The sequence below is a fragment of the Nisaea sp. genome (genome assembly GCF_040217065.1).
Classification (GTDB): domain Bacteria; phylum Pseudomonadota; class Alphaproteobacteria; order Thalassobaculales; family Thalassobaculaceae; genus Nisaea.
On record NZ_JAVJNX010000004.1, the window covers coordinates 170,433 to 228,103 of the forward strand.

Sequence of the window (57,671 nt, forward strand, 5' to 3'; positions counted from 1 at the left end):
GTTCCCCCTCCCCCGGCGGGCGACTCGGATTCGACCCTTGATGACATCGAAGCAATCCGTTCCAAACTGTCCAACAAAGAGGAACTTCCCGGCAGATACCTAGAAATTCAGGCTGAAACAAAGAGCTTCGTCGGGATCTTCGAGAACATCCTTCATTACAACTCGCACTCGCATCCCCTGACGGCTGATTTGGTCGCGACGGTCGTGACCATCGGCTGGGATGTTGCGCAGTTCTACAAAGAGAAGTACGGCAGAGTCCGGCCGTCAGTCATCGATCCAACGATCAAGCCGTTGATCCGAATTCCGGGACACGCCTCTTATCCGAGCGGACATTCGACGCAGGCGCATCTTGTTGCCGACGCGCTATCGCACTTAATCCGGGATTTCGACGAGAGTTACGACCCGAAGTTCAAAAACGTGCGCAAATTCGCGACGCCCTTGCGCGCCGCGGCGGCCCGGGTTGGCGAGAACAGGGAATGGGCTGGCGTGCATTACGCTTCCGACACCAAAGCGGGAGAGGACCTGGCCGAAGATATCTGGGATCTCGTCGCGTCGAACGAGAATTTCCAGAAGCTCATCGAAGAAGCGCGGCGAGAATGGAAACGGACCTACCAGACACAGCTCAGTTTTCTGAGTCGTTAGCGACAGCCAACGCCGGAGACAGTTTTCCGGCGTTTCTGTAAGCGAATCCATCATAGATCTGGTTAAGGCGCTCCAATGAGTGGAATCGACGAACTCAAATCCTACTACAAGGACTTCGATTGGCACTACAAAGGCGAGTTCTGGGCGTCGCGTTGGGGCGGCAGTGATGCGCAATGGTACTGCACCATTCTTCCTCGTATCGCACACAATCTCCCGGCGCCCAGCGTCCTGGAAATCGGGGCCGGCCCTGGACGTCTTTCGGCATACCTTGCCGGCCAGACCGATAAATTGATCTTAATCGAGATCGCGGAGACCGCAGCAGACATTGCCCAGGAGCGGTTCAAAGATGACCGCCATGTGGAGGTTTACGTCACGGACGGGCAGTCTCTCCAGCCCGTGCCGGATCAGTCGATCTCGTTCATTTTCAGTTTCTACTCTCTGGTGCACGCGGACCCGGAAACCATGGAGGCCTATGTTCGGGAGTTTGGCAGGATTCTCTCCGTGGAGGGAGCCGCATTCATCCACCATTCGAATGCGGGCGCCTGTGCGACCGATGCCGATACCGGTTTGCCGACATTCAACAACTTGCAAACCAGCGCAGCTTTCGTCTCGGGTCTGTTGCGCGAGGAGGGATTTGATGTCTGGACGCAAGAGCTCTTCAGTTGGGAAGGCGAGCCGTTTCTGACCGATTGTTTCTCGGTCTTCGGCCGGCCGAATCCGAGCAGGTCCGCAAGAACCAAGATTATCGAGAATTGGGATTTCGCACGTGAGATCGAGCGCGCCTGCGTGATGTCGAAGACCTACATGAAGTGACCCCCGGTTAGGGACAGCTGGAATGCGGAGGACAGCAATGCCAGAGCAGAGTAGAGCGGAAATTCTCGGTTATGAGGCATTTCAGGTCGGCCAACGCCTAAGGGCAAGGCAGGCTCAGGCGAAGCCATTCCCGTTGTTGGCGGGGCGGGATGTCGCCATCCGGGTTTATCTCGAACTTGTTGACTCTGACCGGTCGGTGAAGATCCGGGGGAGCTTGAAAGTCGCGGGCCTGGAGGACACGATCGAATCGGAGAGCTGGATCATCCTCTTCAAGTCCTCCGGTACCGACGAAACCGCGCGCGCCGCGCGATTGCACGAGCAGCGTCGAGATACCTCCATGGCTTTGATGTTCATTGTTCCGGGCGCCCTCGTAGAAGCGGGCACCCTCACTGTCAAACTCGACCGAATAGTGCCCAACGATGACAGCTTGATTGATCCGACCCCGGTCCTATCTTCTGAACCGCTCGTGATTGCAGAGGCCATCAAGGACGGTGTCTTCGAAGTCGAAGAAGCATCGGGATTCGGGCTGCATGTAATGGGTTTTCGCACCCTGTCGCCACTGCCATCGGGCGCGGTGATTGATGCGCCGGACGCCTTCGATTTTCGTGCTATCGAGTCCTATATCAAGCGCGCCTTCCCGATTGTCGAGTCCAAGTTCTATTGGCGTCAGATGACCGTGGATGCACCGCCGGACGTGCGGCGCCCCTATAGCGCCAGCAATGGGGATACGGTTGATGCGGTCTGGCAAGCGCGGCACGACCTCGCGTCTGCCTATCTCATGGCGCTGCGAACGCGCCATGTCACGGAAGGCGTTCATCCCAGAAAACTCTACTATGGCCTCGTTTCAGATCCGGACACTGCATTCCGAGGAGCGGTGACAGACGTCCCGCAAGATCCCGACCCTGCAGTTGTCGGGGTCGGTCCGGCCATTCGGGACGGCGCATATGGTGCACACGAGATCGCCCATATTCTGGGCGCACTCCATCCGGGCATCCCCGAGAATCAAGCGCGCGAGGACAGCCGTGTCCCAGACCAATGGGACGGGACGCTCGACGTCGACAAAGATGGCTATCACGGGTTCGACATGGGACGCGATGGCCGGCCGCAGATCTTGGACGGCACGAAGTACTTCGACCTTATGACCTATATGAGCGTCTCGCGGCGGCCTTCGCTCTGGGTGTCGTCCTATCGGCTGGAGGAACTCCGGCGCAAACTGGCAGCATTGGCCGAATGGCCGCCAGCAACCGCACCGGCGCCGCAGCAGGCGCTGGTTGTTGTCGGAACCTATGCGCTGCCGCGCGTTCGAACAGAGGCAGAAAACAAACTGCGTTACTTTGTGCCGACCCGGTCAACGCTTGCGGAAGAGATCGCCGACGGAGAAGCCGCGCTCGTCGAGATCCGGTGTGTCGATCAGGCCGGCTCGACCGTTAAGCGCTACACAGCCACTCACAAACGAAAAGAAGCCACGGATCTTCATCGCAATTCCGGCGCCTTCGCCGTGGCTGTACCCGCAACCGGAACGATTGCGGAGATCCAGTTGTGGGTGAGAGAAGAACTCGCCGACAAATATCGCCTGTCGGAAGAATCTGCGGCCGGTAACGCAACGCCTTCGCTCGGACCGCTGATAGCTCTTGAGAATGGCGGATATGAGATATCCTTGAGATGGTCGGACGGAGAACACCGGCGGCAGCACAGCTTGACCGCCGAGTTCATGCCGGAGGCTGGCGAAACGGCGCCTGGAGAGCTGGAATTCGATAAGCGGCCGAAGACGATCGCCATTGGCATTCATCCGGGAATAGAGAAGGTGTTCGTTGATACGATGAAAGTTGGGCGAGGTGCGCTGTACCGCTTCAGGATCTTCGAGTTGCAAGGTTTTGAGGAGGTCGAACTGGCTGCGGAAGACTACCGTCTTCCTTGAGAAGAAATACGTGACCCCGTCATTCAGGCAGTCCGGCGGCGAGCAGATGGGTTCGGAAAACGGCTCTCCGGTCCGGGTCTTGCAGCGGGTACCAGTCCAGAAATGCGTCGACGCCGAAACGCGGGTCCAGTTCGAGGATCTTGCGGCCAATCCGTTTCGCTTCCTCGACTTCGCCATTGGCAGACAGTGCGGCGGCCAGACTACGGAGGTTCGGCATCAGTTTCGGCGCGTTTCCATAGGTGCGCCGCCCCCATGAGACTGCGTCCTCATAATCGCCGTTGAAGTAATGAGCTGTCGTCAGGATTGAACGGTAATAGAACGAGAACGGCTCCAGCGGCGACAAGGCAAGGGCATTTCGGGCGCGCCTGATCGCCTCTTCCCCATCACCTATATAGCAATAGGTCGGCGCGCTCAGCCCCCAGGCAATCACCGAGTTGGGGCTCGTCGCCAAGGCAGTCTCGAAGGCGCCGAGCGCGCGGTCGAACTCGCCGAAGAGAAACGCCAGCGTGTGTCCGTACAAAGCGAGGGCGGTCGCGTTCGTTGGGTCGATCTCAAGTGCCCGGCGCGCATGCTCCAGCGCCTTTCTGGAGTCTTGCGCCTGATCAGTCGATTTGCTCTCGCCGACATTGAGAATGTACCATTTCGCGGTGATGGCATGCGCGTCCGCGAAATTCGGGTCCAGGTCTATGGCGCGCTCGAAGAAGGCTTTAGCCTGCCGCGAATCCGCGGGTGTCAGCCTGTAGAGATGGTCCATGCCCCTGACCATGCAGCCGTAGGCATCGAATATCTCTGTAGGGACTCCGGAGAAGCGCTGAACCTCGGATTGGCGAATACGCGGCAGCAATGCGTATGAGACCTCTCTTGCAATCCGCTGTTGCACCTCGAACAGGCTGCCGGTTCCGAATTCGAAGCGCTCGCTCCAGATAACCACATTCCGGTCAGTGTCGCTGAGTTCGACCATGACATGGAAACTGCCGCAGGACTTCATAAGGCGTCCCATCAGGAGGTATTGGACGCCTAGCTGCGTGGCAATTCCCAACTTGTCGGATTGGTCACCCGACAGGGTCAATGTGGTTGCGCTCGACGTGACAAAGACTTCGCGCAGCGAGGACAGTAGAGAAACAATCTCGTGGACCATGCTGTCGGCAATGAACGCATCGGCTTCATCGAGCCCGATGGCCTTCATCGGTAGCACGGCGATGGATGGCTGATATCCCTGTCGACCGCTTGCGGAAGGGAGCGGCTGCCCGGATTTCACGACTTTGAATGCCCTGATGCGCCGTTCGATGTTGCGCAGTTGCAGAAAACCAAGGTCGGTCTTTTGGAAGTCGATGGATGAACGTGCCGCTTCTTCGACACTTGCGGTGACAACAGTACCGCCGGGATCCGAGAAGCCAAGCAGACGCGCGGCTATATTGACCCCTCCTCCGTAAATATCGTCCTTCTCGGCGATATAGTCGACGAGATTCACCGAGGCCCGAATACGCATCGTCGGACTGGCATTTGATCGTAGAGCCGACAGCCCGTCATGAACATCGAACGCGCATTTGAGTGCGCGATCGGCGCTCGCAAAAATAGCAAGCAGGCCGTCGCCTGTACTCTTCACCATTCGGCCTTTATTGTCCTCAAGTGCAGGAGCAACGATGTTTCGGCGCGCGCCCATCCATCTTGCATGGGTGGCATTCTCATCTGCTTCCATCATGGCCGAATAGCCGACCACGTCGATAAAGAGCACCGCCGCCCGTGTCCGGCCCAGAGCTTCGAGCTGACCGAAATGGCTGGAAGTCTCTGATTCTCCAGCTCCCATGGTTCGGTCTCCTCAAAATCGCAGCAACGTCCTGCACCGCATGAATGATACCGGCGAGTTTCGTGTCGAGCAGAAGCGTTCGACGTTTGTGTGCGGTCTGGGCACGGTGAAGTGAACACACTATAGCAAGATGTTTTAGTCAATTTTTACTCGTAATTTTCGGGGAAAGGCCGTATTTTTGCTTTAGTACAGATGCTGACTAAACTTTGAATTGTAAATTTCGATTGGAATACATTCCAAATCGCAGGGCATTTTGGGGGAGCCTATGCTCGAGGCCGATAGCCGCTTACTTCGGGCGATGAAGATATTCGACGGCCTAGAGGCCGCTGCGATCAAGGCATTCTCATCCCAATGCCGGACCCTTCGTTACCGTAAGGGACGTCAAATTCTCGGCCAACAGGACGACACGAACGATGTGTTCTTTGTTATTGAAGGCACCGTTCATCTCGTCGGCTATTCCGGCTCAGGCAAGGTCGTGTCTTTTGGCGATATCGGCCCCGGCGGAATAATCGGAGAATTCTCCGCAATTGACGGACTGCCGAGGTCCGTGAGCGTGACGGCGCTCACGGATTGCGAGTTGGCGCGCACGGGTTCGACAGTCTTCCGTGACTTCCTGTCGAATCAACCGGGCGCCGCCCTCAAGGTACTTGAAGCGATTGTCGCCAAGACCAGGAGCATCAATGATCGGGTGTTCGAGTACAGCACGCTCTCGGTGGATAATCGTTTGCACGCGGAATTGCTCCGCCTTGCTGAGATGAATGGCCTTGAAAAGGGCAGTCCGGGCCGCGTGACGGTTATTTCCCCGGCACCGACGCATCAGGAAATCGCGATGCGGATCAGCACCCATCGAGAAGCTGTCACAAGGGAACTGAACCGTCTGGCGACGGAAGGAATTCTAGGGCTGAGTCGCCGACGGATCGAATTACGCGATCCGGATGCGCTTCGCGGGATACTGGCTCACGCCCAATTGGAATGATCCGGGATAACTGGAAAAGAAAGTGCGCCGGCCCCTATGACCGAGAGACCGGCGCCAGGAGGTGGGGAAGGCTCATCCAGAGAACCCGGTCTGCCCGCCGGGCTTGAAACGTGGCGGTCCGAGTGTGCGATTCGAACCTGTCCGGTTTGTTTTAAGCTTCCCCGCGATTTCCAGCGCCTGCAGGGTCTTTTTAGCATCGCGGGTTCCCTTACCCATACCAAGCACGTCCTGGAACACTCGCATCAGACCTGCGCTGCCACCTGCAACGAGCAATGATGTTACGATCATGCCCAGCAGCGTCGGACCGGTCTCCGGTGTGGGATAGATGACCTCCAGAATGTCGCTCTCATAAATGAACACAATCAGCGCGGAAAAACCGAGAGCAATCCAGGGCTTGAAGTTCCGCAAGGGGCCGTTTCCGGTGACAAGTCCCCGGACCGGCCTGGCATCGAACAGAAATCCGAGAACGCGCTCAACGACCGATGCCACGATTATCAGGCCTCCAACAAAGACCAGGATATCGCCGAGCTCTTTTGTCATCGAAACATCAACTGTCATCGGTCATCTCCCTAGAAGAACAGTCGGGACAGGCTGCCGAACTGGATGTCCAGACCGACCCGAATTGCTTGTTCGTCCTTGAAAGTCGGAGCCTCTCCGCCGTCCCGGTACGAAACCACCAGGTCCGTGCCCGACCCTTCGGCCAACGGGTAGCGAACAGTTCCAAGAAAACGCTCCTCGAAGTCCCCTTCCTCGAGATCGAGGAACCCTTTCCACCGCAGTTCGGCTTTGAATGCATAAGGAAGCGGGAAAGCCCAGACGATTTCCGTATCCCATCGGTTCGCCGCTTCGAACTCTTCGTCTTCGATCTCGTCCCGCAACTCGACGGCGTAGGTGTATCCGGTGAGTATCTGAGCTGCGTGACCGGAACTTATTCTCTTGCCCGCGTCCGTCGAGGCTCCGAAGGCCTCGACAATCCGGTCGGTGTACGGGATTTGCGTCGCGTACTCGATCTTGCCCACATAGTTAAGTTTGTCGGCTTCCTGATCGCTTTCGATTCCCAGAGGCGAGATTCGGAACGCATTGACATACTCCCGCTTATTAGCGGCCCACGGCTTAAGGAAATATTTGAAAGCAACGCCAGCCTCGAATGTGCGATCGAAGTCTTCCTCTCCATCGTCGGCGCCGAACTCGCCCGCGAGATTCACAGTTCCGCCGAAATTGTACGGCATCCCGTCGAAGAGGCATTCAAGCCGGTAACTTGCGTCAAGCTTGAGCCCGATGGTGGCGGACCCATCGCCGACCAGCGGCGCGAGGTTCAGTTTTCCGGATGTGGCGTTGTTCTTGGCGTCTTTCGCCTCTTCACTGACAGATGTGGCCAACGCCGCCGGATGGCCCGCAACCGATACCTCGTATTTACCCGTTTTGGGCTCGATTTTGCCGAGGAGCTCGTAATTTGTGTACTGCTTGTATGTCACACCCGGATTGTTGGGATCTTCGAGTGTGCGACCGAAGCCGACGCCTTCGACGATTTGGATTGGAATTTCTTGCTTGGTTTCCATGTCGAGGATTTTGAAATCGGAGCGTTTGTAGTTGCCGTCCTTCGGTTCCAGGTTTTCGACAAGGATATAGAACTCGTTGACGCATTTTGTTTGGTATCGAAAGTCACTCTTGAGCCAATGATGTCGAATGGATGCTTGCGGGTTGGCCGCATTGGCCAGGTTCGTGACAAGCATGCTGAAGACTGCAAGGACTGTGGCCGCGACCGCAACGAGGGAATTTGAATTGATAATCATTTATTCGACCCTTTCTCATGCAGTCTCTTTCAGCTTTAAGCCAATGAAATCAATCAATGATTCCCATTCTTCGTCTTTATTTTCGATCAACCATGAATGACCGAAATCCTGAATGAAGTAATTCTGGTCTTGAAAGGCGTTCTGGATCTTCACGGCTAAGGCTTCCCATAAAAACGTATCCCAGCCTTCCAAAGCACCCTGTTCCCCGAGGGTTTCGCCGATCTTGGTGTCAAAGAAGTCTTCCATCGTCGGCGCACCGCCTGAAGGAGTGCCAATGGAACTCATAATGGTTGAATATGTCAGCGCCCTTGCCTCATCGCGTGTCATGCTCGCCTCCTTTTCATCGACCTTGGAACGGTCACGCCAGGAGCATCTCTCAAAGGACACTCCTATACCGGTCATCATCCTGGCGGAGAGGAAGGAGTGCAGTTGCAACACTCACCCGATTTTGGTGAGAATCCACACGCTCAAGACGTGTAGTTCCATGCGTGAGAACCGCCGATCAGAACGGAGAATTGGACGCCGTCGGCTCGGCATTGGACCAATGGGCTAGGTGGAGTCGGACCTCTCCCGGCCGGAACACCGACTGCGCCAGATGAACCTGAATGCGTCCTGGTTTATGTCGATGGTATCTTGAACTTCCGAGAGCGACCGGGAACGCTGGCCGGGCAACGATCGCCGCAGCAAGATCGGCTTCATCACGCGGGGCCTCGACAAGGCCGCCGCCGCGCCCTTCTTCCAGACATTGCGGAAACTTCAGCGCATCGAGCCGACGGCACAGCGCCGCTCAGCCAGTAACAGCGTAACAATCTACGGACAAAGCACCGACGCTCCCGAATTTCTGCTGCAATTGACGATACTCGGTCGCCAAATTACACGCTACCGGTGTGTGAATTCTCACTAAAACTGAGTGAGTGTTGCAACTGCACTCTTTCTTCTCTGCCTGGATAGTGACCGGCAATAGGAGAGTCCTTTGAGAGGTGCCGGTTTTACAACCGGCCGCAGGGAATGGGAGAGCGACATGGCGACGATCACGGGTGATGCGGGTGACGATACTCTTAACGGCGGCGCAACAGCAGAAATCTACTTTGCCGGCGACGGCGACGATGTAATCAACGCAGGAGGCGGGAACGATACAATCTTCGCCGACGGCGACAATGACACGGTCTTTCCGGGCGACGGCAACGATATCGTTTATGGCGGGTCCGGTAATGACCAGGTTCGCGCAAGCGATGGGGACGACGTCCTTTACGGCGATAGTGGCGACGACTGGCTTGAGGGCGGCGCCGGGAACGATACCCTGGATGGCGGCGCGCAGAACTTCTCCGACGCGGCCAACTACCTGAACGCATCAGGGCCTGTGAATGTGGACCTCGGGGCCGGGACAGCAGATGACGGCGAAGGCGGCACCGACACGCTGATCAATATCGAGGATGTCTGGGGTTCGGCCAACAACGACACCATCTACGGAAACACCAGCACGAATCAGTTTCAGGGCAATGCCGGCGACGATTCCATGGTCGGCACCGGAAACGGCTATCTCAACCATTTCAACGCCAGTGGCAGTGTCGTCGTCGATCTGGAGAACAACACGGTTCAGGACGGCCAGGGCGGGACGGATTTCGTCTCCGGTATTCCTAACGCGCAAGGAAGCGCCTTTAACGACACCCTGATCGGCGACGGAAACCAAAACCTGTTGCAGGGAATGCAGGGCAACGATGCCGTTTCCGGAGGCGATGGCGACGACGTTCTTCTCGGCGATGATTTCAATGCGAGCTATAGCGGCGACGACACGCTCGACGGCGGCGCGGGACGCGACACGCTGAGCGGCGGTCTTGGTGCGGACATGATTTATGGCGGCGCCGAGACCGATGAGATGCGAGGCACTGCCGGAGAACTCGACGGTGACCATTTCGCCGATCTCAATACCGGCGGCGACAGCGATTACTTTATCGTCGAGGGCGCCAATCTCGAAGCGGCCGATTTCCAGGTGACGGTCAACGCCGGGACCACCACGGTTGTCATCGACGAGGACAATGACGGCACGTCCGAGTCCACGTTCACGGCCAACGGCGCGTTTCAGGTTACGGACGTGCAGGATTTCGGCGCTCGCAGTTACTTCGAACTGCGGGAAGTTGGGACTCCGACGAACGGTGACGACTCGCTTCAGGGCGGGATCGGCGACGATACGATCGACGGCCTTGATGGTAATGACACCATCATTGGTCAAGGCGGCAGCGACAGTCTGGTCGGAAATAACGGCAATGACATCATCGAGGGCGGCGACGGCGACGATACGATCGAAGGCAATAGCGGCCTGGATACAATTCTCGCCAATGCCGGCAACGATGTCGTGAGCGGCGGTGACGACGCCGACCAGATCAACGGCGACCAGGGCGACGACACCATTTATGGCGATGCCGGCGACGACAATATCTCCGGCGACACGTTCGGCATTTTCAGCAACGGCGATACCGACGGGAACGACGTTATTTATGGCGGTGCGGGCGCGGACCTCATCCGCCCAGGATACGGCAACGACTATGTCGATGGCGGCAACAACCCCCAGTTCCAGGGTGACGCGGTGTCTTATGAAGGGCGCGACGCTGGCGTTTCCGCGGATCTTTCGGGCGGTCAAGTAGACGACGGCGGCGGCGGGACCGACACTCTGGTTGGGATCGAGGGTTTCCTCGGTTCTGGCGGGAACGACACGATCGTCATGGGTTTGGATACGCAATACGTCCTCGGCCGCGGTGGGGCCGATTCCATCACAGGGTCCAGCGGCTACATCGAAGGCGGATCCGGCAATGACACGCTGGTCGCGACCGGAAACCAGTTCAATGTCAATTACCGCGACAACGAATTCGACACCCAAGGCCTTGGCGGCGCGGGTGTCACGGTCGACCTGTCCGCGGGAACAGCCATCGACAATTGGGGTGATACCGACAGCCTGGTCGGAGTCACGCAGGTGGCCGGCTCCGATACCGGCGACGTCATCAACGGTTCGAGCGCCAACGAGACGCTCGACGGCGGCGCGGGCGACGATCTGGTCTCCGGCGGCGGCGGCTCCGACTTCGTCCTGGGCGACGGCTTTGACGGCAACAGTTTCGGCAACGGCAGCGGGAATGACACGCTCGATGGCGGTGGCGGCAACGATGTTATGATCGGCGGTCTCGGGAGCGACGTGATCGCGGGCGGCGCCGGGCGCGACGAGTTCCAAGGTACGGCTGACGGGCTCGACGGCGATACCTTCACGGACGTCAATGTGGGCGGCGAGAATGACTATTTCGTCTATGATGGCGCCGAGCTCGACGCTGACGATTTCCAGATCAGCAGCGACGGCGTGACGACGTCGATCGCGATCGACGAAGGCAATGACGGCGTGGTTGACGCGACATTCACGGTCAACGGCAACCTGCAGCTTTCAAACATCTTCGATGCGAGTTTCGATTCCAATGTGCGGACGGGCTTCGATCTCACGAATGTCGGCTCGGCGACTCCGGGAGACGACTTCCTGCTTGGCAGCGCCGGCGACGATACCATTGATGCGCTGGCGGGCAATGACACGATCAGCGGTCAGGGCGGCAACGACAGCCTCGTCGGCGGCGAGGGCGCAGACAATCTCTTCGGCGGCGACGGCAACGACGTGCTCGACCTTGGAGCCGGAAACGACGACTGGTTCGACGGCGGAGCCGGCAACGACACCATTATCATGGGCTCAGGAGACGATTTCGGGCAGGCCGGCGCCGGTGACGACTACATCTTCATGGGCAACAACGGTGTCTACGATCCGGTGACGGGGTTCGACGGTATTCGCACGGGTTCCGGCAATGACACGATCGATCTCCAGAACGATGCCGGCTTTTTCATCCTCGATTACCGCTCGAACGGCGACGCGATCAACATGGACTACGATGCCGGGATCGTCTCGAAGGGCACCGAGGGTACGGACACGCTGGTCAACCACCTGATTGGAAACGCGGTCGGTGGCGTCAACATCCGGGCGACGAGCCAGGCGGATGTGATCGATACGAGCGGGACGGCGCCGGGGGCGATAGGCATCCTCGATGTGCGCGGCGGTGACGGTGACGACACCATCATTGGCGGCGGCGGCTCGGGTTCCTTCACCCGGGCCGAATACCGCGACGCTTCCGGCGGGGTCACCGTCGATCTTGGAGCGGGAACAGCAAGCGGCGCCGGCATTGGCAACGACGTGCTGATCGGCGTCGAGGGCGCGCGGGGCAGCAGCTTCGACGACGTCCTGATCGGCGACGGGCAGGCCAACGTGTTTCGCGGCAACAGCGGTGACGACACGATCGACGGCGGCGCAGGCAACGACAGGATCACCGGCGAGGCCGGTGCCGACGTGCTGACCGGCGGGGCGGGCAACGATCTGTTCAAAGGTTCGGAGTCCCATTTCGCAGGCGACACCATCGCGGACTTCAGCGAGGGTGACGCGATCCTGATTACCGGCGCCGATTTCACGGGACTTGGGGGTACCGCGGCCGGGAATATCTCGATCGGCGGCGGCACATTGACCCTGACCGGCGTATCGGGTGTGTTCAGCGCGACGTTCGACGGCACGGACACCACGATCACCTTGGCGGCATCTCTTCCGAGCCAGGGCGACGACACGCTAGTCGGAACCGACGATCCGGATTCGATCCGCGGCGGTCAGGGCGACGATGTCATCCTCGGCGGCGACGGGGCGGACACACTCAACGGCAACCAGGGTGCCGACAGCCTCGACGGCGGCACTGGCGACGACAGCCTACATGGCGGCCAGGGAGACGATACGGTTTCCGGTGGCGCGGGCAATGACGAAGTTCGCGGCGGCAGCGAAAACGACGACCTTGACGGCGGCACCGGCGCAGACACCCTGCGCGGCAACCTGGGCGATGACAGTGTCAATGGCGGCGACGGCAATGACAATCTGCATGGCGGTCAAGGCGACGACACCGTGATCGGTGGCGAGGGCAGTGACTCGATGCATGGCGGCCAAGGCAGCGACAGCCTCGACGGCGGTGCCGGCGACGACACGCTCCGGGCCGGAACAGGCAACGATACGCTGCTCGGCGGTGCCGGAAATGACGAACTGCGCGGTGGTTCCGACGCCGATGTCATTGCAGGCGACTCCGGTGCGGACTCGATCCGCGGCGGCGGAGGCAACGACTCACTGGACGGCGGCGACGGAAACGACACTGTCCGCGGCAATATCGGAGACGACATTCTTCTCGGACTTGACGGGGACGACGACCTGCATGGCGGCCAGGGCAACGACACTCTGTCCGGCGGCGGCGGCAGCGACGAGCTCCGCGGTGGCCAAGGGGATGACGAGCTGAATGGCGGCGTGGGGAACGATACGCTTCTCGGCAATACTGGGAATGACGTGCTCGATTCCGGAAGCGGCTCCGACAGTGTCCACGGCGGTCAAGGCGATGATCGGATCCTGTTTACTTTCTCGGAGAACGAAGGCGCGATCAACTTCATCAACGGCGGTACGGGCAACGACACATTCGAACTCGGTCTCACTCTTCAAGAGCAGGGCCGCGCCGACGTCCAAGCGGATCTCGCCGCTCTGCAAGACTGGATCGACGACGGGTCGCGCCGCACTTTCGAATTCGACTCGATCGATCTCACTTTGCGGAACGTCGAGAGCTACAGCGTGATCGACATAATCCTTTAACCATCTGCTCTCAAAATATTTCCCCATATCCCGAGAGCGATTGCCGGACATTCCTCATGGAGTGTCCGGCAGTTTTTTTGCACTTTTTTGAAACGAAAGAGCTATTCGAAGTCCATGCGGCTCAAAAGGGCTCCGGCGCGCGTTTCACATGAACTGCCCGGGGGCCTGGGAATTCCGACAGTTTCGCTCGAGATCCACTGGGGCCACCAACCTGATTCCCGCGCACTCAAAAAGTTCGTTTGCCCCGGATAGCGTTCGCCAGTCGTCTCCAGCGAAATTCTCCACCGGCGCTTTCCAATAACCCCAATCACGTCGCGGAAAATGCCGCGCTCGCAGCACCAAACAGATCCATGCTTCGTGATGAACTGTCCGACCAATTCCCCCCCAGTTGGAAAACCGGAAACCTAGTGATGACCGTCACTTACATCAATTCAATAGGTTGGGGGAAAGGTGGTGGGCCCGGAGGGATTCGAACCCCCGACAACACCGTTATGAGCGGTGCGTTCTAACCGCTGAACTACAGGCCCTATTCCGGCGGAAAGCACGGGAGAGCTGTTATGCGCACCCGAACCGGTGCCGTCAACCGGCGAGCGTATGCCAGGGACGGCATCCGCAAAAAAATGCCCGGCCATCAAGGGCCGGGCAGTCAGGCTTTTGTCGGGCCGCAGATCAAGAAACGACCCGAGCCGTCAGGGATTGATCCGTCTGGTGGGTGGTATAGCGCGGCGTCAGCCGGCGGCGCCTTCCCGGACGATGGTGTAGCGCGCCGTGCAGATGCTGCGGGTCTCGCTGGCGATGCGGTCCCAGACCTGCCGGGCCTCGCTTTGGTCGCCGAACGGGCCGAACATTTTCTCGGTACCGTCGATCAGCTGGCTGAAGCGGGTGTCGGTATATTCCCCGCCGATGACCCAAAAACGATTGCTCATTGTCATTCTCCTCTGTCTGAAGATGTCCCCGAAGCGCCGGCGGACGGGATGCCGTGCGCCGGTATCTGCGGGATCTTTATTCCGCCGCCGTGCGGGCAGCTTCCTCGTTGCCGTGGAACTGGGCTTCCTCGGTCGAGCCGGTCAACGCCGTGGTCGAGGAGGCATCGCCCTTGATTGCCGTCGCCACCGCATCGAAATAGCCGGTGCCGACCTCGCGCTGGTGCTTCGTCGCGCTGTAACCCTTGGCCTCGGCGGCAAATTCCGCGTCCTGCAGTTCCGAATAGGCCGCCATGCCGCGGTCGCGATAGCCGGAGGCCAGCTCGAACATGCCGTAATTCAGGGAATGGAAACCGGCCAGGGTGACGAACTGGTACTTGTAGCCCATGGCCCCGATCTCGCGCTGGAAGCGGGCGATATCGTCCTTGTCCAGATTGGCCGTCCAGTTGAAGGACGGGGAGCAGTTATAGGCCAGCATCTGGTCCGGAAACTCCTTGCGGATGGCCTCGGCGAAGCACTTGCACTGTTCAAGGTCAGGCGTAGAGGTCTCCATCCAGAGCAGGTCGGAATAGGGCGCATAGGCCAGCGAACGGGCGACGCAGCGCTCGAAGCTGGTGCCGTCCTTCAAACGGAAGAAGCCTTCCGCCGTACGCTCACCGGTCAGGAACGGCCGGTCGCGCTCGTCCACGTCACTGGTGACCAGCTTGGCGCTTTCGGCATCGGTGCGGCAGATTACCAGCGTCGGCACACCCTCGACATCGGCCGCGAGACGGGCCGCGTTCAGGGTGTTGATGTGCTGCTGCGTCGGCACCAGAACCTTGCCGCCCATATGGCCGCACTTCTTTTCGGAGGCGAGCTGGTCCTCGAAATGCACCGCCGCCGCACCGGCATCGATATAGGCCCGGGTCAGCTCATAGGCATTCAGCGCGCCGCCGAAACCGGCCTCGCAATCAGCGATGATCGGCAGCATCCAATCGGTGCTGTTATCCCCTTCCAGATGGTGGATCTGGTCGGTCCGCAGCAGGGAATTGTTGATCTTGCGGGCCAGCTCCGGGCCGCTGTTCGCCGGATAGAGGCTCTGGTCCGGATACATCGCCCCGGCGACATTGGCGTCGGCGGCAACCTGCCAGCCGGAAAGATAGACTGCCTTCAGGCCCGCCTTGGCCATCTGCACCGCCTGGCCGCCGGTAACGGCGCCCAGAGAATGCACATAGGCTTCCTCATGCAGGCTCTTCCAGAGCCGCTCCGCGCCCTTGCGGGCCAGGCTGTGCTCGATGCGGACGGAACCGCGCAGGCGTTCGACATCGTCCCGGCTGTAGTCGCGCTTCACACTGTCGAAGCGGCCGGACGCGGTCAGGGTCAGGTTTTCGAAATCCTTGGACATTGATGCTCTCCTCTGTTGCGCGGCGTGGCCGCCTTGTTCGGAACCGGTACGCCGGGAGGTATCGACCCGGTGTGCACCGCAACACTGACAAGACCGTGCAACGCGAAATGGAGATCGTCCATAAGCCATTGAATGTAAAAAAGTAAATCTGTCACACTTGTAAAATTAAAGCGCCGCAATTTGAAAATCATGAAAATCATTGTGCAGGCGCGAAAGACCCATAAGGTGGAGAGACGCCCGCCAATCAGACTGAGGGAACAGGGCATGACAGCGCTAGACCGCAAGGCGATGCTGGGGCCGAAGATCCGCCGGTTCCGAACCGATCTCGGCATGAGCCAGACGGAAATGGCCGGCGAGATCGGCATCTCGCCGAGCTATCTCAACCTGATCGAGCACAATCAGCGGCCGGTCACCGTGCCGCTCCTGTTCAAGCTCGGCCAGGCCTTCGACTTGGATCTGAAACAGTTCGCCGAGGATGACGACGCCAAGACCGTCGCCGAACTCGCCGAGGTGTTCAGCGACCCGCTGTTCCAGGACCAGCCGGTGCGCCCGACCGAGCTGCAGGAATTCGCCGTCCGCTCGCCGAACGCGGCGCAGGCCATGCTGCGGCTCTACCACGCCTATCGCCAGGTCTGGGAGAATGCCCGGGCGGGCTCCACCGCCACCGGGCGCGATCCGCTGCCCGATCCCGGACAGCCGCTCTCCCCCGTCGAGGCGGTGCGGGACATGCACCAGCGCGAGGCAAACCACTTTCCGGAGCTGGAGGAAGCCGCCGAAGCCCTGTGGCAGGTAGCCGGGCTGGAGCGCAACGACCTGTTCCGAGGCCTGGCCCAGCATCTCTCCCGGGAACACGGCACTGCGGTGAAGGTAATGCCGGTGCATGTCATGACCGACACGCTGCGGCGCTACGACCCGCACGGCCGCCGCATCCTGCTGTCCGAAGCGCTGCTGTCGTCTGGACGCTGCTTCCAGCTCGCCTCGCAGATCGCCGCGCTGGACCATCGCGACCTGATCGCGGGCATTGTCGACCGGTTGGAGCCGGCGGACACCGAAACCCGCAACCTGCTGGTCGTCGCGCTCTGCAACTATTTCGCCGGCGCCGTGCTGATGCCCTACGAAAGTTTCCGCACCTCGGCCCAGGAGCTGCGGTACGACCTTGAACTGCTGCGCCGCCGCTTCGGGGCCAGCTTCGAGCAGGTATCGCACCGGCTGACCACATTGCAGCGCCCGGGCGCGCGGGGCATTCCGTTCTTCTTCATCCGGGTCGATGCGGCGGGCAATGTCTCCAAGCGGCTCAACGGCGGCGGTTTCCAGTTCGCCCGCTATGGGGGCACCTGCCCGCGCTGGGTGGTGCACGAGGCCTTCCGCACGCCGGGCCAGGTGCATACCCAGGTCGCCCGCATGCCGGATGAAACCACCTTCTTCACCATCGCCCGCACGCTGGACAGCGCCGGCGGCTGGCACCAGCAGCTACAGCCGCAATTCGCCGTCGGTCTCGGCTGCGAGATCAAGGATGCGAAACATCTGGTCTATGCAGACGGGCTCGACCTGCCGAAGGCGACCGGCGCCACCCCGATCGGCGTCAGCTGCCGGCTATGCGAACGGCTCGATTGCAGCCAGCGCGCCCACCCGCCGCTGAACCGGACGATCCGGGCAGATCAGCACATGAAGAGGGCCTCGGCCTTCACATTCGAGAACTAACGGAGTGACCTAAAACACATCAGGAACATGCTCCCGGCCGAAAAATGGCCCCGGCCCCCGGAGACGGTCTATGATATCGGAAATAAACCATAAACTTAGAGCGCCCCTGAACAGGCAAGCATGTGACAGCAGTCCCGACAGCGACTCCGCACCGAAAATACCGCGCGATCTTCATTTCGGATCTCCATTTGGGGACGCGGCATTGCCAGGCTGATCTCTTCGTCGAATTCATGAACAAGCATGAAGCGGACCGGATCTATCTGGTCGGCGATATCGTCGATGGCTGGCGGCTGAAGAAGTCATGGTACTGGCCCCGGTCTCACGACGATGCCGTTCAGATGATCCGGAAAAAAGCGCATCTCGGCACAAGGGTTTCCTACATTCCCGGCAATCACGACGAGTTCGTCCGGCGGTATGCCGGCCGCAGGATTGAAGGGGTGGAGATACTCGACCGGGCGATCCACACGACAGCGGACGGCCGCCGCTATCTGGTGACCCACGGGGACCAGTATGACGTGGTGATCCAGAACGCCAAATGGATGGCCTATCTCGGGGATTGCTTCTACGAATTCGCCCTTTCGACAAACACCTGGCTGAATTGGGTGCGCGGGCGCATGGGGCTGAAATACTGGTCGCTCGGCGCCTTCGCGAAACGGCATGTGAAGAGCTTCGTCAACATCATCGGCGATTTCGAGACCGTGGTCGCAAGAGAGATCCGGGGCCAGGAGCTGGACGGCGTGATCTGTGGCCACATCCATCACGCCATGAGCCGGGAGATGAATGGCATTCACTACGTCAATATCGGCGACTGGGTCGAAAGCTGCACGGCGATCGTCGAGCACCATGACGGCGCCCTTGAGGTGCTTTACTGGGAAGAGCTGTCGCAGGCGCTGGAGCACTATTCCGAGCCCGCTCTCGACCCGGAATATGACAAGCGCGTTTTCTAGGGTTGAAACATGACATCGATACTCATCGTCACGGATGCCTGGCTTCCCCAGGTCAACGGTGTTGTCCGTTCCCTGCAATGGACAGCCCGCGAGCTTGAGAAGATGGATGTCCGGGTCGAATTCCTGTCGCCGCAGGAATTCGCGACCATCCCGTGCCCGACCTATCCCGACATCCGGCTGTCCCTGACCCATCGCCGGGCCGTTCAGCGGCGCATGGCCGCGTATGACTGCGAGCATCTGCATATCGCCACCGAAGGCCCGCTCGGGTTGCTGGCGGCCGCGGCCGCGCGCCGCATGGGGATGCCGTACACAACCGGGTATCACACACGCTTTCCGGAATATGTGGAGGCACGCTGGCCGCTTCCGGTTTCCTGGTTCTATGCCTGGTTCCGCAGATTCCACAATCTCGGCGGCGGCTGCATGGTGGCGACGGAAACACTCAGGCAGGACCTTGAGAGCCGGGGTTTCCGGAACCTGAGGATGTGGTCGCGCGGGGTGGATGCGGATCTGTTTCGCCCGAGGGACGACTCCGTGCTGCCGCCGGATCTGCCGAGGCCGATCTTTATCAATGTCGGGCGTGTTTCGGTCGAGAAGAACATCAAGGCCTTCCTGGATCTGGACCTGCCCGGCTCGAAAGTCGTCGTTGGCGACGGCCCGCAGCTTGCCAGCCTCCGCGCGGACTATCCGGAGGTCCATTTCACTGGCGCCAAATCGGGCGAGGATCTGGCCAGGCATTTTGCCAGCGCCGACGTCTTCGTCTTTCCCTCGCTGACGGACACGTTCGGTCTGGTGCTGCTTGAGGCGCTGGCCTGCGGCATTCCGGTTGCCGCCTATCCGGTCATGGGACCGCGCGATGTCATCGGCGACAGCGGCACCGGCATTCTCTCCGAAGACCTTGGCCAGGCCGCCCTGGACGCCCTGCAAATCCCGGCGGACCGGTGCCGGGCCTGGGCTCTCAAATACAGCTGGGCTGCCTGCACACGGCAATTTCTCGATAATGCCGTCGCCGCGCAAACGTCACAGAAAACCGGGCCTTAACTGGCCAGCGCGACATTTGTGGTTTTCGCCCGTGCCGTCAGAAGCTCTTCCGTCAGCCCGCCCTCGGCATCGGTGATCTTCAGAGGCTCGAAACACTTCTCGAACTTGGACGGCAGCGGGACCAGCGGCGTGTAGGCCGTGCGCAAGCCATCGCTCATCGCGCAATAGGTCAGCGGCGGCTCCTTGCGGGACTGGCTCATCTGCCGGATGTTACCGAGATTGATCTTGCCGCCGAAGCGATGCAAAGGGCGGATCATCGCCAGGGCCGTCTGATCCCAGTCGAAATGCCTGCGCCAGTGCCAGGCGTGCCTCACCGCATGGCGGGCCAGAGCGCGTTTACGGCCCTTGAATTGCATGAGATCGGCGACAAAGGGCACGACTTTCTCGAGCGGCTCCATCGGCCATTCGACGACTTTCTGCCCGTCCATGTCGCTGAGCAGAAGGTCGGGCATCAGGCGGCCGGCCCGGGCCGCCTCGTCGAAATAGGGTGTGCCCAGAATGGGAATGGTCAGAGACAGCAGTCCAGGCAGGGGGATGGTCGGATCGTCCAGCACCGCGTTTAACTGGCTGTCCACCTCCGCGATGGTCTGCTGGGAGAAGTCGGCGATCATTCCATAATCGAAGAACATGCCGTTCTCGGCGCACAGCTTGGTCAAGGCACGCGGGTCCGACGTCACGCTCTGCTTCTTGTTGAAGGATTTCAGAACCTCGGGATCAAGGGATTCCACGCCGGAAAACACGGCCTTGCAGCCGTTCCGGGCCATCAGGGCGACATTCTCCGCGCGCTTGAAGAAATCCCCGGTGACGAGGGCGCCCCAGCCGCGAAACTGCCCTGCCCGCCAGCGCTCGCCGATCAGCTCGACGCGGCGCTCGAAGCTCTGCCGGTTGTTGCCGTAGAAATTGTTGTCCAGAACCATGACGCCCAGCACGCGCTTCATGGCGTCGAGCTGGTGCGTGATGGATTGCTCCGAATGGGAGACATATTTCCTCTGCTCCCCGGTCAGGGAGCAGAACGAGCAGGCGAAATTGCAATTCTTCGTCGTCTCCAGATAACCCAGTCCCATCGAGGGCACGGCGAGATCGAACCGCGGCGCGCCGGTTTCGGAGATATGGGACCGACCGAACGCCTCCGCGATGACCTGTGCCATCTCCTCGACGTCACCCTGGCAGGCATAATCGAAGGTCTCGGCACACAGGCTGGGCAGGGCCCGGGCAATCGGGCCGCCGATGGCCGTGACAACGGATGGATTGGCGTTCCTGAAATAGGCGGAAAGCTGATGCGCCCGATCGAAGGCCGCCGTCAGGCCGGTGAAGATGACCATGTCCGGCCAGTCGAACAGCCGGGTATCCAGCAGCGCGCCGTGGAACACCTCGTCCCAGACACGCACATCAACAAGATCCGCGTTGAAATACCCCGCCAGATAGTACGGCGCCATCGCCCGCGGGATGAACCAGCGCGTCGGCGTCGCGGAACGCCAAGGATCGAAATAGGCATTGATGATCAGAACATTCTGTTTGCTTTTCAAACTCATACCCAAAATTCAGATCGACGTTCCGGAAGCCCTATCACGAAAGGTTATTCAACTCTCGCGGTTTGGTCTGTGGCATTGTCCGGTTGACAATAACCGCTACGATGGGCGGATATCCGTCCCCGTTTCACGAATTTGATCCGAAGGTCTTCATGGAAGACGTATCCCAGAACATTGCTCAAACCCTCGGCGCGCATCCTACTTTCGCGAAACTCAGCCCGGAAACCATACAAGCGATCGCCTCCGTTTCAAGAATGACGGAAGTCTCGCCAGGCGAGCTGATTGTCCGCGAAGGCGACGAAAAGACGGATCTGTTCCTGTTCGTGTCCGGTGCGGCCGATGCCGTCAGGGAGTCCAGTGACGGAGAGACTGTTGTCCTCAATTCCATCGCTGCCGGGGACTGTATCGGCGAGCTGGCATTCCTCGACGGCGGGAGCCGGTCGGCATCCGTCCGGGCGACAACGCCCTGCACGCTGATCATGATCCCGGCGGACGCCCTGCAGAATGCCGCAAATGCCCCGATGGTCATTGGTGAGCTGAAAGGCGCGCTTGCCTCCGTTGTCGTCAAGCGGGCGCGCAGCCTCAGCGATGAAATGCTCGCCTCGCTTCGCAAGCAGCTGGAAATCAAGACGATCCAGAATCAGTTCGGATACTTCCTGATCTTCACCATCGCGATCTACATGATCTCGACGACGCTGTTCTATCTGGTTGCCGAAGACTACGTACAGGACATATACGATCCCGGCTTTTCCTGGCAGACCGTCGTCTTTCTGGCCATTCCGTGCCTGCTGATCATAAGAATGATGCGTATCCCGCTGGCCGATCTGGGCATCAGGCGGGAAGGATTATGGCAATCGCTCCGGGAAACGGTCGTCATCTGCGTGCTCATCACCATTCCCGTCGCCATCTACCTTGTCTGGTTCAAGCCGGAATCGGCAGGAAACGCGCCCGGCGCAAGTGTCGATACGTTCTTCCTCATTCAGTATTTTCTGCACACGGTCGTGCAGGAAGTCGGCTCGCGCGGCCTGCTTCAGGGGCTGTTCCAGAAATTCCTCGACGACACCAGGGGCCACCGGGCCGTGTTGCTGACCAGTACGATTTTCGCGTCCCTGCACCTGACATTCGGCGTCGATGCCGTCGTGATCACGTTCTTTGCCAGCATCATTTTCGGCTACGTGTATTTGCGGCAGAAGAACCTGGTCGGCGTCACACTCCTTCACTATTGGCTCGGCGTCCTGGCAGCGGTCGCGGTCGCTTTCTAGGGTCTCGCATCAGTCCCGGATGAAGTGGATCCTGTCGAACCGCTTCCGCAGGGCCGCCACTTCGGGTGCCAGCGCCGACGGATCGTTCGCCTTCAGTGCACGGATCACATAGACCGCAATCTCCGGCACATCCGCCACGCCGACACCCCAGCGGACCAGCTCCGGCACTCCGATGCGCAGTCCGTTCAGATCGCCGTCCACCGGCGCAATGGGCAGGCCGATACCGCAGGCGAGAAAGCCTGCTTCATAGAGTTTCTTCGAGGCCGTCTGGCCGCCGCCGAACGCCGCAGCCTCGACGGCGAACTGGTGCGAGCCGGTGAAACCGCGCTCGGCCGCATGCACCGGCAGGCCGCCCTCGGCAAGCGCGGCGGCGAAGGCCTTGCTGACCGCGACCATCTCGGACGCGTAGGCAGCGCCGAATACGCGCCAGTCGAGCAGGGTGATGGCGAGCGCGGCCGACTTGCCGGCGTCGAAATTCGCCGTCATGCCGGGAAAGGCGATAGCATCCAACGTCTCGGCAAGCGCGGCATCGTCAGTGACGATCAGCCCGCCCGCCGGACCTCCGAGGCTCTTGTAGGTGCTCATGGTCATGAAGTGAGCGCCTTCCTTCAGCGGGTTCGGCCAGGCGCCGCCGGCGATCATGCCGCATTGATGTGCGGCATCGAACATCACCTTGGCCCCGACCGCATCCGCTATTTCGCGCACACCAGCGACGGGGTGGGGGAAGAGATTCAGACTGCCACCAACGGTGATCAGCTTCGGACGGACCCGCGCGGCCATTTCCCTGAGCCCGTCCAGATCGATGGTGAAATTGTCCGGGTCGATCGGCGCCTCGTTGATCTCGAGGCCATAGAGACCGGCACAACCGGCGCTGAGATGGGTTACATGACCGCCTATCGAGGCCGGCGGCGCTATGATGGCGTCGCCCGGTTTGCAGGTCGCCATGAAGCCGTAAAGATTTGCGATGGCACCAGACGGCACCCTGATCTCGGCGAAGCCGGCATCGAAGACTTCCGCCGCCAGCTCGGCGGCGATGACTTCGATTTCCTCGATTGCCTCAAGCCCCATCTCGTACTTGTCGCCGGGATAGCCAAGCGACGGCCGGCTGCCGAGCCCGGCGCCGAGGGCCGCTTCGGCGCGCGGGTTCATCACGTTGGTCGCCGGGTTCAGGTTGAAACAGTCACGTTCGTGGATTTCCCGGTTGCGCATGATCAGTGCGTCGATCCGGCTTGCGATCGTGTCGGCGCTATCGCCGGCCGTCTGCTCTGCCAGTCTTCCGGTCCGTGCCTCCGGTCCGTCCGGGACCCAGTTCCGCTTCCGAAGCCTCACCTTGCATCTCCTATATTGCACTGCGGCGACTTTGACACCCTGGTCAGGCATGCCGCAATGGGATTTGCGATTGGTCAGGTAACCGGAAATCACCCCATTCACCCGAACCTCCACAACGCCAAGTCGAAAACAGCACGCGCGACGCGTGCGTCGCCGAGTACACTCATGTAGACTGTGCGAAAGGCAAACCCGTGGACCGGCATCCATAGGGAGCGACGCGTGCGGAAACTACTCAATATCCTGACACTGGCCTCAGCTCTGATTGCAGGATCATTCGGTCCCGCACCGGTTGTGGCGCAAGGTGATCAGCAGTTCATCGAACTGGAGGCGTTTCTCAGGGCCAATCCTGACGAAAGGGGCAAGTCTGCGGCCTTCGCGGAACTGGTCCAGAAAGCGGCAATGCCTCTTGGTAGGCCGGTCGACACCCCTGTCACGGTTCACATTATCTATCCGGGCCTGCAGGAGCAGACCATCGGTAAAGTCCTCCGGGAAAAGCCGGATTTCCTCATCTTCACGCTCGACGCCTTGAGACATAAAGGCATGATTTCCCGGGTTCTGACCGCCGGGCACACGAAAGTGATCCTGCAGAACATCACGACCCCACTGACCGATCTCGGCCCGCCGTCACCGCTGCTCTATGTCGGCTTCGACCACGGTGTCGGCTCAAGAATGCTTGCGGACGAGCATATCAGGCGGGCCGGCAAGAATGCGCGATATGCGATATTTTACGGGCCTGTCGGATATGTCAGCGAAATGCGCGGCGGAACATTCAAAAGAAGGATTTCCGCGCTGACAGACTACGAACTCGGTGCAGAATATTATGTCGGTTTCGACCGGACCCGCGCCCGCAAGGCGGCGCTGGACCTGTTTGGGACGGACACGGATTTCAGCTTCGTCTTTGCCGCATCGACGGACATCGCCCATGGTATTTCAGACGCGTTGGGCGAACTTGACCTGCTGGGAGCCGTCACGGTCAACGGTTGGGGCGGCGGCAGCAGCGAGCTGGCGGCCATCCGTAACCATGAAATCGATTTTACGGTAATGCGCATGAATGACGACAATGGCATTGCGATGGCCGAGGCTGTCCGGATGACCATGGAAGGTGAGATGCACAACATCCCTCAGGTCTATTCCGGCGCGTTTTCCATGGTGGACCAAACAACCTCGGACGACATGCTCGAGACACTGATCGACCGCGCGTTCCGGTACTCAAGGTAATAGTCATTTTGATGCGCCGCGACTTCAGATACTCGACGATTATAGCTGCCGCCGCCTTTGGGGCCATGCTGGCTATTTCCTCCATTGTTGTATGGCTCGGCTTCTGGTTTGCAAGCCAGACCCTCGACGCAGAGCTGGAGCGGCACAATCAGCACTACCGCCGGTTTACGGAACTGCATTTCAGAACGCATCTCGAACACCTGGAGAATTTTCTGAGCGTCCTGTCGCACAACAGTGCGTTGGTTGCCGGGCTGAGAGAGGGAAACAACAGCGCCGTCGAGGAACTCCTCGGCAAGGCTTTCTTCGAACTGGACAGCGGCGAGCTCGACATTCTTTTCGTCGATCCCGGCGACGGCGGACGAATCATTGATGTTAGCTCAAGCCCTTACAACAGTGCCCTGCTTGTCCGCGACGCTGCGGCCGGCCCGTTGCCTGAATCCCCACGGTTATTTGCGGTCCAGACCGCCGACGGCGCCACAATTACCGCTTTTGTCAGCGGTCTGCAGATCATCGACCCGATAAGCCGGGCCGTTACCGGACGGCTTTTCGGCGGCGTCATCCTGAACGACAATCCACACGTTTTGCGCGCGCTCATGGAGGATACGGACCTTACAGCCATTGCCCTGCTGGTGGACAACAAGGTAGTCGCGGAACTCTCCGCGCGTGGCCGCCCCGGCGTCACCGAAAACGGAGAGCCGCCGACCGCAACGAAAATTACGATCCCCTTTTCTGTCTCGGCTGGCGGCCCAGAAGCGGTTATCAAAGCGATCCGCTCCACAAATCCGGTTTCGGACCTCACGGCCACATATCTCCGCCTGCTCCCCGTCATCATCGGCCTGGTCATCGTTCTGGCGGCCGTCCTCAGCGGGTTCATCTGGCTGGTCACCATGCGCTCACTTTCCGAGCTGTCGCGCTATGCGGACGCCGTCGCGGCAACGATCGAGGGCGGTGGCCATATTCCGCAATTCCAGTCAGGCCCGATGCGCGAATTCAACAGCCTGGGCGATACCATCGAACGGGTCTTCAGTGCGTTCCGGGAGAGCGAGTATCGGGCAGAATCGGTCATTGACCGGGCGCCGGCAGCCATTTTCGCCAAGGACCTGGACGGTCGTTACATCATCGCGAATGCAGAATTCCTGTCGATATTCGACCTCCGGAAGGAGCAGGTGATCGGCGAGGCGAACGAGGGTCTGTTTCCGGAGGAATTTGTTCAGGAGATCAGGGCCTTCGAGAAATCGGCAGCGGATCGCGAGGACGGGACGGCCGTCGAGCTGACCGTCCCGACGGTCAAGGGGGAGAGAGCCTTCCTCGGCGTCACATTCCCACTCCGGGACGATACCGGCACCATCTATGCGTACTGCACAATCCTCGCGGACATCACCGCACGCAAGAAGGCAGAGATCGGGCTCCGGCACGCCAAGGAAGAGGCAGAATTCGCCAATTCCGCCAAGACCAGCTTTCTCGCCGGTGTGAGCCACGAACTCCGCACCCCCCTGAACGCGATCATTGGGTTTTCCGAAATGATCGTGAGAGAAGTCCTCGGTAAGATCGAAAACCGGAACTATGTCGAATATGCGGAGCATATCCAGTCAAGCGGCCATCACCTGCTGAGCCTGATCGGCGATGTGCTTGATTTGTCCGTCATCGAGGCCCGCGGAGAAGCGGTGCGCGACGAAGCCCTCGACCTGGAACAGCTTGGCGTGGATTGCGTGAGAATGATCTCCGACCAGGCGGGCGCGGCGGGCCTGGAGATCATCACCAATATCAACCTGAAGAGCCACGCCCTGAAGGCAGATGCGCGGCGGATACGGCAGATCATTATCAACCTGCTGACCAACGCCGTGAAATTCACGCCACAGGGCGGGCGTATCGAACTGTCGGGTCAACTGCAGGAAGACGGCCGTGTGCGGCTGACCGTCTCCGACACCGGCGCCGGAATGGATGCCGCAACCAAGGCCCTTGCTTTCGAGCCTTTCATGCAGGGCAGTTCAAACATGGTGCGCAAGGCCGAGGGAGCCGGCCTCGGGCTCGCCCTGGTCAAGCGCCTGACGGAACTGCACCAGGCGGAACTGGAATGCGTCAGCGCTCCCGGCGAGGGCACCACAATCTCCATCATCTTTCCGGCACGGCGGTCCGTCGCGGCACCGCCATTCCAGTCCGTTCTCGAAGTCGGGCAATGAAAAAGGCGGCACCGGAGGGCACCGCCTTTTCAAAAACCGCCTCTGGATCGCCCGCCCGACAGCGATATGCCGGGCCCGGGCAAGACATCAATAATCCAGGAAGCTCCGGAGTTTCCGCGACCGGCTCGGATGCTTCAGCTTGCGCAGCGCCTTCGCCTCGATCTGCCGGATACGCTCACGGGTCACGCTGAACTGCTGGCCGACTTCCTCGAGCGTATGATCGGTGTTCATGCCGATGCCGAAGCGCATGCGCAGCACGCGCTCCTCCCGCGGCGTCAGGCTGGCAAGCACACGGGTCGTGGTCTCGCGCAGGTTGGCCTGAATGGCAGCATCGAGCGGCTGCACCGCGTTCTTGTCCTCGATGAAATCGCCGAGGTGGCTGTCCTCCTCGTCGCCGATCGGCGTCTCGAGACTGATCGGCTCCTTGGCGATCTTCAGGACCTTGCGGACCTTCTCCAGCGGCATGACCAGCTTCTCGGCCAGCTCTTCCGGGGTCGGCTCGCGGCCGATCTCGTGCAGCATTTGCCGCGAGGTGCGGACCAGCTTGTTGATCGTCTCGATCATATGCACCGGGATACGGATGGTCCGCGCCTGATCCGCAATGGACCGGGTGATGGCCTGCCGGATCCACCAGGTGGCGTAGGTCGAGAACTTGTAGCCGCGGCGATATTCGAACTTATCGACGGCCTTCATCAGGCCGATATTGCCTTCCTGGATCAGGTCCAGGAACTGCAGGCCGCGGTTGGTATATTTCTTGGCGATGGAGATCACGAGACGCAGATTCGCCTCGACCATTTCCTTCTTCGCCCGGCTCGCCTCGCGCTCGCCCTTCTGCACGGTCTGGACGATACGGCGGAATTCACCGATCGGCAGGCCGGCATCCTCGGAGACGGCGGACATGCCGTCACGGATCTTCGCGATCTCGGCAGCATTGCGCTCGACAAACTTGCTCCAGCCCTTGCCCGAAAGGCCGCCAACCCGCTCTGCCCAGTCCGGGGCCAGCTCGTTGCCGAAATGCTCCTTCAGGAACATGGCCCGATCGACCCCGGCCTTTTCCGCCATCTTCAGCATGCGCATGTCCATGCCGGCCAGATGACGGTTGAGGTTGTAGAGCTGCTCGACAAGCGCTTCGATACGGCCATTGTTGAGCCGGACGCCTTCCATCAGCTCGACCAGCTCTTCACGCAGCTTCTCGTAGCGGCGCTCGCTCTGGGCGGTCAGTTCCTCGCCCTTCTGCAGGCGCTGCAGGCGCTTGTCCTGAACCTTCTTCATCTTGCCGTAGGTTTCGGCGATCTGGTCGAAGGTTGCCAGCACCTGGGGCGTCAGGGCCGCTTCCATGGCGGACAGGGACATATTGTTGTCTTCGCCGTCGTCATCCTCGTCATCTTCCGCTGAATCGCGGGTCGAGGTGTCGACATTGGACTTGGAATCATCCTCCTCCGCCTCGGACTCGTCGACCACCGACGAGGACTCATCCTCCTTTGATTTGGTCTCCTCCTCGTCCGACGCGGTCTCGTCATCTTTCGAACCGGCGGCGCCGTCCTCGGTATTGGCCCCGTTCTTGTCGCTCTCGCCGTCCGCGGTCTTTGCCGCGGCCGCGATGGCGCCTTCCGGGCTGCCGCCATAGGTCGCATCGAGATCAACGACGTCGCGCAGGAGAACCTTTTCCTCCTTCAGCGCGTCGCGCCACTGGATCAGCGCCTTGATGGTCAGCGGGCTCTCGCAGATGCCGCCGATCATCATTTCGCGGCCGGCCTCGATTCGCTTGGCGATGGCGATTTCGCCTTCGCGCGACAGCAGCTCGACACTGCCCATCTCGCGCAGATACATCCGCACCGGATCGTCGGTCCGGCCGACATCGTCATCCGCGACGTTGCCGGCAACGGCTTTCTCGTCCTCGGCCTTGGGCTCGGGGCCGCTCTCTTCGGGTTCCTCGTTCTCGACGACATTGACGCCCATCTCGCTGAGGGCGGACATCACATCCTCGATCTGTTCGGAGGACATCTCCTCCTGGGGCAGTGCCGCGTTCACCTCGTCATAGGTGAGGTAGCCGCGCTCCTTGCCTTTTTTGATCAGATTCTTGACAGTCTGATTGACATTGTCGATCAGCGGGCCATCCGCATTATTCTCTTCGCGGTCCCGGGTCTCGTCTTCGTTCGCCAGCGATTGCTTCGCCATTCGTTCGTCGACCTCTCCAAATGCGCCATCGCCCCAACCGGGGGCGACCCGCCGTTATCTTATGACCGACTCATGTCGGTCTCTTCGAGTGCGGAACTGGAATTCAAAGATGCCAGCGCCGATCTCAGGGACGCCAGCCTGTTCCAGCTCGCTTCGCTAAATTCTTCAGCCACGGCCCGTTCGGCATCGGCCAATTGCGCCTCAAGATGAGACTTCCCGATCCGTGCCAGCAGTTCTGTCAGTCCCGCGCGCGCCTGATCAAGCGACGCATTCCGCCGCGCGAATGCCGCGTGGCCTAGTGTATCCCCACTGAGAAGCCCCTTGCAGGCGTCCGATAACCCCAACCGCGTCAAATGGGAAATTAATCCGTCAGAGTCAAGTCCTGGATCGTCCAACGCAATCTCTATGATCTGCTGGCGGAGCTTGTCAAGGAAGGGATCGGCGAAGGAAAGCGCGCCCACAGCCTCGCCAAGCTCATCAATCAGGCCCGGGTGATTTATCAGCGCCGCAAGCACGATTTGTTGCTGCCGGTTCGCCATGACAGCGGGAATAGTGGACCGGTGGCCATGGGCAAACGACGCCGTCTTGTAGGACGAGTTGAAACCGCCCCGCCGGTCCCCGCGCCTGAAACCGCCGCTTTCCGCGCGACCGGCGCGACGCATCTCGCGGATCCGGTTCTCGACCATATCCGCATAACCTTCCTGCACGGTGCGCTCGCCGATCTCCCGGATCCGGGCCCGCATGCGGGTCTGGAAATCCGCGATCCGCTCCGGTGTGGTGACCGGCTGGGCGGCCAGTTCCTGGCGCCAGATGAAATCGGAAAGCGGCACCGCTCCGTCCAGCACGTCACGCATCGCCTTGGAGCCATGCTGGCTGATCAGATCGTCCGGATCCTGTCCCTGGGGCAGGGTGACAAAGCGCAACGAGTGGCCCGGCTTCAGCATCGGCAACGCCCGGTCGGCGGCGCGGGAGGCAGCGCGCATGCCGGCAGTGTCCCCGTCGAAACAGACGATCGGCTCGTTCGCCAGTTTCCAGAGCTCGGCGATCTGGTCCTCGGTCAGGGCCGTGCCAAGCGGGGCCACGGCCTGCTCGAAACCGCCCTGGGCCAGTGCGATGACATCCATATAGCCTTCGGCGACAATGATCTCTTCCGACTTGCGGGCCGCTTCCCGCGCCTGCGCGAGGCCATAAAGCACCCGCCCCTTGTGAAAGACTGGCGTGTCGGGAGAGTTCAGATATTTCGGCTGCCCGTCACCGAGAATGCGGCCGCCGAAAGCGATCACCCGGCCGCGCCGGTCCGTGATCGGGAATATTATCCGGCCGCGAAAATAGTCATAGGCATCGCCGCCGCCTTCCGGCTTGCGCAGCAATCCCGCCTCGATCAGCAGGGCCTCGTCGATGCCCTCCGCCTTCATGGACTGGGTCATCGCCGTGCGGCTGTCCGGCGCCCAGCCAAGACGAAAATGCCCGATGGTCTTGGCCGACAGGCCGCGGCCGCGCAGATAATCGAGCGCTTCCGCCCCTCCCGGCCCGGCGAGCTTCTGCTCGAACCAGTTGCAGGCATGCTCAAGGACATCGTGCAGGGTGTTGCGCTGCTTCGATCGCTCACGCTCGGCCGGGGTTTCCTTGGGCACCTCGAGACCGGCCATGTCGGCCAGCTTCTCGACCGCCTCCGGAAAGGCCAGCCCCTCGTTTTCCATCACGAACTTGATGATGTCGCCATGCGCCCCGCAGGCGAAGCAGTGATAGAAATTCTTGTCGTCGACCACATTCATCGACGGCTTGCTGTCGGAATGGAAGGGGCAGAGGCCGATGAACTCGCGCCCGCGCCGTTGCAGAGTCACACGTCTGCCGACAACTTCGGAAACCGGTAGTCGGGTCCTCAATTCATCAAGGAATTGTGGCGGAAAGCTCATCGGACACAGCACATTGTTCTGCCCTCGCGGAGCGGGTCAGGGATAGTGAACCTCAGAGGCGTCCCGGTCAAAAACAATCCCGGACGGAGACCTATGGACGGAGACCTATGCAAGCATCTGCCGGACAATGCCGCTGGCCTTGGAAAAGTCCATCCTGCCGGCATATTGCTCTTTCAGAGCGGCCATGGTGCGGCCCATATCCTTGAGCTCGCGGGCGCCGATTTCCTGCACCACGGATTCGACCGCCTCGGCCGTCTCGGCCTCGTCAAGCTGCTGTGGCATGAAACGCCGGATGACTTCCATCTCGGACTTTTCCTGCTCGGCAAGCTCCAGCCGTCCGCCTTCTTCATACATCCGGATGGACTCGGTCCGCTGCTTCAACATGGTCTGCAGCATGGAGAGGATCTCATCATCGCCGATACCCTCGCCCGGCCCACTCGTCCGGGCGGCGATATCACGGTCCTTCATAGCAGCCATAATCAGCCGGATGGTGCTGACGGCACACTGATCCTTCGATTTCAAAGCCTCTTTCAAGGCGTCACTGAATGCGGCGCGTAACATTTTCAATATACCCCTAGCCTTTTCGCGGCGGGTTTCTCAACAGACCGGCTCGCGAATTCGCCTACACCTTCGACATCGCGGCACAAAACGCAAGGCACATTTCTTAACTTATTGTTTTTGTTGAATTATACACAAAACAAGTCCCTTGACCTGCGGCACGGCTTTCTTTATCAAAGCGCCACCGAAGCGCCCGGCCTGGCCTGAATTGACATTAACCTGTCGAGCAAGCGGACATCACTTCAGATCCTCCGCGGTTCACGCATGCCGGAACCGCAGCGATTTATGAGGGATATCCGCAATGGCGCAGCCTCTGACCGCCAAACATGCAAAGCCTGACTTTTCCTCCGCGGCCAAACCGGACGGAGCGACCGCCCTGCTGATGCTTGCGGACGGTACCCTGTTCTGGGGCCGAGGGTTGGGGGCAGCGACGGTTCGTGTCGGCGAGGTCTGCTTCAACACCTCGCTCACTGGCTATCAGGAGATCATGACCGATCCCTCCTATGCCGGGCAGATCATTACCTTCACCTTCCCCCATATTGGCAATGTCGGCGCCAATTCAATGGATGTCGAGACCACGACGCCGGCCGCTCTCGGCCTGGTGCTGCGCGCCGACCTGACCGAGCCGTCGAACTACCGCTCAGAACGGCATTTCGACGAGTGGCTGAAGAGCTTCGATCTGCCGGGTATCAGCGGCGTCGATACGCGGCGCCTGACCCGGCGGATCCGTGACGGCGGGGCGCCGACGGGCTGCCTCGTGCACGCGCCGGACGGCCAGTTCGATCTCGACGCGCTCTGGCTGAAGATGCAGGAATGGCCCGGCCTCGAAGGTATGGACCTGGCGATCCAGGTCTCCTGCCGGCAGACCTATCAGTGGCGCGAAGGCACCTGGGAATTTGCCCGCGACGGCATCAACGGTGACGACAGCTTCGAGGTCGAGCCCGCAATCAAGCGCCATGTCGTGGCCATGGATTTCGGCGCCAAGCGGAATATCCTGCGCAATCTTGCCAGCCTCGGCTGCAGGGTCACCGTGGTCCCGGCCGACGCCAAGGCCAGTGACATTCTGGCGCATGAGCCGGACGGCATTTTCCTGGCGAACGGCCCCGGCGATCCGGCGGCGACCGGGGAATATGCGGTCGCGGAAATCAGCAAGCTGGTGGAGAGCGGCAAGCCGGTCTTCGGCATCTGCCTCGGGCACCAGATGCTGGCCCTGTCCCTCGGCGCCAGGACCGAGAAAATGCACCAGGGCCATCGCGGCGCGAACCACCCGGTGAAGGATCTGACCACCGGCAAGGTCGAGATCACCTCGCAGAACCACGGCTTCGTCATCAGCGAAGGCAGCCTGCCGGACAGTGTGGAGGTGACCCACCGCTCGCTGTTCGACGGTTCGATCGAGGGCATCCGCCTAAAGGGCCGCCCGGTCTTCTCCGTACAGTACCATCCCGAGGCCTCTCCCGGGCCGAAGGACAGCCATTATCTCTTCCAACGGTTTGTCGATCTGATCGACGAGGAAAGCTGAGCGGCGCCATGCCAAAACGTACAGATATCCAGTCCATCATGATCATCGGCGCCGGGCCGATCGTCATCGGTCAGGCCTGCGAGTTCGACTATTCCGGCGCTCAGGCGTGCAAGGCGCTGAAGGAGGAAGGCTACCGGGTCATCCTGGTGAACTCGAACCCGGCGACGATCATGACCGATCCGGGTCTCGCCGACGCCACCTATATCGAACCAATCACCCCCGAGATGGTCGCGCGCGTGATCGAGAAGGAACGGCCGGACGCCCTGCTGCCGACCATGGGTGGACAGACCGCGCTGAACACGGCGATCGCGCTGTCCAAGGACGGCACGCTGGAGAAATACGGGGTCGAGCTGATCGGCGCCAAGCTGGAAGCCATCGAGAAGGCGGAAGACCGGCTGCTGTTCCGCGACGCGATGGACAAGATCGGCCTCGACTCCCCGCGCTCGAGCCTCGTGCACACGATCGAGGAAGCGATGGATGCGCTGTCCCATGTCGGCCTGCCGGCCATCATGCGCCCGTCCTTCACCCTTGGCGGTCAAGGCGGCGGCATCGCCTACAATGTCGAGGAATACGAAGAGATCATCCGCAACGGCCTGCGCGCCTCTCCGGTCAGCTCGGTGCTGGTCGAGGAAAGCGTGCTCGGCTGGAAGGAGTACGAGATGGAAGTGGTCCGCGACAAAGCGGACAACTGCATCATCATCTGCTCCATCGAGAATGTCGATCCGATGGGCGTGCATACCGGCGACAGCATCACCGTCGCCCCGGCGATGACGCTGACCGACAAGGAATACCAGCGGATGCGCGACGCCTCCATCGCGGTGCTGCGCGAGATCGGCGTCGAGACCGGCGGCTCCAACGTCCAGTTCGCAGTGAATCCGGAGAACGGCCGGCTGATCATCATCGAGATGAACCCGCGCGTCTCCCGCTCCTCGGCGCTGGCTTCCAAGGCAACCGGCTTCCCGATCGCCAAGATCGCCGCGAAGCTCGCCGTCGGCTACCTGCTGGACGAGCTCAGCAACGACATCACCGGCGGCGCGACTCCCGCGAGCTTCGAGCCGACCATCGATTATGTCGTCACCAAGATCCCGCGCTTCACCTTCGAGAAATTCCCGAACGCGGTGCCGCTGCTGAGCACGGCGATGAAGTCGGTCGGCGAGGCCATGTCCATCGGCCGGAGCTTCCCGGAGAGCCTGCAGAAGGCGCTGCGCTCCATGGAAACCGGGCTGACAGGTCTGAATGAAGTGGATATGCCCGGCATCGACAGCGACGGCGTCGGCCGGGAGCGGGTGATGGCCGCACTGAGCGAACAGACCCCGGACCGGCTGTTGCGGGTCGCCCAGGCCTTCCGGGCGGGTCTCTCCCTGCAGGAAATCCAGAATGCCTGCCACTTCGATCCCTGGTTCCTGCGTCACATCGAGGATATTGTCGCGGTCGAAGCGGAAGTCCGCGATGCCGGCCTGCCGACCCTCGCAAAGGATTTCGCCCGGCTGAAGAAAATGGGTTTCTCCGACGCCCGGCTGGGCGAGCTGACCGGCTCGGAAGAGGCCGCCGTCACGGCAGCCCGGCATGCGCTGAACATCCGCCCGGTCTACAAGCGCATCGATACCTGTGCCGGCGAATTCCCCTCGCCCACGCCCTACATGTATTCCTGCTACGAGGGCGACGGCTTCGAGGCGCCGGAATGCGAGTCCGACCCGACCGATGCCGAGAAGATCGTCATCCTCGGCGGCGGCCCGAACCGGATCGGCCAGGGCATTGAGTTCGACTATTGCTGCGTCCATGCCGCCTATGCGCTGTCAGAGGCCGGCTATGAGACCATCATGGTCAACTGCAACCCGGAAACCGTCTCGACCGACTACGACACCTCGGACCGGCTCTATTTCGAGCCGCTGACCGCCGAGGACGTGATCGAGCTGGTCCGCAGGGAGCAATCCAACGGCACCGTGAAGGGCGTCATCGTGCAGCTTGGCGGGCAGACCCCGCTGAAACTGTCCCAGGCGCTCGAGGATGCGGGCATTCCGATCCTCGGCACCTCGCCGGACGCCATCGACCTGGCCGAGGACCGCAAGCGGTTCCAGGCGCTGCTGAACGATCTCGGCCTGCGCCAGCCGGCGAACGGCACCGCCTTCACCGTCGAGGAAGCCGAGACCATCGCCCGCGACATCGGCTATCCGGTTGTCATCCGCCCGTCCTACGTGCTGGGCGGCCGGGGCATGGAGATCGTGCATGAGCCGTCCCAGCTCCGCCGCTATATGGAAAAAGCCGTCGTGGTGTCGGGCAAGAACCCGGTACTGGTCGACAGCTTCCTGCGCAGTGCGGTCGAGGTCGATGTGGATTGTCTCTCCGACGGCACCCAGGTCTATATCGCCGGCATCATGGAGCATATCGAGGAAGCCGGAATCCATTCCGGCGACAGCGCCTGCTCCCTGCCGCCGCAAAGCCTGCCGGAAGCCGTGATTCAGGAGATCCGTCGTCAGGCGACCCTGCTGGCCGAGGGTCTGAAGGTCGTCGGCCTGATGAACACCCAGTTCGCGGTCAAGGACGGCGAGGTCTTCATCCTCGAGGTCAATCCGCGGGCCAGCCGCACGGTGCCGTTCGTCGCCAAGGCCACCGGCGTGCCGATCGCCAAGATCGCCAGCCGCGTCATGGCCGGCGAGAAACTGGCCGACTTCCCGCTGCCGACGAAAATGCCGGACCATGTCGCGGTGAAGGAAGCCGTCTTCCCGTTCAACCGGTTCCCGGGCGTCGATGTCATCCTCGGCCCGGAAATGAAGTCGACCGGCGAAGTCATGGGCATCGACAAGGATTTCGGCCGGGCCTTCGCCAAGAGCCAGATGGCGGCGAGCACGCATCTGCCGACATCCGGCACGGTGTTCGTGTCCGTGCGCGACGAGGACAAGGCGGCGATCATCAAGCTGGCAAAAGATCTTGTGGAAATGGGCTATCTGCTGCTGGCCACGGAAGGCACGGCGCATGCCCTGAAAGAGGCCGGCCTGCAGGTCGACAGGACCAAGAAGGTTCTCGAGGGGCGCCCGCATGTGGTCGACAACATGCTCTCCGGGCATGTCGACCTGGTGTTCAACACGACCGGCGGAACACAGGCCATTGCCGACAGTTTCAGCTTGCGTCAGACCGCACTGACCCACAATATTCCATATTACACGACGGTCGAAGGCGCCCGGGCAGCTGTCCACGCCATGAAAGCGATGCGGGCGGGGCGCCTTGAAGTCGCACCGTTGCAATCCTATCTAAGCGGATCGTTTTGACGACCGGTGGTAGGGCCGGACACCATCGGTGACTCTTTCGTGTTGGGGCGGGTCGCCACTTTTTGAGCTAATTGAGTGAGAAACCGAGGTCGGTTTAATGGAAAAAGTTCCGATGACGGCACAGGGTCTTGAGCGACTCAAGGCCGAGCTGAAGCAGCTCAAGACTGTGGAACGGTACGAGATTATCAAGGCGATTGCGGAAGCGCGCGAACACGGCGATCTGTCCGAGAACGCCGAATATCACTCCGCGCGCGAACGCCAGAGCTTCATCGAGGGCCGGATTCTCGAGCTTGAGGACGCGACCAGCCGTGCCGAAGTCATCGACACCGCCAAGCTCGGCGGCGAAACGGTGACCTTCGGGACCATTATCGCGGTCGCGGACGAGGATACGGACGAAGAGCAGACCTTCACCATTGTCGGCCCCTACGAGACGGACATCTCGAAGGGCTATATCTCGACCTCCTCCCCGATCGCGCGCGCGCTGATCGGCAAGCGGGTCGGCGACAGCGCCGAGGTGGCAACGCCGCGCGGTGCGAAAAGCTACGAGATCCTCAGTATCGCCGTGATGTGAGTTCCGGCCGGCAGACAGGTCATGGGATTCGAGGGGGAGCCAGCCGGCTCCCCCTCTTTCGTTTTACGGCTGCTTTCCCGCGCTCTCTCGGCATACCTCGCCTTCTGTCGCATGATGATTGTGAATCACCTCATGCCTGACACTCATCTTTCCGGAAGCTCCTTGCCGCCGCGTTCTGCCGCCGGATGCGTCGATGGATCGACGGCGCGGTCGGCTGTTTCTTCTGCGTCGTGAGCGACAGGATCCTCACCAGCCGGAGCTGACGGGCGCTTGACAGTACGGTCGGCTGTCGCTTATTGCTGTCCTCAGCGCCGATTTGAGACTCAGATTGCGGGCGCTTTAAAAATGCGGCTAAAGAGGGATCTCGATCCGTCCGGCGCCGCCGCGACGGATTTTTTGTTTCAGGCTTGGTCCGGCTTATCGGACCCGCGGGATTTGAGGGCAGCTTGCATCCGCGTCACCAAGTGCTAAAGCGCCACGGGAATGCTCCCGTGGGCCCGAACGGAGACCAAGGAGCAGACCTGTGACCGACAAGATCAATCCCGCCTTCACCGAGGCCGCCGACTGGAATCTGGAAACCCGCCTGGTACGCGGCGGCACCAACCGCTCGGAGTTCGGCGAAACCTCAGAGGCCCTGTTCCTCAACTCCGGCTATGTCTATGACAGCCCAGAATCGGCCGAGGCCCGCTTCAATGGCGAGGAAGACGGCTTCGTCTATTCCCGCTACGGCAACCCGACGGTCCAGATGTTCGAGGACCGGATGGCCCTGCTGGAAGACGCGGAGACCTGTTTCGCCACGGCAAGCGGCATGGCGGCGGTCTGGGCCGCGCTGATCTGCCAGCTCAAGAGCGGCGATCACGTGGTCTCGGCCCGGGCGCTGTTCGGCTCCTGCCACCATATCCTGACCAAGATCTTTCCCAAGTTCGGCATCGAGGCGACCCTGGTCGACGGCACGGATATCGAACAGTGGCGCGCGGCTGTCCGGCCGAACACCAAGGTGTTCTTCTTCGAGACACCGTCCAACCCCACCCTGGAAATCATAGACATTCCAGCCGTGGTCGCCATCGCCAGGCAGGCCGGTGCGCGGGTTGTCGTCGACAACGTCTTCTCCACCCCGATCCTGCAGCAGCCGATCCGGCTCGGCGCCGATATCTCGGTCTATTCCGGCACCAAGCATATCGACGGCCAGGGCCGTACGCTCGGAGGCGCGGTGCTCTGCTCGAAGGAATTCCGCAAGGATTATCTCGAGCCCTTCATGCGCCATACCGGCGGCTGTCTCAGCCCGTTCAATGCCTGGGTCCTGCTGAAAGGCCTGGAGACCCTCGACCTCCGGGTCCGCCGCCAGTCCGAGAACGCCCTCGCGATCGCGGAGTTCCTGGAGAACCACGATGCCATCTCGCGGGTGATCTATCCCGGACTCGCCTCGCATCCGCAGCACGCGCTGGCGGCGCAACAGATGAGCGGCTTCGGCACCCTGGTCTCCTTCGACGTCAAGGGCGGCAAGGACGCGGCCTTCAAACTGCTGAACGGGCTCAAGATCGTCGATATCTCGAACAATCTCGGCGATACAAAGAGCCTGATCACCCATCCCTACACAACCACGCACCGGGCGATGGAAGAGGCGGACCGCCAGGCGCTCGGCATCGGCCAGGGCCTGGTCCGGATTTCGGCCGGGATCGAAAGCAAGGTCGATCTGATCGAGGATTTCAGAATGGCGCTGAACGGCCTCTGAGGAAATGAATGGACCAGACCTGCCATTTGGGTACTGCAACCATGCGGGAGGGGGGTCCCCGCCGGCGCGGCATGTTTCTTCCGGCAAGCCATCGGAGAACGGTGATCCGAGGCAGGCGAGACAGAACAATGCCCGGACAGGTAGACTCTTCCGCCAATTAGACTATTTTTGATTTAAATACAGCTGGAAATCCCGCTAATCGTCAGGAGGGCGATGGAATGGCCCGTCCCGATCTGTTTGTCTTTAAAAAGCCCACGTTTCTCTCCCTCAAGCGCATCGCGCTGGAGGACGTACCCGAGGATTCTCTCACCAGTGCCGCCTACCGGTTCTGGCGCGGGCTGGCGGCGGAACCGGGGATCCCTGCCCGCACAGATTTCAGGCCGGAGATCGTCCCCCGGGATATCCTGCCCTGGTTGTTCCTGATGGATGTGATCAGGGCGCCGGACGGCAGGCTCGACTATCGTTACAGGCTGAACGGAACCAGCAATGTCGCGCTTGTCGGGCGCGATCCTGTCGGGCGGCTTGCCTCCGAGGTCTTCGAACAAAGCGACCGCCGGTTCATGCTCGACAGCTTCGATGTGACCGTGCAGGAGAAAAACCCGACCTTCTGGGTCGGCGACGTTCCCCATGACAGGATCGAGCAGGTCAATATCTGGCGCGGGCTGTTCCCTCTGGCAAATGACCGGGAAAATGTCGACCGGATTCTGGGTATCGCCGTGCCCCGCCCCGGCGAAACGGAACCATGACGGCAGCCGGGACCGGCTGCCGGATCCGCCCGGTGCGCCTGTCGGACGCCGGTGCCATTGCAGACCTGGTGAACCCGATCATCGCGGATGGCGGCCTTACCGCCATGACCGGGCCCATGACGGTCCCGGATCAGGAGGGCTTCATCCGGGCACTGCCTGCCCGGTCCGTCTATCTGGCGGCGATGGACGATGCGGCGGATATTCTGCTCGGCATCCAGGACTGCCTGCCCGATCAGGAGGAACCGACGCTCTGCGACGTCAGCACCTTCGTCAGCCTGAAAGCGCCCCGCCGGGGGACCGGCACCGCCCTCTTCACGGAAATGAGGAGGCTGCTGCAGCCGCTGGATTTCCGCACGATCCGCGCACTCATCCGGGTGGATAACACCGGCGCCCGGGCCTTCTATCGCGCGCTCGGCTTTGTCGAGGCGGAAACCGCGGGCAGCACGGTGACCGCGCTCTACGATCTCGCCTGACTTTCTCCTCAGCCCTCGCGTCGCTCCAGATGGCGTTCCAGCATCGGTCGCAGCGATTCCGCCGCCGTCTCGGCATCTTTCAGCGGTGCATAGAGGAACGGCTCGACATACCCGTCGAAGGCGCGCGTCAGGTTCCGGCTCCGCAGATTCTCGTGGAACGCCGCGATCCGCCCGGCGGGCGTCAGCAGATCGGCGACATAGACCCCCTTGCCGGACGAGCAGGCCTCGGAGACCATGTTCACCGAGTCGGACGTCACCACGATCACGTCGGCCGCGCCGATGAAACCGAGATAGGGATTGTCCCCCTCCCCGTTCCAGAAACAGGCGGCCGGCTCACGCTCCGCGAGAGTGGAAAGCGCCCGGACCAGCCGCTCCGGCGTCCGCCGGGAGGCCGTGATCATCAGGCCGCAACCGCTGTCGATCAGCCGCTCCAGATTGCCGAGGAACCGGTCCGCCAGCGCCTCGTCGACCGTCTGCCGCCGGGTACCGCCGCCGACCGCGACAAGCACGCGCGGCCCCGGCAGGGGCCGGATCAGATGCCGGAACCGTTCCGCCTCGGCCCGCAGGTCGAGGGACGCGAGGCCGTTCAGGGAGGCCGTGGTCACGATCACATTGTCGCCCCGGGCCTGATCATGCTCCGGCACGATCAGGGCATCGAACAGCGCCGGGTCGATTCGCGGGTCCTGGATCTGCACGGCGAAGCTGCGGCCGCCGGACCGGGCCCGGACCGCGAGCACCGCGCCGGCATTGCGCCGGCCGCAGCCGATGACGAGATCCGGCCAGGGCGGCGCCAGCGACGCGCCGCCGGCACTCGGCGGCACCAGCCGCCAGGTGCCGAGCGCCGGGAACGCGCGCAACAGCGGAGACGGGCGAATGCGCTTCATCTCCGGGATCACGCCAAGCGCCTGCGCCAGGGCGATCGACTGCACCTCCATGCCCCGGGTCCCGTCGCTGACGATCCAGGCAGACAGATCCGGCGGCAAGGCCATGGGGGACTCCATCACAATTTTTGCGCACGAATATGACAAGGAGGTGTAACAATCTTGCGCGAACGATCCAATTTGCTTTATTCTGCACTGCAATATCCGGCAAGGGAAACCTTCCGCTGCCGGTCACTCAATCGAACCAGGAGTCATCCGCCATGCGGCGCGTCAAGCTTGACCGTATCGACCGACGCATCCTTCGCGACCTGCAGGATAACGGGCGCATGACCAACGTGGACCTGGCCAACCGGGCCGGGATATCGGCCCCGCCCTGCCTGCGGCGCGTGCGCGCGCTCGAAGAAGCCGGCTTCATCCGCGGCTACCACGCGGACGTCAACCCGGAAGCGCTCGGCTACAAGGTCACGATCTTCGCCTTTGTCGGGCTGAACAGCCAGGCCGAGGACGATCTGGTCGCCTTCGAGGAGATGGTCGAGGACTGGCCCGAGGTGCGCGAGTGCCACATGCTGTCCGGGGAGACTGATTTCCTGCTGAAAGTGGTCGCCCGGGACTGGGACACCTTCCAGAAATTCCTGACCACCCGCCTCACCCCGGCACCGAACGTCTCGCACGTGAAAACCGCCCTCTCCTTCCGCACCCGCAAGCAATTGCCCGGCGTGCCTGTCGAGGTGGACGTCGAGGATGACGAGGACGACGACGTCGAGGAGTGAGCGCGAAGTGTCGCTCTGTTCGGTTTCTTTCAGAGTCGGCCCGTTTCGCGTTCACCGGCAGACAGGAGAGCATCCGGAATGCGCGTGCTGTTGCAGAGAGTGAGTGAAGCCGCCGTTCGGATTGACGGCGCCACTGTCGGTGAAATCGGCCCCGGCCTGCTGGCGCTGGTCTGCGCCGTCGAGGGCGACGGGCAGGCCGAGGCGGAGCGGCTGGCCGGCAAGACCGCGAAACTCAGGATCTTTGAAGACGATGCCGGAAAAATGAACCGCTCCGTCGCCGATATCGGCGGCAGCGTGCTGGTCGTCTCGCAATTCACCCTGGCCGCCGATACACGCAAGGGCAACCGGCCGAGCTTCATCGGCGCTGCCGCGCCGGAGCTGGCGGACGCCCTTGTCGAACATTTCGGCGCCTGCCTGAAAGCGGCGGGCCTGCCGGTTGAAACCGGGCGGTTCGGAGCAGACATGAAGGTTTCCCTGATCAATGACGGGCCGGTCACGATCTGGCTGGACAGCAGCGCATGATGACGTTCCGGACGATAGCAGCCCTTGCAGTCACCCTCCTGGTGGCCGCCTGCGCCGATCCGCCGCCGCCGAGCGGCGCCTTCCCGCCCAATCCGGAACCTGGAGATGCCGCGCCGGTCACCCTGGTCGACACCGTGCCGACAGGGCAGCGTTGCACAATTACCGGCGGCAAGAGCCCGCCGCTGACCCTGACCACGCCGCGCCTGGTCGCGCTGCATGAGTATGGCGACAATCCGGTCATCGACTGTTTCGGCGCCGGCTTCTTCCGGCAGCGCAGGGCCGCGCACCCCAACAAGAGCATGCGCCTATCGGAGCGCATGACGCTCCCGGGGGCGATCGATCCTGCATTCGCCCCCTATCCGGCCCGGGAGACAAAATCGGCGCCGGGCGACTTCCCGCCCTGGATCCGCCTGCGGCTGCACCGGGACAGCTTCAGCAGCATCGCCGAACGCGAACGGTACTACGCGGCCGAAGCGCAGTGGATTTCCGCCGCCTGGGACGCGATCGAGGCCCGTCTGAAACAGGACTGCCAGAGCCGCGTCACACAGACGCAGGGGCTTATCCTGCTGGACGCGCAATGCAAGAAGGCCTTCCGCACGCTGGCGGAGAGGCGGGCGGCGGACCGGGCCGCCGTCGAGATAAACCGGCGACAATCCACCATCCGATAAGACCGGGCCTTGCCATGGTTGCTGCAGCGCGGCACTCTCGGCCTTCGTCGGCCCTGCGAGAGAACGATCGCAGAACGTACAGGAGAAACGCGAATGAAAATCGGCATCGCTAAAGAGAGGCGACCATACGAGGCGCGCGTCGCCGCATCGCCGGATACGGTCAAGAAATATGTCGCCATGGGCTTCGATGTTTCCATCGAAAGCGGCGCGGGCCTGAGCGCGGCCATCACGGACGCGGCCTACGAGGCCGCGGGCGCGAAGATCGTGAAGACCGCGAAGGACGCGCTCGGCAGCGCGGATATCGTGCTCAAGGTCCGCAAGCCGATCGGCCCCGGCGCCGAGGTCGAGAAGGAAGCGGACGAGATCGCCCTGATGAAAAGCGGCGCGACCCTGATCTCTCTGATGGAAGCCTACAAGGACCGGGCGCTGATCGATGCGCTCGCGGCCAAGAAGATCACCACCTTCGCGCTGGAGATGGTGCCCCGGATCACCCGGGCGCAGAGCATGGACGTGCTCTCCAGCCAGGCCAACCTCGCCGGCTACAAGTCCGTGCTGGATGCCTGCAACGAGTTCGGCCGCGCCTTTCCGATGATGATGACCGCCGCCGGCACCGTGCCGCCGGCCCGGGTGCTCGTCATGGGCGCCGGTGTTGCCGGGCTGCAGGCCATCGCCACCGCCAAGCGTCTCGGCGCCGTGGTCTCCGCCACCGACGTCCGCCCCGCCTCGAAGGAACAAGTCGAAAGCCTCGGCGGCACCTTCGTCGCGGTCGAGGACGATGAGTTCAAGCAGGCGGAAACCGCGGGCGGTTATGCCAAGGAGATGAGCGACGGCTACAAGAAGAAGCAGGCCGAGCTGATCGCGGAAACCATCAAGAAACAGGACATCATCATCTGCACGGCGCTGATTCCCGGACGCCCGGCGCCGGTGCTCATCACCGAGGACATGGTGAAGACGATGAAGCCGGGCTCGGTGATCGTCGATCTCGCCGTCGAGCAGGGCGGCAATTGCCCGCTCTCCGAATTCGGCAAGGTCGTGCGCAAGCACGGCGTCGCCATTGTCGGCCATGCCAACGTGCCGAGCCGGATCGCCGTCGATGCCAGCGCGCTCTATGCCAAGAACGTGCTGAATTTCCTGACGCCACTCTACGATGCCGAGACCAAGAGCCTGAAGATCAATCTCGAGGACGAGATCGTGAAGGGCTCGCTGATCACCCAGGACGGCAAGGTCGTACACCCGGCCGTTCAGGCGGTCGCCGCGGAGAAAACAGCGGCAAAACCTGCAGTGAAACCACGCGCGGCCCGCAAGCCGGCAGCGTCGAAAACAACCTCTAAACCAGCAGCGAAAACCGCCAAGGCGCCCGCCAAACCGAAAGCCGCGACGGCAACTTCGGTGGCAGCGCCCGCGGCCGGTTCCGATAAAGAGGGGGATGCCTGATCATGGATGCCACCCAGATTGAACAGAAGGCGAAAGCCCTCGCCGAGCAGGCCGCGAGCCTGGCGGGCGAGATGGCGCAATTCGCGACGGATGCGGGCGGAGTCGCCAGCCAAGTAACAGAGGCCGCCCATTCCGGCCCCTACAGCTTCATCTCGCTTTTCACGGTCTTCATCCTAGCCTGCTTCGTCGGCTACTACGTCGTCTGGCGGGTCACACCGGCACTGCATTCGCCGCTGATGGGCGTGACCAACGCCATCTCCTCCGTGATCATCGTCGGCGCCCTGATCGCCGCCGGCCCGGCAGAGACGAACTTTTCCCAGATCATGGGCTTCTGTGCCGTGGTGCTGGCGTCGGTGAATATCTTCGGCGGCTTCATCGTCACGCAGCGCATGCTGTCCATGTTCAAGAAAAAGCGCTGAGGCGGGAGACACAGACATGACCGAGAATTTCTCAGCCGTCCTCTACCTGATCTCCAGCATCTGCTTCATCATGGCGCTGAAGGGCCTCAGCTCGCCGGACAGTGCCCGGCAGGGCAACATGTTCGGCATCGCCGGCATGGTGATCGCCATCCTGACCACCATCGCCATGCCGGAAGTGATGAGCTACGGCACCATCCTCGCCGGCATCGTCATCGGCGGCTCCATCGGTGCCTTCATCGCCCGCAAGATCGAGATGACGGCCCTGCCGCAGCTGGTCGCGGCCTTCCACAGCCTGGTCGGTCTCGCCGCCTGTTTCGTCGCGGCGGCCGCGTTCTTCCGGCCCGAGGCCTACGGTATCGGCACGCCCGGCAACATCGCCGTCGGCTCGCTGGTGGAAATGGCCGTCGGCCTCGCCATCGGCGCGGTGACCTTCACCGGCTCGATCATCGCCTTCGGCAAGCTGCAGGGCCTGCTGTCCGGCGCACCGGTCACCTTCTCCGGCCAGCACCCGCTGAACGCGGCGCTCGGCCTGCTGATGGTCGCGCTGGTCGTCTGGCTCTGCATCGACCAGAGCCCGGCCGCCTTCTGGGCCGTGTTCGTTCTCGCCCTGGTGCTGGGCATCCTGATCATCATCCCGATCGGCGGCGCCGACATGCCGGTCGTGATCTCGATGCTGAACTCCTATTCCGGCTGGGCCGCCTGCGGCATCGGCTTCACCCTCGGCAACTCGCTGCTGATCATCACGGGGGCGCTGGTCGGCTCCTCCGGCGCGATCCTCAGCTACATCATGTGCAAGGGGATGAACCGCTCCTTCTTCAGCGTCATCCTGGGCGGCTTCGGCGGCGACAGCGACGCAGCGGCGGCGATGGGCGGTCCCGGCGGCGACAAGTCGGTGAAATCCGGCAGCGCCGACGACGCGGCCTTCATCATGGAGAACGCCTCCTCCGTCGTCATCGTGCCGGGCTACGGCATGGCGGTGGCGCAGGCCCAGCATGCCCTGCGGGAGCTGGGCGATCTCCTGAAGGCGAAAGGCGTGAAAGTGCGCTACGCCATCCACCCGGTCGCCGGCCGCATGCCGGGGCACATGAACGTGCTGCTGGCGGAAGCCAACGTGCCCTATGAAGACGTGCTGGAACTGGAAGAGATCAACCGCGATTTCTCCCAGACCGACGTCGCCTTCGTGATCGGCGCGAACGACGTCACCAACCCGGCGGCGAAGAGCGATCCGGCCAGCCCGATCTACGGCATGCCGATCCTCGACGTCGAGAACGCCAAGACCGTGCTCTTCGTCAAACGCGGCATGTCTTCGGGCTATGCCGGGGTCGAGAACGAGCTGTTCTTCCGGGACAACACGATGATGCTGTTCTCCGATGCGAAGAAGATGTGCGAGGAGATCGTGCAGGCGCTCGACTGACGCGGGCCAAGACAACAAACCGAAAGGGGCGCCTTCTTCAGGCGCCCCTTTGCTTTTTCGGATCACGGCCAGATCATCACGCGTCCACGGAGCCGCACCAACCGGAAGACATCTGAATACTTCATACAAGTATCTGTCATCCGGCCAACCGTCATATCCAAGTATTTTAGGATAAATCCAAGTCAAATTAAGAGATTGCTAATTAGTCGCGACGTAAATTGCGCTGCTGAACAACCGGAGGCAGCGCCGATGAGTTATATGGTCGCGATCCGCAGAGCCGGTCTCTGGACGGTTTTGCTTTCTGCCCTGACCACGGCGGGAATGGCGCGAGCCGTGGAGATCGATCCAATTTCGCGTATGTCCCTCGAATATCTCATGAACATGGAGGTGACGACGGTCTCGAAACAGCCGGAGCGGATTCAGAAAGCCGCCGCCGCCGTTTCAGTGCTGACACGCGAGGAAATCCGCCGCTCCGGTGCCACCACCCTGCCGGACGCCCTTCGGCTGGTTCCCGGCGTCAATGTGGCGCGGATCAACGCCAATAGCTGGGCGGTCAGCATCCGCGGGTTCAACAGCCGTTTCGCCAACAAGTTGCTGGTCATGATCGACGGTCGCAGCATTTATTCGCCCTTGTTCTCCGGCGTGTTTTGGGACCGTTACAACGTTCCGATCAGCGATATCGACCGGATCGAGGTCGTACGCGGACCGGGTGGAACGCTCTGGGGCGCGAACGCGGTGAACGGCGTGATCAACATCATCACGCGCCACTCCAGTGAGACCCAGGGAACGCACGCGGAGCTCTCGGCTGGAACCGAGCGCCTCGGCGATACCTTCCTGAGCCAGGGCAGTGCCCTGAGCAAGGACGCGACTTACCGGCTTTCCGGCGATTTTTCCTCCTATTCCGCCTCCGACCTGCCCGATGGCAGCGATGCCGGTGACGACTGGTACAACGGACAGGCCAATCTGCGCGTGGACTGGACGCCGACAGGCATCGACGAACTGCTCATCGTGAGCGGAGTGAATCAGGTCACGGCGGCGGGCAAGCAGACCGCGCCGAGCTTGACCGCGCCATATTCCGAGACACGCGACGGCGAGATCGACCGGCAAGGGCTGTATCTGAACGGCAAATGGACGCGGCAGCTCAGCGCGACCTCGAATTTCTCCCTGCAGGGTTTTCTCGACTACCGCTACATGGATCTGGAGGCGCCCGATCTCAGCGAACGGCGCACCACCGCCGATGCCCACTTCCTGCACACTTCGCGCGTGGCCAGCGAGATCGACCTGACCTGGGGCGGCGGGTATCGCGCGATCATCTCTGATCTGGAAACGGAATACGAACTTGAGGTCGATCCTGAAGACGAGACCTATCATATCTACAATGCGTTCGCCCAAGCCTCCCGCGGGTTCTTCGACGATCAGATCGAACTGACCGTCGGCAGCAAGATTGAGTACCACTCGCAGTCGGGATCCGAGGTTCAACCCTCCGTCCGCGGTCTCTGGAACGTCACGCCGCGACATGCCCTCTGGGGCGCCATCTCGACCGCCGCCAGAACCCCCGGGATCGAGAGCAATGCAACGGTCCGGAACCTCATCGTCCCTCCCGGAACCACCAACAACCCGTCCGCACTGCCGCTGATCCCGAGCGTGCAGGGCAACCCCGAACTCGACGCGGAGAGGGTTACCGCATACGAGATCGGCTATCACGGACGTCTCCTCGATGAGCTGTCCGTCGACATTGCCGGATTCGTAAACGAATATGACAACCTGCTCCTGAGTTCCAGTGCGGGAGAGGTCGCCGTCCGCACAGCCTCCGGGATCGCCTATATCGACTCGCCTGCGGTGATCAACAATCAGGCCAAAGCACGGACCTTCGGCATGGAGCTCAGCGGTGTCTGGGAGCCGATCTCCTCCTGGCGTCTGCGGGCCAGCTATTCCTGGCTGCACGAGGATATCGAGGCGCCGAGCGGCGCCGAAGGGAACGCCCCGGAACATCAGGCCGTCCTGCAATCCTTCTACGACATCAACGAAGAATGGCGCTTCGACAGCGTGCTGCGGTTCGTCGATGAGCTGTCGAACGTCGGCGCGGATGCCTATGTCAATCTCGATGCACGCCTTTCCTGGCAACCGAAAGCCGGGCTCGAAATCGCACTCACCGGGCGCAACTTGATCCACTCGGGCTATCTCGAATATGGCGTCGAGCGCCCCGTCAGCCCGATTCCGCTGGCGTCCGAGACGGCTCGGTCCGTCATGCTCACGGTCGCAGCGAAATTCTAGAGGCTATGGCCGCAGCACCTTCACCTGCACGCTGCCGGCACGGCGCGGCGCGAAAGCTTCTCAGGCGCGGGCTGACGCTGCTCGCGCTCGCGCTCGCGCTCGCGATGCCCCCCCTGCATGGACTGGCGGACCCGTCGCGCGATGATGCGATCAAGGCAGGCTTTCTGTTCAATTTCGCGGAGTTCGCCGACTGGCCGAACAAGCGACCGCGCCCGACCGACATCGCGTTCTGTATCGAGGCCGGCACAATCCCGCGCGAGGCCTTCGGGAAGTTCTCCAGCGTGCAGATCGGCGAGCGTCAGATCTCAACAACGATTGCGGCCGCGACGGATTTCCTGGACATCCGGACTGTCTGTGACCTGATTTTCCTGCGCTCTACCGAACCCGATCTGCCGAGACTGCTCTCACTGGCGGAACAGCGTCACGTTCTACTGGTCTCGGACCGTGCCGGGTTCGCGGCAAGCGGCGGTCATATCGAGCTCTACCTCTCGCAAGGCAAGTATCGTTTCCGCGTCAATCTCGCGACCATGAGACGAAGCGGCATCGAACTCAGCTCCAAGGTCTTGCGCTTGGCCGAGATCGTTTCCCCGGACGGAGGCACCTGATGCGCCCGGTCAAACGCCCCATCCGGAGCAGGTTGGTTCATTTTGCGACCCTGATCAGTGTCGTCGCGATCCTCCTGGTGACCGCGATCAACGCTCTGTACGCTTATCAGTCCCGTCTCGGAGCGCTGGAAGACGAGCTCCGGGCGATCGGCGCGATTCTCAGCGCCAACCTGCAGGCTCCGCTCGCCTTCGCGGATCGGGACGCGGCCATGGAAACCCTGTCGTCGGCAAAGATGCTCGGCTTGGTCGACGGGGCGCAGCTGCTGGACGCCGCCGGTACACCGGTCACGGCCTTCGGTCAGGTCGGCGTCGCGAACGGCTGGCCGGCGACCGGCATGGCGGAAACGCCGGATCACCTGCTCCTTGCATTGCGGATCGACAGGGAAGGCCGCCATCTCGGCACCTTGAGGCTGGCGGCCGATCTCGGCGTTCTCGATTCTTCCGTGCGCAGCATCGTGCTGCTGAGCGCCCTCGTTCTCGTCGCCGCCACGATCGTCTCCTGGCTAATGGCACGCCTGCTCGGCAATGCCCTCTCCCGCCCCATCGAGCACCTGGCGGCGACCATGGAGAAGGTCACCACGGAACATGACTACAATCACCGGGCGCACCGCACCTCAGACGACGAGACGGGCACATTGATTGACGGCTTCAATAACATGCTCGACACCATCGCGAGGACCCACCGCGATCTCGCGGATGCGCGCGACCGGGCCGAAGACGCCAACCGTTCGAAGTCGCATTTCCTCGCCACCATGAGCCATGAGCTCAGGACGCCGCTGAATGCCATCATGGGGTTCTCGGAAGTCATACGCGACCGGGTTCTCGGCGACGAACCGGAGCGTTATTCGGATTACTCCGCCGACGTCTACAACAGCGCGTCCTACCTGCTGTCGCTGATCAACGATCTCCTCGATATGGCCCGTCTTGACAGCCACACCTATCAGATCCATCCGGAAGAGCTGCCGAGCGCGCCTTGGGTGGAGGGATGCCTCAGGATGATTCGGTCGCAGGCCGAGGCCAAATCGGTGGCGCTGGTCGCGCATTTCAGCAACCCGGGCGTCATACTGACCGCCGATATCCGAGGATTGCGCCAGGTCCTGCTCAACGTGCTTGGAAACGCCGTCAAGTTCACCCCGCCAGAAGGACGGATCGAGCTGCGCGAGAGCATGACCGCCGACGGCTCCTACAGAATTAGCGTCAAGGACAATGGGCCGGGCATTCCGGAAGCGGATCTGGACCGCGTGCTTGAGCCTTTCGAGCAGGCCACCTCCAGCATTTCGCGCGAACACGGAGGAACCGGCCTTGGGCTCTCGATCAGCGCCGGCATTATGACGCTGCACGGCGGATCTTTGACGCTGGAGAGCGAATACGGCAAGGGCACCACAGCGGTCATCACCGTCCCGGCGGACCGGGTGAGCGCAAGCCAGCCGCCCCTCCTCACCATGCCCTGAATCGCTTTCGGGACAGCCCGGGATTCTCCCGGCGGCCGGCGGGTCAGTTTGCGGAACAGCACTGAGTGCACGGATCCGAGCCGTTGCCAGCGCCTGACGTCACCGCCGAGCAACATCTTGCCTCAATAATTCTTGCCGACTTCGTCCCGGGCACAGTCAGGATCCCGGAATCATGGCCGCTGCGGCCATGGACGGCCCGGTGGCGACATCGCCGTCAGGCCCGGCAGCGCCGACATGGCCTTCTTGATCGACGCGAACGATGCCACCAACCGGTAGAAAAAACGATCCGGCCAGCCCGATCTGCTGCATGCCGATCCTCGACGTGGAGACCGTCAAGGCGGTGCCCGTCCTCAAACGCGCTATGTCGTCAGGTTATGCCGGGGTCGAAAACGAGCTGTTCTTCCTGGACAACACGATGATGCTGTTCTGCAACGCCAAGAAGATGTGCGAGGAAATCGTGCAGGCGCTCGACTGAGCCGGAACTAAAAGACCTGATCGAAAAAGAGCGCTCCGGCGCTCTTTCTTATTCGGGTTTCAGCCCATATGCGCAAAGTCCGAGCGGGACACGACGCAGTCCTTCGGTAACAGGATACGGATCGTGGTCCCGGCGTCGAGTTCGCTCTCCACCTCGATGCGACCACCATGGCCGGAGACAATTCGGTCGACGATGAAAAGTCCAAGACCGAAGCCGTCGGTCTTGCGCACATAATCGCCCGTCGTCTGATGGAACGGCTCGAAGATGGCAGAGCGCTCGTCCTCCGGAATGCCGAAGCCATTGTCCGTGACCTCGATGACGACCTCCCGGTCCGTCGTCTGACGGACGAAGACACCGATCTCGCCGCTTTCATCGGTGAACTTGAACGCATTGGTGAGAAGATTGACGAAGACCTGACGCATCAGACTTCGGTCGGCATGGATATGGCTGACGGACGAGTCGACCTCGACGGTCAGAATCCGTGGCGACTTGGCGATCAGCCCTCCCATCACCGCCTTGCACTCGTCGAGCAGCGCACCGATGTCGAAGATTTCCGGCTTCATCTCGCTCTCGCCGCTCTCCATACATGAGATGTCCAGGATCGAATCGATCAGTTCGAGCAGCAGGGTCCCGCTGTAATTGATGCTCTCGATATACTCCACATAGCGCTGGTTTCCGATCGCCCCGAAGACCTGGGAGCGTATCAGATCGGAAAAGCCGAGAATCGCATTCAGTGGCGTGCGCAGCTCGTGGCTCACATTGGCGAGGAACTGGGACTTCGCCTGGTTGGCCCTGTTGGCCTCGCCCAGTGCCACGGTCTTGGCATCTTCGGCGGCCTTGCGTTCGGAGATGTCGCGGAACGTGATCACATGCACGCGGCGGTCGTTCCGCCGGCGCTCGATACGCCGCTTGCTCGGGGCAAGCCGCAGCGTGCTGATGACCATTTCCGTATCGATCGGCGGCCCGTCCGGCTGCGGGATGCTGACATCGAACGGCTCACCGGTCAGGTCGGCCTGGATCCGTCCCCAGATCTCCCGGAACAGCTCCGGCGTCAGGATCTCCCCGATCGGCCGGCCGAGCATCTTGGTCCCGTCGACGCCAATGATCCGCGCTGCCGTCGCATTGACGCTCTCAATGCGGCCGAGACTGTCCGACATGACGATGCCGTCGAAACTGTCATCGACGACCCGACGCATCAACTCGCGCCGGTACGTCCCGGACATACGCTGGCGGAACAGCCGAATGGCCTGCTCGTGCAGAGTCCGCACGAGGTCGACCAGCCACCAGCCGGCGAGCGCCAGCAGCCAGCCGGCGATGTTGAGGACCAGGATCGATGTGGCCTGCACGGCGACGGCAAGCCCGAGGATGCCCAATCCGGAAACGGCGGCCAGCAGGATAGAGACCTGCCACCTGCGGCGCATGATCTGCACGCCGAGCGGCAACAGCAGCAGGAGCCCCGCGGCGGTGACAAGACCGGTGCTGGACTGCAGGGCACGGCCCTTGATCAGACTTTCGGTGGCAATCGCCTGGACGTAGACCCCCGGCAAGTAGCCGTAACGCGGTACCGGCAGGTGATCGCCCAGCTCAATCGCGGCGGCTCCGACCATGACGCGGCGGCCGGCAATCCGGGCCGGGTCGAATGCGTCTTCAAGCACGGCGCGCATCGACAGATGCGGAATGCTTTCATAGGAAATCCCGTAATCGATCATGAAGCGGTCGCTTGTGACCTGCCCCTCGGCCACGAGCATCGCCAGGGAGGGCCGCTTGGTCTCTCCGTGCAGCGCAAAAGCATCGTGATTCCAGATCAGCGAGTCGGCTTCCGGCGTCACATTCACACCGCCGTAGCTCCCGGTCCCCTCGGCGAATTGCAGAGCCTGGCGATCAACCGTCGCCGCATCATCGCCACGCCGGGCCCGCTGCTCGAAATACGGCAAGATCACACGCCCGTTGCTGCCGGCAATCGCGGCCTTGAGCAAGGCGTCATCCTCCGCCGTGGAGCGTGCGCTGAAATCGATGTCGAGGGCGATTGTCCGGGCCCCGGCCGCGTCGAGCCGGGTGATCAGATCGGCGAACACTTGGCGGGGGAAAGGCCAGGTGCCCACAAAGCCGATCGTGTCGGGATCGATTTCAACAACGACCACCTCGCCGCTTGCCGGTTCGGACAGCAAGCGGAACCGCTGCTCCACGAGCGTCCGGTCCAGCGGTGCGAGCAAGCCAAAAAAATCAAGGACGAGCACGAGCACCGGGACGAGCAGGATCAGGGGCACATCGCCGCGGCGAGCGAAAAGATACCCCAGGCCTGGAATCGATAGGGTCGATCTGGCCACTGTTTCTCGCACCCTCTCCCCGTCCCCGCAGGTTTATCGCGCGGTGGACCTAACTCTTCTTACCGTTGCCATTACCGCCGGCATTGCCGTTACCGCCGCTGTCGGCATTGCTGTTGCCACCGCTGTCGGCATTGCCGTTACCGCCGCTGTCAGCATTGCCGTTACCGCCGGCATTGCTGTTGCCACCGGCATTACCGTTGCCGTTACCGCCGGCATTGCTGTTGCCACCGGCATTACCGTTGCCGTTACCGCCGGCATTGCTGTTGCCACCGGCATTACCGTTGCCGTTACCGCCGGCATTGCCGTTGCCACCGGCATTACCGTTGCCGTTACCGCCGGCATTGCCGTTGCCACCGGCATTACCGTTGCCGTTACCGCCGGCATTGCCGTTGCCGTTACCGACCGTGGCGCTTGCAAGCGCCCCCCGGGTCGCTGCACGGTTGCCGGACTTGGCAGTCGCGGACCTGTCGGAGACACGTGCGGTCTCGACCGGCGCCCGGGAAGAGACACCCGAATTGCCGGAAGACGCCTTGTTGCCGAGGCCATTCGCGCTTCGGCTGTCATTGCTGGCCTTTTTCTGCTGGCCCGGCGCCGAGGCGCTGCGCACCAGTCCGTTCGTGGCTTTCGCAAAATCGATTTTTACAAGACCGACGGCCCTGGCTATCGAGAGTCCCTTGCCGCTTGCCGCGGCATCATCGACGCCGGCGATCGACGCCGATTGCGTGACAGCAGACTGGGTGGACGCAGAGGATGCCGCTGCCGTTGTGGTTTCCAGACTTGCCGCGGCAGGCGTGCCGTCAGGCTCCGTCCCGCCGGTCTCCGATTCGCCGCTGTCGCTCGCGGCACTGGCCGTCCCGGTGCCGTTATCCACCGGCGAATTGTCAAGCTGCAGACCGCCGCCAGGTGACGTCCGGGCGGTCTGCCCCGGTTTCACGACCACATTTGCGCCGGTCGCGCCGTCGGTCACCTGCACCGCCCCCTCGACGACATGCACGAGGCCGCTGCCGTCACGCACGTTGACCGTGAAGGAGGTGCCTTTCACCACGGCCGCAAGATACGGGGTCACAACCTCGAAATGCGGCGCCAGCTTCTTTTCCACCTTGAAAAGCGCGGTGCCGAGAGACTGGATGATACGCGTGCCCCAGCTCGGGTCCTGCTCAGGGATACCGAGCTCGGTATTCGGTCCGATGACGATCGAGTTCTCGCCGCGAGTCAGGATGATTCTTCCGGTATCGCCGGTGCGGATGACGCTGCGCTCGCTCACCGTGGCATCGGTCGAGACCGGAAGGATCCTGCCGCCTTCTTCAGCGAGGGTGACGTTTCCGGACATCTCGAGCACGCGCCAGACGGCGCGTTCCTGCGCCCATGATGGCACCGGGGTGATCATCACTGCTGAAACAAGTAATACAAAGACAAGGCCACCGAAGGCACGAGGCGTACCATTGGTCATCTGCTACTCCATTCGCGGATCTTCTCCGCCGCAGGCTGGTTTTTTACCAACCCCTAGTTACCTGTCAAAATCGACTACAAACTCAAGATCATTTAACGAATATTTTTATTGAATTGTTAATAAAGTATATTTATCAATAAGTTATGGATAAGTTCCTACGCGCAACCAAGAGCGACTACAACCATATTTTCGGGCGACAAGTTAATATCCGCATGTTTTTTATGGCCTTAATGAAAGCATCTTGGAAATTGAATCTGCTTTCTTTTTCGGCATCCGCCCGGAGAGGAACCGGAGGCTCAAACCTTAACAAAGGCCAAGTAATTCGGTTTTTTTCCATAATGAGCGGCATAATATTGTATGCTTCTGCTCTTTCATCACCTGTCAAAGCCCAGCAATCCACGGCAACGGACGCGTCACCGGATGCCCAGATCGAGGAACGCGTGCCCCGGAATGTCGGCAGACCGGCCGCACGGCCGGCAACGCCGGGGGCGCCGGATGCGGCGCGGGATCAGCCGGACGACGCACAGACCTTCCTGCTCGCCGCCGTGCTGCTCGACGGCAATACCGTGTTCCGGAAGACGGACCTGGCCCCCTATTACGAAGACGTCCTGGCGCGCCTCGTGACCACGGCGGACCTGCAGGCCGCCGCCGCACGGATCACCAGGCATTATCAGGACAGGGGCTACTTCCTCACCCAGGCCTATCTGCCGCCGCAGGACCTGGCCGCAGGGATCGCCACGATCCGGATCGCGGAAGGATATGTCGCGCGGGTGGACTTCCTCGGCGACGGCAAGCCGGAAGGATATGTCGCGCGCCTGGCCGCGGCGATCGACGAATTCCGCCCCCTGAAGCGGAGCGATCTGGAACGGGTTCTGCTGCTGATCGGGGATTCCTTCGGACAGATCGTGGAGAGCGCCGAGATGGCGGAGATCGATCCGCTGGAGGGGCGCTACGCCCTGCAGCTCACCCTGCGCGACAAGCCGGAAAGCGGCGTTCTGGTCTATGACAACCGCGGCACCACGGCATCCGGCACGGAGCAGCTCTGGGCCTCGATCTCCAGCAACCGCTTCATCGGCCCCGACACCCAGGCACGGGTCGGGATTTTCACGGTGCCGGCCCAGCCCCAGGAATTGCGATATGGCGAGATCGAGATCAGCCGCCTGGTCGGTGATGCCGGCACGACGCTCGGCGTCCTGGCTTCCGCCAGCGAGAGCGATGCGGGCGGCATCGACTCGATCGACGGTGTCGAGGGCGACAGTGCGCGCTTCGTGATCAAGGCCTCCCACCCGCTGATCCGGTCGATGGAGCAAAGCCTCTGGCTGAATCTATCGGCGGATGCGCGCAGCGTTTCCGAAGACGACACCGCCGGCCCGAACTTCAAGGACCAGCTGCGGGTGCTGCGCGGCGGCCTTTATATGTACCTGGCGGATGGTTTCGGCGGCCAGAACCAGCTCTGGGGCGAAGTCTCGGGTGGCCTGGATACCTTCGGCGCCTCGGACGAGGGCGATCTCCGGTCCCGGCTCGGCGCGGATGCCCAGTTTGCCAAGGCGCGCTTTACAATGACGCGCCAGCAGGAGATCACCAGAGAAATCGGGGTCCGCGCCCATTTGGCCGGCCAGTATGCGAGCGACGAACTGCTGTCATCGGAAGAGTTCAGCCTCGGCGGCTCCTCCATCGGCCGGGCCTACGATTTCAGCGAGATCTCGGGCGAGCACGGAATCGGCGGCAGTATCGAACTGCAATATGGCGACGATCTGCGCGACGCGTATTTCACCTGGTTCCAGGCCTTCGGTTTCTACGATGTCGGCATGGTGTGGAACGAAGGCGCATTCGAACTGCAGCGCGAAAGCCTCGCATCTACCGGTCTGGGCCTGCGTCTCGATCTGACTGACAGTATCCGGCTGCAGATCGAATATGCCCGCGCGCTCACACGGCCCGCCAACGACGACGGCGACACCTTGCAGCGGGTGTTCTTCGAACTCAGCAAGAATTTTTGACGAGGCTCGATCTAGAGTTTCGGCGGTTCTTTCTGACGCAGAGTGGAAACCCTACAGGCGCTCGACTGACGCGAACTGCAACGAGAATTCAGAGAATTCGGGGCGCTAAAGCGCTCCATTTCATTTTTCCTAAAAGCTGTCTGGCATCCCCCGTCGCCATTTGGTAATCACCTTCGATTGCTTTTGGGGGTTCCATGAATAGAAAAATACTGGTTACCGGCGTCTGCTGGCTGTTGGGCGCGTGTGTAACGACACCGACCGAGCCGCCTCCACCGATAAATCTGACATCAGGCTACGGCGCGATGGCCATGAACGTAGCTGTCGATCAGGCCGCAGCGAAGAACTACTATATTTTCAACGTCGCACAATTCGATCCGGGCACCCGCCGCGTCATCATGGAAGGCGACAGCCCGAAATATAAGGCGACCTTCCGCCAGAGCTTCAGTCTTCAGGATGCAGGCTTCGGGTTCTGGAAGAGCAAGTTGCCCGAAGGCCACTACGCCATCACCAACATCAAGGCGAAATTTGCCACCGGCTTGGGTTCCGGACATGTGCCCTATGGCACCGACCCGCTGGCCCTCCTGCTGGTTGGCCTGACCGTCATCGCCATCTCCGAGGCGACGGTGGACGAGCTCTCCTTCATCAACGAGTCCGGTCTGCTGATGGCGGATGCTCCGACCTTCAAGATCGAAAGCGGCCGCGTGAGCTATCTCGGCAAGATCCGGGTCACAACGGACACGAAAAGTGCCGATTTCCCTGAATATGACAAGGAAGGTCAATGGGACGGCGTCAGCATGATCACCAGGACGCAGTCCCGGTACATGGCGGACTACCGCTACGACGAGCTGGAGCTGAAACCTTACGAGGGAGAGCTCAATC

The 57,671-nt window shown here is 61.6% G+C and carries 41 protein-coding genes, 1 tRNA gene, 2 pseudogenes and 1 riboswitch (2 of these 45 cut by a window edge); of the genes and pseudogenes, 29 read left to right on the forward strand and 15 right to left on the reverse strand.

Annotation, left to right across the window (positions count from 1 at the left end; translation table 11 throughout):
- From RH950_RS02340 to RH950_RS02350, 3 genes are all read left to right on the forward strand, one after another.
- On the forward strand, positions 1–642 hold the 3' portion of the coding sequence (locus RH950_RS02340; protein ID WP_350053312.1) for a phosphatase PAP2 family protein. It extends 279 nt beyond the left edge of the window; 642 of the gene's 921 nt are visible here — the last part of the coding sequence; its start codon lies off the left edge, out of view; its stop codon occupies positions 640–642.
- 75 nt (positions 643–717) lie between these two features.
- Positions 718–1,455 carry a class I SAM-dependent methyltransferase gene (locus RH950_RS02345; RefSeq protein WP_350053314.1) on the forward strand — a complete coding sequence of 246 codons (738 nt, stop codon included), beginning with the start codon at positions 718–720 and terminating at the stop codon, positions 1,453–1,455.
- A 37-nt stretch (positions 1,456–1,492) separates the two neighbouring features.
- Positions 1,493–3,373 (forward strand): hypothetical protein, encoded by a 1,881-nt coding sequence (locus RH950_RS02350; protein WP_350053316.1) that lies wholly within the window; start codon positions 1,493–1,495, stop codon positions 3,371–3,373.
- 19 nt (positions 3,374–3,392) lie between these two features.
- Here the strand turns inward: RH950_RS02350 and RH950_RS02355 are convergent, their stop codons facing one another.
- Entirely contained in the window at positions 3,393–5,180 is a 1,788-nt protein-coding gene (locus RH950_RS02355; RefSeq protein ID WP_350053318.1) for an adenylate/guanylate cyclase domain-containing protein, read from the reverse strand.
- A 265-nt stretch (positions 5,181–5,445) separates the two neighbouring features.
- On the opposite strand from RH950_RS02355, the gene RH950_RS02360 reads away from it, so the two are divergent.
- Entirely contained in the window at positions 5,446–6,156 is a 711-nt protein-coding gene (locus RH950_RS02360) for a Crp/Fnr family transcriptional regulator (RefSeq protein WP_350053319.1), read from the forward strand.
- Between the two features lie 72 nt (positions 6,157–6,228).
- Here the strand turns inward: RH950_RS02360 and RH950_RS02365 are convergent, their stop codons facing one another.
- From RH950_RS02365 to RH950_RS02375, 3 genes are read right to left on the reverse strand one after another with little or no spacing between them, the layout of a single operon-like run.
- Positions 6,229–6,714 carry a hypothetical protein gene (locus RH950_RS02365; RefSeq protein WP_350053321.1) on the reverse strand — a complete coding sequence of 162 codons (486 nt, stop codon included), beginning with the start codon at positions 6,712–6,714 and terminating at the stop codon, positions 6,229–6,231.
- Between the two features lie 11 nt (positions 6,715–6,725).
- Positions 6,726–7,949 carry a hypothetical protein gene (locus RH950_RS02370; protein ID WP_350053323.1) on the reverse strand — a complete coding sequence of 408 codons (1,224 nt, stop codon included), beginning with the start codon at positions 7,947–7,949 and terminating at the stop codon, positions 6,726–6,728.
- Between the two features lie 15 nt (positions 7,950–7,964).
- Positions 7,965–8,276, reverse strand: a complete 312-nt coding sequence (locus RH950_RS02375) for a hypothetical protein (protein WP_350053325.1) — start codon at positions 8,274–8,276, stop codon at positions 7,965–7,967.
- A gap of 694 nt (positions 8,277–8,970) precedes the next feature.
- On the opposite strand from RH950_RS02375, the gene RH950_RS02380 reads away from it, so the two are divergent.
- The gene (locus RH950_RS02380; RefSeq protein ID WP_350053327.1) at positions 8,971–13,635 is read left to right on the forward strand and encodes a beta strand repeat-containing protein; all 4,665 of its coding nucleotides are present in this window, start codon (positions 8,971–8,973) and stop codon (positions 13,633–13,635) included.
- A 451-nt stretch (positions 13,636–14,086) separates the two neighbouring features.
- Here the strand turns inward: RH950_RS02380 and RH950_RS02385 are convergent.
- The 3 genes from RH950_RS02385 to aceA all read right to left on the reverse strand — a co-directional run bounded on the left by RH950_RS02385 (position 14,087) and on the right by aceA (position 15,942).
- Positions 14,087–14,162, reverse strand: a tRNA-Ile gene (locus tag RH950_RS02385).
- A 201-nt stretch (positions 14,163–14,363) separates the two neighbouring features.
- Entirely contained in the window at positions 14,364–14,561 is a 198-nt protein-coding gene (locus RH950_RS02390) for a DUF4170 domain-containing protein (RefSeq protein WP_350053329.1), read from the reverse strand.
- A 76-nt stretch (positions 14,562–14,637) separates the two neighbouring features.
- Positions 14,638–15,942 carry an isocitrate lyase gene (gene aceA, locus RH950_RS02395; protein ID WP_350053331.1) on the reverse strand — a complete coding sequence of 435 codons (1,305 nt, stop codon included), beginning with the start codon at positions 15,940–15,942 and terminating at the stop codon, positions 14,638–14,640.
- A 264-nt stretch (positions 15,943–16,206) separates the two neighbouring features.
- Between aceA and RH950_RS02400 the strand changes: the two genes are divergently transcribed.
- The 3 genes from RH950_RS02400 (at position 16,207) to RH950_RS02410 (ending at position 19,628) form a co-directional block, all read left to right on the forward strand.
- Entirely contained in the window at positions 16,207–17,643 is a 1,437-nt protein-coding gene (locus tag RH950_RS02400) for a helix-turn-helix domain-containing protein (protein WP_350053333.1), read from the forward strand.
- A 122-nt stretch (positions 17,644–17,765) separates the two neighbouring features.
- The gene (locus tag RH950_RS02405) at positions 17,766–18,590 is read left to right on the forward strand and encodes a UDP-2,3-diacylglucosamine diphosphatase (RefSeq protein WP_350053335.1); all 825 of its coding nucleotides are present in this window, start codon (positions 17,766–17,768) and stop codon (positions 18,588–18,590) included.
- A 9-nt stretch (positions 18,591–18,599) separates the two neighbouring features.
- A complete protein-coding gene (locus RH950_RS02410) occupies positions 18,600–19,628 on the forward strand; it encodes a glycosyltransferase family 4 protein (protein ID WP_350053337.1) in 1,029 nt (342 codons plus the stop codon).
- On the opposite strand, the gene RH950_RS02415 is transcribed toward RH950_RS02410, so the two are convergent.
- Positions 19,625–21,160, reverse strand: coding sequence for a B12-binding domain-containing radical SAM protein (locus RH950_RS02415; RefSeq protein WP_350053339.1), 1,536 nt, complete (start codon positions 21,158–21,160; stop codon positions 19,625–19,627). The two genes, RH950_RS02410 and RH950_RS02415, sit on opposite strands and share 4 nt — an antisense overlap.
- Positions 21,161–21,309: 149 nt before the next feature.
- Here RH950_RS02415 and RH950_RS02420 point away from each other — a divergent pair, with 149 nt between their 5' ends.
- Complete coding sequence (locus RH950_RS02420; RefSeq protein WP_350053340.1) at positions 21,310–22,419, forward strand: cyclic nucleotide-binding domain-containing protein; 1,110 nt, start codon at positions 21,310–21,312, stop codon at positions 22,417–22,419.
- A gap of 9 nt (positions 22,420–22,428) precedes the next feature.
- Here RH950_RS02420 and glyA read toward each other — a convergent pair whose 3' ends face one another.
- On the reverse strand, positions 22,429–23,748 hold the full coding sequence (gene glyA, locus RH950_RS02425; protein ID WP_350053342.1) for a serine hydroxymethyltransferase: 1,320 nt from the start codon (positions 23,746–23,748) through the stop codon (positions 22,429–22,431).
- Between the two features lie 219 nt (positions 23,749–23,967).
- On the opposite strand from glyA, the gene RH950_RS02430 reads away from it, so the two are divergent.
- Both RH950_RS02430 and RH950_RS02435 read left to right on the forward strand, forming a co-directional pair.
- A complete protein-coding gene (locus RH950_RS02430; protein WP_350053344.1) occupies positions 23,968–24,966 on the forward strand; it encodes a substrate-binding domain-containing protein in 999 nt (332 codons plus the stop codon).
- Positions 24,967–24,977: 11 nt separating this feature from the next.
- Positions 24,978–27,146 (forward strand): ATP-binding protein, encoded by a 2,169-nt coding sequence (locus RH950_RS02435; RefSeq protein ID WP_350053346.1) that lies wholly within the window; start codon positions 24,978–24,980, stop codon positions 27,144–27,146.
- Positions 27,147–27,233: 87 nt separating this feature from the next.
- Here the strand turns inward: RH950_RS02435 and rpoD are convergent, their stop codons facing one another.
- The 3 genes from rpoD to RH950_RS02450 form a co-directional block, all read right to left on the reverse strand.
- Positions 27,234–29,324, reverse strand: coding sequence for an RNA polymerase sigma factor RpoD (gene rpoD, locus RH950_RS02440; RefSeq protein WP_350053348.1), 2,091 nt, complete (start codon positions 29,322–29,324; stop codon positions 27,234–27,236).
- A 59-nt stretch (positions 29,325–29,383) separates the two neighbouring features.
- Complete coding sequence (gene dnaG, locus RH950_RS02445) at positions 29,384–31,240, reverse strand: DNA primase (protein ID WP_350053350.1); 1,857 nt, start codon at positions 31,238–31,240, stop codon at positions 29,384–29,386.
- A gap of 105 nt (positions 31,241–31,345) precedes the next feature.
- A complete protein-coding gene (locus tag RH950_RS02450) occupies positions 31,346–31,801 on the reverse strand; it encodes a GatB/YqeY domain-containing protein (protein WP_350053352.1) in 456 nt (151 codons plus the stop codon).
- Between the two features lie 298 nt (positions 31,802–32,099).
- Between RH950_RS02450 and carA the strand changes: the two genes are divergently transcribed.
- From carA to RH950_RS02480, 6 genes are all read left to right on the forward strand, one after another.
- Positions 32,100–33,317, forward strand: coding sequence for a glutamine-hydrolyzing carbamoyl-phosphate synthase small subunit (carA, locus tag RH950_RS02455; RefSeq protein ID WP_350053354.1), 1,218 nt, complete (start codon positions 32,100–32,102; stop codon positions 33,315–33,317).
- 8 nt (positions 33,318–33,325) lie between these two features.
- Positions 33,326–36,583, forward strand: coding sequence for a carbamoyl-phosphate synthase large subunit (gene carB, locus RH950_RS02460; protein WP_350053356.1), 3,258 nt, complete (start codon positions 33,326–33,328; stop codon positions 36,581–36,583).
- Positions 36,584–36,680: 97 nt separating this feature from the next.
- Positions 36,681–37,154 carry a transcription elongation factor GreA gene (gene greA, locus RH950_RS02465; RefSeq protein ID WP_350053358.1) on the forward strand — a complete coding sequence of 158 codons (474 nt, stop codon included), beginning with the start codon at positions 36,681–36,683 and terminating at the stop codon, positions 37,152–37,154.
- A 298-nt stretch (positions 37,155–37,452) separates the two neighbouring features.
- A riboswitch (SAM riboswitch) is annotated at positions 37,453–37,530 on the forward strand.
- A gap of 147 nt (positions 37,531–37,677) precedes the next feature.
- Positions 37,678–38,886: an O-succinylhomoserine sulfhydrylase gene (gene metZ / locus RH950_RS02470; RefSeq protein WP_350053360.1), complete on the forward strand. Its 1,209-nt coding sequence runs from the start codon at positions 37,678–37,680 to the stop codon at positions 38,884–38,886.
- 218 nt (positions 38,887–39,104) lie between these two features.
- Positions 39,105–39,632, forward strand: coding sequence for a PAS domain-containing protein (locus RH950_RS02475; protein ID WP_350053362.1), 528 nt, complete (start codon positions 39,105–39,107; stop codon positions 39,630–39,632).
- Positions 39,629–40,105, forward strand: a complete 477-nt coding sequence (locus RH950_RS02480; RefSeq protein WP_350053364.1) for a GNAT family N-acetyltransferase — start codon at positions 39,629–39,631, stop codon at positions 40,103–40,105. Before RH950_RS02475 ends, RH950_RS02480 begins: the two co-directional genes overlap by 4 nt.
- A gap of 8 nt (positions 40,106–40,113) precedes the next feature.
- On the opposite strand, the gene RH950_RS02485 is transcribed toward RH950_RS02480, so the two are convergent.
- The gene (locus tag RH950_RS02485) at positions 40,114–41,094 is read right to left on the reverse strand and encodes a mitochondrial fission ELM1 family protein (RefSeq protein WP_350053366.1); all 981 of its coding nucleotides are present in this window, start codon (positions 41,092–41,094) and stop codon (positions 40,114–40,116) included.
- A gap of 152 nt (positions 41,095–41,246) precedes the next feature.
- Between RH950_RS02485 and RH950_RS02490 the strand changes: the two genes are divergently transcribed.
- From RH950_RS02490 to RH950_RS02535, 10 genes and pseudogenes are all read left to right on the forward strand, one after another.
- Positions 41,247–41,756 carry an Lrp/AsnC family transcriptional regulator gene (locus RH950_RS02490; RefSeq protein ID WP_350053368.1) on the forward strand — a complete coding sequence of 170 codons (510 nt, stop codon included), beginning with the start codon at positions 41,247–41,249 and terminating at the stop codon, positions 41,754–41,756.
- 78 nt (positions 41,757–41,834) lie between these two features.
- Complete coding sequence (gene dtd / locus RH950_RS02495) at positions 41,835–42,278, forward strand: D-aminoacyl-tRNA deacylase (RefSeq protein ID WP_350053370.1); 444 nt, start codon at positions 41,835–41,837, stop codon at positions 42,276–42,278.
- Positions 42,275–42,946, forward strand: coding sequence for a hypothetical protein (locus RH950_RS02500; RefSeq protein ID WP_350053372.1), 672 nt, complete (start codon positions 42,275–42,277; stop codon positions 42,944–42,946). Before dtd ends, RH950_RS02500 begins: the two co-directional genes overlap by 4 nt.
- Before the next feature lie 93 nt (positions 42,947–43,039).
- Positions 43,040–44,278 (forward strand): annotated as a pseudogene (locus tag RH950_RS02505) (Re/Si-specific NAD(P)(+) transhydrogenase subunit alpha); the annotation flags it as partial.
- Positions 44,279–44,382: 104 nt separating this feature from the next.
- Positions 44,383–44,799 carry an NAD(P) transhydrogenase subunit alpha part 2 gene (locus tag RH950_RS02510; RefSeq protein WP_028466515.1) on the forward strand — a complete coding sequence of 139 codons (417 nt, stop codon included), beginning with the start codon at positions 44,383–44,385 and terminating at the stop codon, positions 44,797–44,799.
- A 16-nt stretch (positions 44,800–44,815) separates the two neighbouring features.
- Positions 44,816–46,213: an NAD(P)(+) transhydrogenase (Re/Si-specific) subunit beta gene (locus tag RH950_RS02515; RefSeq protein WP_350053376.1), complete on the forward strand. Its 1,398-nt coding sequence runs from the start codon at positions 44,816–44,818 to the stop codon at positions 46,211–46,213.
- A gap of 249 nt (positions 46,214–46,462) precedes the next feature.
- A complete protein-coding gene (locus RH950_RS02520; protein ID WP_350053378.1) occupies positions 46,463–48,487 on the forward strand; it encodes a TonB-dependent receptor plug domain-containing protein in 2,025 nt (674 codons plus the stop codon).
- 5 nt (positions 48,488–48,492) lie between these two features.
- A complete protein-coding gene (locus tag RH950_RS02525) occupies positions 48,493–49,092 on the forward strand; it encodes a YfiR family protein (protein WP_350053380.1) in 600 nt (199 codons plus the stop codon).
- Complete coding sequence (locus RH950_RS02530) at positions 49,092–50,543, forward strand: ATP-binding protein (RefSeq protein ID WP_350053382.1); 1,452 nt, start codon at positions 49,092–49,094, stop codon at positions 50,541–50,543. Before RH950_RS02525 ends, RH950_RS02530 begins: the two co-directional genes overlap by 1 nt.
- A gap of 225 nt (positions 50,544–50,768) precedes the next feature.
- Positions 50,769–51,018: pseudogene (locus RH950_RS02535) on the forward strand (NAD(P)(+) transhydrogenase (Re/Si-specific) subunit beta); the annotation flags it as partial.
- A 59-nt stretch (positions 51,019–51,077) separates the two neighbouring features.
- Here the strand turns inward: RH950_RS02535 and RH950_RS02540 are convergent.
- Together RH950_RS02540 and RH950_RS02545 are read right to left on the reverse strand one after the other, a co-directional pair.
- Positions 51,078–53,345, reverse strand: coding sequence for a CHASE2 domain-containing protein (locus RH950_RS02540; RefSeq protein WP_350053384.1), 2,268 nt, complete (start codon positions 53,343–53,345; stop codon positions 51,078–51,080).
- 49 nt (positions 53,346–53,394) lie between these two features.
- The gene (locus RH950_RS02545) at positions 53,395–54,795 is read right to left on the reverse strand and encodes a FecR domain-containing protein (RefSeq protein WP_350053386.1); all 1,401 of its coding nucleotides are present in this window, start codon (positions 54,793–54,795) and stop codon (positions 53,395–53,397) included.
- A 353-nt stretch (positions 54,796–55,148) separates the two neighbouring features.
- On the opposite strand from RH950_RS02545, the gene RH950_RS02550 reads away from it, so the two are divergent.
- Positions 55,149–56,792, forward strand: a complete 1,644-nt coding sequence (locus RH950_RS02550) for a ShlB/FhaC/HecB family hemolysin secretion/activation protein (RefSeq protein ID WP_350053388.1) — start codon at positions 55,149–55,151, stop codon at positions 56,790–56,792.
- Positions 56,793–57,094: 302 nt separating this feature from the next.
- Positions 57,095–57,671: the 5' portion of a hypothetical protein gene (locus RH950_RS02555; RefSeq protein WP_350053390.1), read on the forward strand. Its footprint extends 257 nt past the window's final position; the window shows 577 of its 834 coding nt (coding positions 1–577); it begins with the start codon at positions 57,095–57,097; the stop codon falls past the right edge of the window.

Coding starts and splice junctions, on each gene's coding strand:
- RH950_RS02345 (WP_350053314.1), top strand. CDS start 718: ATGAGTGGAATCGACGAACTCAAATCCTACTACAAGGACTTCGATTGG.
- RH950_RS02350 (WP_350053316.1), top strand. CDS start 1,493: ATGCCAGAGCAGAGTAGAGCGGAAATTCTCGGTTATGAGGCATTTCAG.
- RH950_RS02355 (WP_350053318.1), bottom strand. CDS start 5,180: ATGGGAGCTGGAGAATCAGAGACTTCCAGCCATTTCGGTCAGCTCGAA.
- RH950_RS02360 (WP_350053319.1), top strand. CDS start 5,446: ATGCTCGAGGCCGATAGCCGCTTACTTCGGGCGATGAAGATATTCGAC.
- RH950_RS02365 (WP_350053321.1), bottom strand. CDS start 6,714: ATGACAGTTGATGTTTCGATGACAAAAGAGCTCGGCGATATCCTGGTC.
- RH950_RS02370 (WP_350053323.1), bottom strand. CDS start 7,949: ATGATTATCAATTCAAATTCCCTCGTTGCGGTCGCGGCCACAGTCCTT.
- RH950_RS02375 (WP_350053325.1), bottom strand. CDS start 8,276: ATGACACGCGATGAGGCAAGGGCGCTGACATATTCAACCATTATGAGT.
- RH950_RS02380 (WP_350053327.1), top strand. CDS start 8,971: ATGGCGACGATCACGGGTGATGCGGGTGACGATACTCTTAACGGCGGC.
- RH950_RS02390 (WP_350053329.1), bottom strand. CDS start 14,561: ATGAGCAATCGTTTTTGGGTCATCGGCGGGGAATATACCGACACCCGC.
- aceA (WP_350053331.1), bottom strand. CDS start 15,942: ATGTCCAAGGATTTCGAAAACCTGACCCTGACCGCGTCCGGCCGCTTC.
- RH950_RS02400 (WP_350053333.1), top strand. CDS start 16,207: ATGACAGCGCTAGACCGCAAGGCGATGCTGGGGCCGAAGATCCGCCGG.
- RH950_RS02410 (WP_350053337.1), top strand. CDS start 18,600: ATGACATCGATACTCATCGTCACGGATGCCTGGCTTCCCCAGGTCAAC.
- RH950_RS02415 (WP_350053339.1), bottom strand. CDS start 21,160: ATGAGTTTGAAAAGCAAACAGAATGTTCTGATCATCAATGCCTATTTC.
- RH950_RS02420 (WP_350053340.1), top strand. CDS start 21,310: ATGGAAGACGTATCCCAGAACATTGCTCAAACCCTCGGCGCGCATCCT.
- RH950_RS02435 (WP_350053346.1), top strand. CDS start 24,978: ATGCGCCGCGACTTCAGATACTCGACGATTATAGCTGCCGCCGCCTTT.
- rpoD (WP_350053348.1), bottom strand. CDS start 29,324: ATGGCGAAGCAATCGCTGGCGAACGAAGACGAGACCCGGGACCGCGAA.
- dnaG (WP_350053350.1), bottom strand. CDS start 31,240: ATGAGCTTTCCGCCACAATTCCTTGATGAATTGAGGACCCGACTACCG.
- RH950_RS02450 (WP_350053352.1), bottom strand. CDS start 31,801: ATGTTACGCGCCGCATTCAGTGACGCCTTGAAAGAGGCTTTGAAATCG.
- carA (WP_350053354.1), top strand. CDS start 32,100: ATGGCGCAGCCTCTGACCGCCAAACATGCAAAGCCTGACTTTTCCTCC.
- carB (WP_350053356.1), top strand. CDS start 33,326: ATGCCAAAACGTACAGATATCCAGTCCATCATGATCATCGGCGCCGGG.
- greA (WP_350053358.1), top strand. CDS start 36,681: ATGGAAAAAGTTCCGATGACGGCACAGGGTCTTGAGCGACTCAAGGCC.
- RH950_RS02475 (WP_350053362.1), top strand. CDS start 39,105: ATGGCCCGTCCCGATCTGTTTGTCTTTAAAAAGCCCACGTTTCTCTCC.
- RH950_RS02480 (WP_350053364.1), top strand. CDS start 39,629: ATGACGGCAGCCGGGACCGGCTGCCGGATCCGCCCGGTGCGCCTGTCG.
- RH950_RS02485 (WP_350053366.1), bottom strand. CDS start 41,094: ATGGCCTTGCCGCCGGATCTGTCTGCCTGGATCGTCAGCGACGGGACC.
- RH950_RS02490 (WP_350053368.1), top strand. CDS start 41,247: ATGCGGCGCGTCAAGCTTGACCGTATCGACCGACGCATCCTTCGCGAC.
- dtd (WP_350053370.1), top strand. CDS start 41,835: ATGCGCGTGCTGTTGCAGAGAGTGAGTGAAGCCGCCGTTCGGATTGAC.
- RH950_RS02500 (WP_350053372.1), top strand. CDS start 42,275: ATGATGACGTTCCGGACGATAGCAGCCCTTGCAGTCACCCTCCTGGTG.
- RH950_RS02510 (WP_028466515.1), top strand. CDS start 44,383: ATGGATGCCACCCAGATTGAACAGAAGGCGAAAGCCCTCGCCGAGCAG.
- RH950_RS02515 (WP_350053376.1), top strand. CDS start 44,816: ATGACCGAGAATTTCTCAGCCGTCCTCTACCTGATCTCCAGCATCTGC.
- RH950_RS02520 (WP_350053378.1), top strand. CDS start 46,463: ATGAGTTATATGGTCGCGATCCGCAGAGCCGGTCTCTGGACGGTTTTG.
- RH950_RS02525 (WP_350053380.1), top strand. CDS start 48,493: ATGGCCGCAGCACCTTCACCTGCACGCTGCCGGCACGGCGCGGCGCGA.
- RH950_RS02530 (WP_350053382.1), top strand. CDS start 49,092: ATGCGCCCGGTCAAACGCCCCATCCGGAGCAGGTTGGTTCATTTTGCG.
- RH950_RS02545 (WP_350053386.1), bottom strand. CDS start 54,795: ATGACCAATGGTACGCCTCGTGCCTTCGGTGGCCTTGTCTTTGTATTA.